This is a genomic window from Devosia sp. CN2-171 (assembly GCF_049354815.1).
Lineage (GTDB): Bacteria > Pseudomonadota > Alphaproteobacteria > Rhizobiales > Devosiaceae > Devosia_A.
The window spans coordinates 3704106-3757983 of record NZ_CP186479.1 but is presented as its reverse complement, the minus strand read 5'-3'; the positions used below and the strand labels follow the sequence as shown (position 1 = coordinate 3757983).

The 53878-nt window shown below is 65.7% G+C and carries 63 protein-coding genes, 2 tRNA genes and 1 pseudogene (2 of these 66 only partly in view); 39 read left to right on the top strand and 27 right to left on the bottom strand.

Features of this window, described 5'->3' with window-relative positions; genetic code table 11:
- The 6 genes from ACOYW5_RS18690 to ACOYW5_RS18665 form a co-directional block, all read left to right on the top strand.
- Positions 1–265 carry the 3' portion of a DUF5801 repeats-in-toxin domain-containing protein gene (locus ACOYW5_RS18690; protein ID WP_423066393.1) on the top strand. It extends 4250 nt beyond the left edge of the window, so 265 of the gene's 4515 nt are visible here — the last part of the coding sequence; its start codon lies off the left edge, out of view; the stop codon is at positions 263–265.
- 79 nt (positions 266–344) lie between these two features.
- A complete protein-coding gene (locus tag ACOYW5_RS18685) occupies positions 345–2069 on the top strand; it encodes a type I secretion system permease/ATPase (protein WP_423066392.1) in 1725 nt (574 codons plus the stop codon).
- Between the two features lie 12 nt (positions 2070–2081).
- Positions 2082–3575, top strand: coding sequence for an HlyD family type I secretion periplasmic adaptor subunit (locus ACOYW5_RS18680; RefSeq protein WP_423066391.1), 1494 nt, complete (start codon positions 2082–2084; stop codon positions 3573–3575).
- A 118-nt stretch (positions 3576–3693) separates the two neighbouring features.
- Positions 3694–3770, top strand: a tRNA-Arg gene (locus ACOYW5_RS18675).
- A gap of 50 nt (positions 3771–3820) precedes the next feature.
- Positions 3821–4288: a CAP domain-containing protein gene (locus ACOYW5_RS18670; protein WP_423066390.1), complete on the top strand. Its 468-nt coding sequence runs from the start codon at positions 3821–3823 to the stop codon at positions 4286–4288.
- On the top strand, positions 4278–4505 hold the full coding sequence (locus ACOYW5_RS18665; RefSeq protein ID WP_423066389.1) for a sulfurtransferase TusA family protein: 228 nt from the start codon (positions 4278–4280) through the stop codon (positions 4503–4505). Before ACOYW5_RS18670 ends, ACOYW5_RS18665 begins: the two co-directional genes overlap by 11 nt.
- Position 4506: 1 nt before the next feature.
- Here the strand turns inward: ACOYW5_RS18665 and ACOYW5_RS18660 are convergent, their stop codons facing one another.
- On the bottom strand, positions 4507–5583 hold the full coding sequence (locus ACOYW5_RS18660) for a D-alanyl-D-alanine carboxypeptidase family protein (RefSeq protein ID WP_423066388.1): 1077 nt from the start codon (positions 5581–5583) through the stop codon (positions 4507–4509).
- Between the two features lie 166 nt (positions 5584–5749).
- Positions 5750–6442 carry a helix-turn-helix transcriptional regulator gene (locus ACOYW5_RS18655; RefSeq protein ID WP_423066387.1) on the bottom strand — a complete coding sequence of 231 codons (693 nt, stop codon included), beginning with the start codon at positions 6440–6442 and terminating at the stop codon, positions 5750–5752.
- 73 nt (positions 6443–6515) lie between these two features.
- Here ACOYW5_RS18655 and ACOYW5_RS18650 point away from each other — a divergent pair, with 73 nt between their 5' ends.
- Positions 6516–7088 (top strand): DJ-1/PfpI family protein, encoded by a 573-nt coding sequence (locus tag ACOYW5_RS18650; protein ID WP_423066386.1) that lies wholly within the window; start codon positions 6516–6518, stop codon positions 7086–7088.
- 160 nt (positions 7089–7248) lie between these two features.
- On the opposite strand, the gene ACOYW5_RS18645 is transcribed toward ACOYW5_RS18650, so the two are convergent.
- A complete protein-coding gene (locus ACOYW5_RS18645; RefSeq protein WP_423066385.1) occupies positions 7249–9708 on the bottom strand; it encodes a beta-glucosidase family protein in 2460 nt (819 codons plus the stop codon).
- Between the two features lie 103 nt (positions 9709–9811).
- Here ACOYW5_RS18645 and ACOYW5_RS18640 point away from each other — a divergent pair, with 103 nt between their 5' ends.
- Both ACOYW5_RS18640 and aac(3) read left to right on the top strand, forming a co-directional pair.
- The gene (locus tag ACOYW5_RS18640; protein ID WP_423066384.1) at positions 9812–10228 is read left to right on the top strand and encodes a winged helix-turn-helix transcriptional regulator; all 417 of its coding nucleotides are present in this window, start codon (positions 9812–9814) and stop codon (positions 10226–10228) included.
- The gene (gene aac(3) / locus ACOYW5_RS18635; RefSeq protein WP_423069501.1) at positions 10225–11004 is read left to right on the top strand and encodes an aminoglycoside 3-N-acetyltransferase; all 780 of its coding nucleotides are present in this window, start codon (positions 10225–10227) and stop codon (positions 11002–11004) included. The genes ACOYW5_RS18640 and aac(3) overlap by 4 nt, the downstream gene beginning before the upstream one ends.
- Positions 11005–11010: 6 nt before the next feature.
- Here aac(3) and ACOYW5_RS18630 read toward each other — a convergent pair whose 3' ends face one another.
- The 3 genes from ACOYW5_RS18630 to ACOYW5_RS18620 form a co-directional block, all read right to left on the bottom strand.
- A complete protein-coding gene (locus ACOYW5_RS18630; protein ID WP_423066383.1) occupies positions 11011–12006 on the bottom strand; it encodes an aldo/keto reductase in 996 nt (331 codons plus the stop codon).
- Positions 12007–12031: 25 nt separating this feature from the next.
- Positions 12032–12466, bottom strand: a complete 435-nt coding sequence (locus tag ACOYW5_RS18625; RefSeq protein ID WP_423066382.1) for a MerR family transcriptional regulator — start codon at positions 12464–12466, stop codon at positions 12032–12034.
- Positions 12467–12580: 114 nt separating this feature from the next.
- Positions 12581–13933 carry an MATE family efflux transporter gene (locus ACOYW5_RS18620; protein ID WP_423066381.1) on the bottom strand — a complete coding sequence of 451 codons (1353 nt, stop codon included), beginning with the start codon at positions 13931–13933 and terminating at the stop codon, positions 12581–12583.
- A gap of 341 nt (positions 13934–14274) precedes the next feature.
- Here ACOYW5_RS18620 and ACOYW5_RS18615 point away from each other — a divergent pair, with 341 nt between their 5' ends.
- From ACOYW5_RS18615 to ACOYW5_RS18600, 4 genes are all read left to right on the top strand, one after another.
- Positions 14275–14940, top strand: coding sequence for an AzlC family ABC transporter permease (locus ACOYW5_RS18615; RefSeq protein WP_423066380.1), 666 nt, complete (start codon positions 14275–14277; stop codon positions 14938–14940).
- Positions 14930–15232: an AzlD domain-containing protein gene (locus tag ACOYW5_RS18610; protein WP_423066379.1), complete on the top strand. Its 303-nt coding sequence runs from the start codon at positions 14930–14932 to the stop codon at positions 15230–15232. The genes ACOYW5_RS18615 and ACOYW5_RS18610 overlap by 11 nt, the downstream gene beginning before the upstream one ends.
- Before the next feature lie 151 nt (positions 15233–15383).
- Positions 15384–15974, top strand: coding sequence for a hypothetical protein (locus tag ACOYW5_RS18605; protein WP_423066378.1), 591 nt, complete (start codon positions 15384–15386; stop codon positions 15972–15974).
- Between the two features lie 59 nt (positions 15975–16033).
- A tRNA-Leu gene (locus ACOYW5_RS18600) sits at positions 16034–16118 on the top strand.
- A 23-nt stretch (positions 16119–16141) separates the two neighbouring features.
- On the opposite strand, the gene ACOYW5_RS18595 is transcribed toward ACOYW5_RS18600, so the two are convergent.
- Positions 16142–16498, bottom strand: a complete 357-nt coding sequence (locus ACOYW5_RS18595; protein WP_423066377.1) for a hypothetical protein — start codon at positions 16496–16498, stop codon at positions 16142–16144.
- Positions 16499–16608: 110 nt separating this feature from the next.
- Here ACOYW5_RS18595 and ACOYW5_RS18590 point away from each other — a divergent pair, with 110 nt between their 5' ends.
- Positions 16609–17478 (top strand): DUF72 domain-containing protein, encoded by an 870-nt coding sequence (locus tag ACOYW5_RS18590; protein ID WP_423066376.1) that lies wholly within the window; start codon positions 16609–16611, stop codon positions 17476–17478.
- 99 nt (positions 17479–17577) lie between these two features.
- Positions 17578–18081, top strand: a complete 504-nt coding sequence (locus tag ACOYW5_RS18585) for a disulfide bond formation protein B (RefSeq protein ID WP_423066375.1) — start codon at positions 17578–17580, stop codon at positions 18079–18081.
- Positions 18082–18084: 3 nt separating this feature from the next.
- Here the strand turns inward: ACOYW5_RS18585 and ACOYW5_RS18580 are convergent, their stop codons facing one another.
- From ACOYW5_RS18580 to ACOYW5_RS18570, 3 genes are all read right to left on the bottom strand, one after another.
- Positions 18085–18642, bottom strand: coding sequence for an HNH endonuclease (locus tag ACOYW5_RS18580; protein ID WP_423066374.1), 558 nt, complete (start codon positions 18640–18642; stop codon positions 18085–18087).
- A gap of 96 nt (positions 18643–18738) precedes the next feature.
- A complete protein-coding gene (locus ACOYW5_RS18575) occupies positions 18739–19383 on the bottom strand; it encodes an alpha/beta hydrolase (protein WP_423066373.1) in 645 nt (214 codons plus the stop codon).
- Positions 19383–20027: a DNA-3-methyladenine glycosylase family protein gene (locus ACOYW5_RS18570; protein WP_423066372.1), complete on the bottom strand. Its 645-nt coding sequence runs from the start codon at positions 20025–20027 to the stop codon at positions 19383–19385. Before ACOYW5_RS18570 ends, ACOYW5_RS18575 begins: the two co-directional genes overlap by 1 nt.
- Before the next feature lie 30 nt (positions 20028–20057).
- On the opposite strand from ACOYW5_RS18570, the gene gluQRS reads away from it, so the two are divergent.
- Positions 20058–20903 (top strand): tRNA glutamyl-Q(34) synthetase GluQRS, encoded by an 846-nt coding sequence (gene gluQRS, locus ACOYW5_RS18565; protein WP_423066371.1) that lies wholly within the window; start codon positions 20058–20060, stop codon positions 20901–20903.
- An 87-nt stretch (positions 20904–20990) separates the two neighbouring features.
- On the opposite strand, the gene ACOYW5_RS18560 is transcribed toward gluQRS, so the two are convergent.
- Positions 20991–21941 carry an NAD-dependent epimerase/dehydratase family protein gene (locus ACOYW5_RS18560; protein ID WP_423066370.1) on the bottom strand — a complete coding sequence of 317 codons (951 nt, stop codon included), beginning with the start codon at positions 21939–21941 and terminating at the stop codon, positions 20991–20993.
- A 93-nt stretch (positions 21942–22034) separates the two neighbouring features.
- Here ACOYW5_RS18560 and ACOYW5_RS18555 point away from each other — a divergent pair, with 93 nt between their 5' ends.
- The 6 genes and pseudogenes from ACOYW5_RS18555 to ACOYW5_RS18530 all read left to right on the top strand — a co-directional run.
- The gene (locus tag ACOYW5_RS18555; RefSeq protein ID WP_423066369.1) at positions 22035–22931 is read left to right on the top strand and encodes a LysR family transcriptional regulator; all 897 of its coding nucleotides are present in this window, start codon (positions 22035–22037) and stop codon (positions 22929–22931) included.
- The gene (locus tag ACOYW5_RS18550) at positions 22928–23119 is read left to right on the top strand and encodes a twin transmembrane helix small protein (protein WP_423066368.1); all 192 of its coding nucleotides are present in this window, start codon (positions 22928–22930) and stop codon (positions 23117–23119) included. Before ACOYW5_RS18555 ends, ACOYW5_RS18550 begins: the two co-directional genes overlap by 4 nt.
- Before the next feature lie 48 nt (positions 23120–23167).
- Positions 23168–23758: a cob(I)yrinic acid a,c-diamide adenosyltransferase gene (locus tag ACOYW5_RS18545; protein ID WP_423066367.1), complete on the top strand. Its 591-nt coding sequence runs from the start codon at positions 23168–23170 to the stop codon at positions 23756–23758.
- 67 nt (positions 23759–23825) lie between these two features.
- Entirely contained in the window at positions 23826–24008 is a 183-nt protein-coding gene (locus ACOYW5_RS18540; RefSeq protein ID WP_423066366.1) for a hypothetical protein, read from the top strand.
- Positions 24009–24032: 24 nt separating this feature from the next.
- Entirely contained in the window at positions 24033–24260 is a 228-nt protein-coding gene (locus ACOYW5_RS18535) for a hypothetical protein (RefSeq protein WP_423066365.1), read from the top strand.
- A 549-nt stretch (positions 24261–24809) separates the two neighbouring features.
- Positions 24810–24959, top strand: a pseudogene (locus tag ACOYW5_RS18530) (DapH/DapD/GlmU-related protein); the annotation flags it as partial.
- A gap of 97 nt (positions 24960–25056) precedes the next feature.
- Here ACOYW5_RS18530 and ACOYW5_RS18525 read toward each other — a convergent pair.
- Both ACOYW5_RS18525 and ACOYW5_RS18520 read right to left on the bottom strand, forming a co-directional pair.
- Entirely contained in the window at positions 25057–25944 is an 888-nt protein-coding gene (locus tag ACOYW5_RS18525) for a PfkB family carbohydrate kinase (protein WP_423066364.1), read from the bottom strand.
- Positions 25945–25946: 2 nt separating this feature from the next.
- The gene (locus ACOYW5_RS18520; protein ID WP_423066363.1) at positions 25947–26606 is read right to left on the bottom strand and encodes a TlpA family protein disulfide reductase; all 660 of its coding nucleotides are present in this window, start codon (positions 26604–26606) and stop codon (positions 25947–25949) included.
- Positions 26607–26627: 21 nt separating this feature from the next.
- Between ACOYW5_RS18520 and argH the strand changes: the two genes are divergently transcribed.
- The 4 genes from argH to ACOYW5_RS18500 all read left to right on the top strand — a co-directional run bounded on the left by argH (position 26628) and on the right by ACOYW5_RS18500 (position 31278).
- Positions 26628–28070 carry an argininosuccinate lyase gene (argH, locus tag ACOYW5_RS18515; RefSeq protein ID WP_423066362.1) on the top strand — a complete coding sequence of 481 codons (1443 nt, stop codon included), beginning with the start codon at positions 26628–26630 and terminating at the stop codon, positions 28068–28070.
- A gap of 9 nt (positions 28071–28079) precedes the next feature.
- Positions 28080–28793 carry a gamma-glutamylcyclotransferase gene (locus tag ACOYW5_RS18510; protein WP_423066361.1) on the top strand — a complete coding sequence of 238 codons (714 nt, stop codon included), beginning with the start codon at positions 28080–28082 and terminating at the stop codon, positions 28791–28793.
- A 62-nt stretch (positions 28794–28855) separates the two neighbouring features.
- On the top strand, positions 28856–30112 hold the full coding sequence (gene lysA / locus ACOYW5_RS18505) for a diaminopimelate decarboxylase (protein ID WP_423069500.1): 1257 nt from the start codon (positions 28856–28858) through the stop codon (positions 30110–30112).
- A 65-nt stretch (positions 30113–30177) separates the two neighbouring features.
- Positions 30178–31278, top strand: a complete 1101-nt coding sequence (locus ACOYW5_RS18500; RefSeq protein WP_423066360.1) for a winged helix DNA-binding domain-containing protein — start codon at positions 30178–30180, stop codon at positions 31276–31278.
- A gap of 2 nt (positions 31279–31280) precedes the next feature.
- On the opposite strand, the gene ACOYW5_RS18495 is transcribed toward ACOYW5_RS18500, so the two are convergent.
- Both ACOYW5_RS18495 and ACOYW5_RS18490 read right to left on the bottom strand, forming a co-directional pair.
- A complete protein-coding gene (locus ACOYW5_RS18495; protein WP_423066359.1) occupies positions 31281–31691 on the bottom strand; it encodes a response regulator in 411 nt (136 codons plus the stop codon).
- Entirely contained in the window at positions 31691–32638 is a 948-nt protein-coding gene (locus ACOYW5_RS18490) for a zinc-ribbon domain-containing protein (RefSeq protein ID WP_423066358.1), read from the bottom strand. Before ACOYW5_RS18490 ends, ACOYW5_RS18495 begins: the two co-directional genes overlap by 1 nt.
- Before the next feature lie 161 nt (positions 32639–32799).
- Here ACOYW5_RS18490 and ftsE point away from each other — a divergent pair, with 161 nt between their 5' ends.
- The 4 genes from ftsE to ACOYW5_RS18470 all read left to right on the top strand — a co-directional run bounded on the left by ftsE (position 32800) and on the right by ACOYW5_RS18470 (position 35740).
- Complete coding sequence (gene ftsE, locus ACOYW5_RS18485; RefSeq protein ID WP_423066357.1) at positions 32800–33459, top strand: cell division ATP-binding protein FtsE; 660 nt, start codon at positions 32800–32802, stop codon at positions 33457–33459.
- Positions 33452–34390 carry a cell division protein FtsX gene (locus ACOYW5_RS18480; RefSeq protein WP_423066356.1) on the top strand — a complete coding sequence of 313 codons (939 nt, stop codon included), beginning with the start codon at positions 33452–33454 and terminating at the stop codon, positions 34388–34390. Before ftsE ends, ACOYW5_RS18480 begins: the two co-directional genes overlap by 8 nt.
- Positions 34391–34453: 63 nt before the next feature.
- Positions 34454–35281, top strand: coding sequence for a lysophospholipid acyltransferase family protein (locus ACOYW5_RS18475; RefSeq protein WP_423066355.1), 828 nt, complete (start codon positions 34454–34456; stop codon positions 35279–35281).
- Positions 35282–35395: 114 nt separating this feature from the next.
- Positions 35396–35740, top strand: coding sequence for a hypothetical protein (locus tag ACOYW5_RS18470; protein WP_423066354.1), 345 nt, complete (start codon positions 35396–35398; stop codon positions 35738–35740).
- Here the strand turns inward: ACOYW5_RS18470 and ACOYW5_RS18465 are convergent.
- A complete protein-coding gene (locus ACOYW5_RS18465; protein ID WP_423066353.1) occupies positions 35737–36291 on the bottom strand; it encodes a gamma-glutamylcyclotransferase in 555 nt (184 codons plus the stop codon). The two genes, ACOYW5_RS18470 and ACOYW5_RS18465, sit on opposite strands and share 4 nt — an antisense overlap.
- 85 nt (positions 36292–36376) lie before the next feature.
- Here ACOYW5_RS18465 and ACOYW5_RS18460 point away from each other — a divergent pair, with 85 nt between their 5' ends.
- A complete protein-coding gene (locus ACOYW5_RS18460) occupies positions 36377–37384 on the top strand; it encodes a DUF2125 domain-containing protein (RefSeq protein ID WP_423066352.1) in 1008 nt (335 codons plus the stop codon).
- Between the two features lie 59 nt (positions 37385–37443).
- On the opposite strand, the gene ACOYW5_RS18455 is transcribed toward ACOYW5_RS18460, so the two are convergent.
- Together ACOYW5_RS18455 and hisC are read right to left on the bottom strand one after the other, a co-directional pair.
- Positions 37444–38424 (bottom strand): prephenate/arogenate dehydrogenase family protein, encoded by a 981-nt coding sequence (locus ACOYW5_RS18455; protein WP_423066351.1) that lies wholly within the window; start codon positions 38422–38424, stop codon positions 37444–37446.
- Positions 38424–39527, bottom strand: a complete 1104-nt coding sequence (hisC, locus tag ACOYW5_RS18450) for a histidinol-phosphate transaminase (RefSeq protein ID WP_423066350.1) — start codon at positions 39525–39527, stop codon at positions 38424–38426. The genes ACOYW5_RS18455 and hisC overlap by 1 nt, the downstream gene beginning before the upstream one ends.
- 108 nt (positions 39528–39635) lie before the next feature.
- Here hisC and ACOYW5_RS18445 point away from each other — a divergent pair, with 108 nt between their 5' ends.
- On the top strand, positions 39636–39989 hold the full coding sequence (locus tag ACOYW5_RS18445; protein ID WP_423066349.1) for a DUF718 domain-containing protein: 354 nt from the start codon (positions 39636–39638) through the stop codon (positions 39987–39989).
- Positions 39990–40146: 157 nt separating this feature from the next.
- Here ACOYW5_RS18445 and ACOYW5_RS18440 read toward each other — a convergent pair whose 3' ends face one another.
- Complete coding sequence (locus tag ACOYW5_RS18440; protein WP_423066348.1) at positions 40147–40890, bottom strand: class I SAM-dependent methyltransferase; 744 nt, start codon at positions 40888–40890, stop codon at positions 40147–40149.
- Between the two features lie 120 nt (positions 40891–41010).
- Here ACOYW5_RS18440 and gloB point away from each other — a divergent pair, with 120 nt between their 5' ends.
- On the top strand, positions 41011–41787 hold the full coding sequence (gene gloB / locus ACOYW5_RS18435; RefSeq protein ID WP_423066347.1) for a hydroxyacylglutathione hydrolase: 777 nt from the start codon (positions 41011–41013) through the stop codon (positions 41785–41787).
- A gap of 158 nt (positions 41788–41945) precedes the next feature.
- Positions 41946–42173, top strand: a complete 228-nt coding sequence (locus ACOYW5_RS18430; protein ID WP_423066346.1) for a hypothetical protein — start codon at positions 41946–41948, stop codon at positions 42171–42173.
- Between the two features lie 9 nt (positions 42174–42182).
- Here the strand turns inward: ACOYW5_RS18430 and ACOYW5_RS18425 are convergent, their stop codons facing one another.
- From ACOYW5_RS18425 to rpmF, 3 genes are all read right to left on the bottom strand, one after another.
- Entirely contained in the window at positions 42183–42614 is a 432-nt protein-coding gene (locus ACOYW5_RS18425) for a hypothetical protein (RefSeq protein WP_423069499.1), read from the bottom strand.
- Between the two features lie 295 nt (positions 42615–42909).
- Positions 42910–44304, bottom strand: a complete 1395-nt coding sequence (gene fumC / locus ACOYW5_RS18420) for a class II fumarate hydratase (RefSeq protein ID WP_423066345.1) — start codon at positions 44302–44304, stop codon at positions 42910–42912.
- A 102-nt stretch (positions 44305–44406) separates the two neighbouring features.
- On the bottom strand, positions 44407–44589 hold the full coding sequence (gene rpmF, locus ACOYW5_RS18415) for a 50S ribosomal protein L32 (protein ID WP_423066344.1): 183 nt from the start codon (positions 44587–44589) through the stop codon (positions 44407–44409).
- Positions 44590–44792: 203 nt separating this feature from the next.
- Here rpmF and ACOYW5_RS18410 point away from each other — a divergent pair, with 203 nt between their 5' ends.
- Genes ACOYW5_RS18410 through ACOYW5_RS18400 form a run of 3 tightly spaced genes read left to right on the top strand, consistent with a single transcriptional unit; the run spans position 44793 to position 46561 of the window.
- On the top strand, positions 44793–45698 hold the full coding sequence (locus ACOYW5_RS18410; protein WP_423066343.1) for a polyprenyl synthetase family protein: 906 nt from the start codon (positions 44793–44795) through the stop codon (positions 45696–45698).
- A gap of 24 nt (positions 45699–45722) precedes the next feature.
- Positions 45723–46193 (top strand): YbaK/EbsC family protein, encoded by a 471-nt coding sequence (locus tag ACOYW5_RS18405; RefSeq protein ID WP_423066342.1) that lies wholly within the window; start codon positions 45723–45725, stop codon positions 46191–46193.
- A complete protein-coding gene (locus ACOYW5_RS18400) occupies positions 46190–46561 on the top strand; it encodes a VOC family protein (protein WP_423066341.1) in 372 nt (123 codons plus the stop codon). The genes ACOYW5_RS18405 and ACOYW5_RS18400 overlap by 4 nt, the downstream gene beginning before the upstream one ends.
- A 5-nt stretch (positions 46562–46566) precedes the next feature.
- Here the strand turns inward: ACOYW5_RS18400 and ACOYW5_RS18395 are convergent, their stop codons facing one another.
- Positions 46567–46689 carry a hypothetical protein gene (locus ACOYW5_RS18395; RefSeq protein WP_423066340.1) on the bottom strand — a complete coding sequence of 41 codons (123 nt, stop codon included), beginning with the start codon at positions 46687–46689 and terminating at the stop codon, positions 46567–46569.
- Positions 46686–47924 (bottom strand): flavodoxin-dependent (E)-4-hydroxy-3-methylbut-2-enyl-diphosphate synthase, encoded by a 1239-nt coding sequence (gene ispG / locus ACOYW5_RS18390; protein ID WP_423066339.1) that lies wholly within the window; start codon positions 47922–47924, stop codon positions 46686–46688. Before ispG ends, ACOYW5_RS18395 begins: the two co-directional genes overlap by 4 nt.
- A 126-nt stretch (positions 47925–48050) precedes the next feature.
- Here ispG and ACOYW5_RS18385 point away from each other — a divergent pair, with 126 nt between their 5' ends.
- Together ACOYW5_RS18385 and ACOYW5_RS18380 are read left to right on the top strand one after the other, a co-directional pair.
- Complete coding sequence (locus ACOYW5_RS18385) at positions 48051–48359, top strand: YkvA family protein (RefSeq protein WP_423066338.1); 309 nt, start codon at positions 48051–48053, stop codon at positions 48357–48359.
- Positions 48360–48419: 60 nt separating this feature from the next.
- A complete protein-coding gene (locus ACOYW5_RS18380; RefSeq protein ID WP_423066337.1) occupies positions 48420–48839 on the top strand; it encodes an EVE domain-containing protein in 420 nt (139 codons plus the stop codon).
- Between the two features lie 3 nt (positions 48840–48842).
- Here ACOYW5_RS18380 and pyc read toward each other — a convergent pair whose 3' ends face one another.
- From pyc to ACOYW5_RS18365, 3 genes are all read right to left on the bottom strand, one after another.
- Positions 48843–52283 carry a pyruvate carboxylase gene (gene pyc, locus ACOYW5_RS18375; RefSeq protein ID WP_423066336.1) on the bottom strand — a complete coding sequence of 1147 codons (3441 nt, stop codon included), beginning with the start codon at positions 52281–52283 and terminating at the stop codon, positions 48843–48845.
- A gap of 101 nt (positions 52284–52384) precedes the next feature.
- A complete protein-coding gene (locus tag ACOYW5_RS18370) occupies positions 52385–52795 on the bottom strand; it encodes a TIGR01244 family sulfur transferase (RefSeq protein ID WP_423069498.1) in 411 nt (136 codons plus the stop codon).
- A gap of 147 nt (positions 52796–52942) precedes the next feature.
- Positions 52943–53878 carry the 3' portion of a glycine betaine ABC transporter substrate-binding protein gene (locus ACOYW5_RS18365; RefSeq protein ID WP_423066335.1) on the bottom strand. The gene runs 123 nt beyond the window's last position, so 936 of the gene's 1059 nt are visible here — the last part of the coding sequence; its start codon lies off the right edge, out of view — the gene reads right to left on this strand; its stop codon occupies positions 52943–52945.

Below are 53878 nucleotides of genomic sequence, written 5' to 3'. Positions count from 1 at the left end.
TACTGCGACTGTAACCGTCACTGGCCTCAAGAACGGCTATACGATCGAGTGGACGACAGACGACTTGCATAACCGGGCCTTGATCGAGGCAACGGCGGGCAAGTTTGACGTTGGCAAGTTCGCCATCTCCGAGTCGACAACCGCTCCTGATGCAGAACTCAACTTCGAGGTCACCATCGAGGACTTCGACTTCAACGGCGATACCGCGGTGGACGATTTCACCATCGGCATCGACGGCGACCACGACGGTAACGTCATAGTCTAGCGGCAACCAAGCCTCGCCGGTCGGGACACAACCCGGCCGGCGCCCTTTGCGGCAAGAGTCCTGCCAAGGCGGTTGTGATATGCACAAGACCCTCTACCAGACCATCCTCGACCGAGTCCGGCGCCAGCTTCCCGCGCTCATCCTCTTCAGCTGCATCGCCAATCTCCTGCTTCTCGTTACCGTCTTCTACATGCTCCAGGTCTATGACCGGGTGCTGTCGACGGATTCGCTCGATACGCTGATCTGGCTGACGGTTGGCACGCTCGGCGCCATCGTCGTCTATGGCCTGATCGAACATGCCCGGCGGGTGATGCTCACCCGCACCGGCGCCTGGATCAACCTCGAGCTCTCCGGTCCGGTGATCCGCCGGGCGATGGAAGCGCGCCTCGCCGGCGCCGGGCTCGAAGCCGGACCGCGCGACGTCACCGACCTGCGCTCCTTTTTCGAGGGCGATGGACCGCTGGCGCTGCTGGACACGCCCTGGGCGCTCATCTTCATCGCCTTCATCTGGCAGCTGCATCCGGCGCTGGGCCTTGTCGCCATCGGCGGCGCGCTGGTGCTGTTCGGGCTCGCCGTCGGCAATGACATCGCGACCCGCCCCGCCCAGAAGCGGACAACCGCCGAGCTGCGCGCCAACCATGATGCCGCGCTGCGCTATATCGACGGCGGCGAGACGCTTGGGCCGCTCGGCATGGCCCAGCCGATCATCGAGCGCTGGCAGGAGCGCGAAGCCGCCGCCAGCGCGCGCCAACAGGAGCTGGCGGAGGACACCGCAACGGTCGTCAGCATCTCTCGTGCAATTCGCCTCTCGCTGCAGGTGCTGATCCTCGGCATCGGCGCCTACTATGTGATCCAGGGAGAGCTGACCGGCGGCGCCATGATCGCCGCCTCGATCGTCCTCGCCCGTGCCCTCTCCCCCATCGAGCGCTCAATCAGTGCCTGGCGCCGGCTGCTTGCTGCCGTCACCGCGCATCGCAACCTCAAAGCGCTGTTCGAGGGATCGGCCCAGCACGCGGAGGCCGTTCAGCTGCCGCGGCCGCTCGGCCGCCTCACCGTGGAGACGGTGAGTTATGCAGCGCAGATGCGGCACGAACCGATCCTCAGCAACATCAATTTCAGCCTCGAGCCGGGCATCAGCTGCGCCATTGTCGGCCCGTCCGGCGCGGGGAAATCGACGCTCTGCCGCCTGCTGGTCGGCGCGGCACGGCCGAGCTATGGCCATGTCCGCATCGACGGCGCCGATGTCTTCGGCTGGAACTCCGACGATCTTGGACGCTACATCGGCTACCTGCCGCAGCAGGTCGAACTGTTCCCCGGAACCGTCGGCCAGAACATCGCGCGCTTCTATCCGCTCGACAGCGACAGGCTGGTGGAAGCGGCACAGCTGGCGGGCGTACACCAGCTGATCCTGGGTTTGCCGGGCGGCTACGAGACCGACATGGGAACGCAGGGCAGCCGGATATCGCAGGGCCAGCGCCAGCGCATCGCCCTGGCCCGGGCCGTCTACGGTGACCCCGCCGTGCTGGTGCTCGACGAGCCCAATTCCAACCTCGACAGTGACGGCGACCTCGCGCTCACCAAGGCGCTGGCGGAACTCAGGCGCCGGCGCCGCACCGTGGTGATCGTCACGCACCGGCCGGTCGACCTGCAGGCCGTCGACAAGATCCTCATCATGCGCAACGGCGCCGTCGCTCGCTTCGCCGACCGTGACGAGGTGCTGCGGCCCGCCGGCGTCCCCGCCGAGGGCGACGATGCGCGGCGGCTCACCCAGCCGGCACGCAAGCTGCCCCGGATCTCCTCGTAGGAGGGCATGGCAATGTTCGAAAGTCCGACCAAGATCTGGCAGCTCACCCTCGCCTGGTGGCAAGGGGAGATCGTGCCGTTCATCGACCAGAGCTGGACCGCCGTCCGCGACATGGGGCTCTCGCCCGAAGGCGTCGCCACCGCCGGGGTAACGCTCTGCGTCCTCGGCCTGTTGTTCGTGATGCTCGGGACGCGCCGCCGCCGACCCAAACCCCGCGTCGAATTGGCCCGTATCACCCGCGGCCCCCGGCTCCTCGGCTACATCGCCGCGATTGCGTTGGTCGGCGGCTTCGGCACCTGGGCCTATGGCGCCCGGCTGGCCAGTGCCGCTATCGCGCCGGGTGTCGTCAGCCCCGACGGCTATCGCAAGACAATCCAGCATCTCGAAGGCGGGATCGTCCGCACCATCCATGTCAGGGAAGGCGACATCGTCAAGGCCGGCGATCCGCTGGTGACCCTCGACGACACGCAGGCGCTGGCGCGCCGGCAGGAGCTGCGCGCCCGCTACATCGACCTGCGTGCGCTGGAGGCGCGCCTTCTCGCCGAGATGCTCGGGCACGACGCGATCGTCGTTCCGGCCGAACTGCTCGTCATGCCCCAGGCCGACTATGCGCGGGCCGTTGGCGACCAGCGCGCCCTGTTCCTCAGCCGCCGTACCTCGCAGAGCGGGCGTGAGCTGATCCTCGACCAGCGCATCAAGCAGGTCGAGGAGCAGATCGCCGGCCTCACCGAGATGATCGCCGCCGAAGACGAGCAGATCGACCTGCTCGAGCAGGAGGCCGCGAGCGTCAAGAAGCTCTACGACAAAGGCCTCGAGCGCTTGCCCCGCCTGCTCGAGTTGCAGCGCGAGGCGGCCAGTGTCGAGGCCGAGCGCGCCGCCAACCGGGCGTCGATAGCCCAGAACCGGCAGCTCATCGGCGAAACCCAGATGCAGCTCCTGGCGCTGCGCGACGAGATTGCCGAAAAGGTCAGCCAGGACCTGAGCACGGTCCGCAGCGAACTGGCGGAGCTGTCGGGCCTGCTCGCCTCCCGCGAGGACATCCTGGCGCGAACAATCATCGCCGCCCCCATATCGGGCACGGTCATGCATGTGCGTGTCACGACGGTTTCCGGCGTCCTCAAGTCCGGCGAGCCCATTCTCGAGATCGTGCCGGAAGCCTCCAAGCTGGTGATCGATGCGCGGCTTCGGCCGGTCGACATCGATGCCGTCCATCCCGGCATGTCGGCTCGCGTCATCCTCACCGCATATCGCCAGCGCAACCTGCCCCAGATCCACGGGGTGCTGCGTTCGATCTCCGCCGACAGCCTCGTCGACGAACGATCCGGCGGCTCCTACTTCCTCGCCAAGGTCGAAGTCGACCGCGCCAGCCTCGATGCCCTCGGCGAAGGCGTCAGGATGCTTCCCGGCATGCCGGCCGAGATCATGCTGATGGGCGACGAGCAGACGCTCTTTGAATACCTCATCGCCCCGGTCACGGCCTCACTGGATCACAGTTTCAGGCAATAGATGGCGGCGCAGCTTGGCTCAGCCCAACGGCTGCGTATCGAGCGAGGAGCAAACATCTCTCCGCTTCGCTGTTTGCACCGCCGCGCTCATTTGCTATGTGCTCTGCCCACGGTTCGAAGACCCCGTAGCTCAGCAGGATAGAGCGCAGGATTCCTAATCCTGAGGCCATGAGTTCGAATCTCATCGGGGTCACCAAACTGCATGTCGGCCACGCCGGCTCAACCGGCCACGCACGGAGTTGCACCATGCCCACCCCCAAACTCGCTCGAATCCTTGCTGCCGCGGCCGTCACCGCACTGCTGGCGGCCTGTTCGGCCGGAGGTGGCGGCGCGCTGTCGCCGGGGCTGACGGCGCCGATGAATGTGCCGGGGGCGCAGCTCAACCGCGTCGAGGCGCTATTCCTGCTCAACGATTTCCGCCGCTCGCAGGGCGCGGCGGATGTGCGCGGCGATACGCTGCTGGACTCGACCGCGCAGACGCTTGCCGTCAACTATGCCAAGACCGGCGGCCAGCCGCTGCTGCCGCCCGGGGCGCTGGCGATGCGGCTCAGTGCCGGCTACCCGACCTTTGCTGAGGTATTCTCGGGCTGGCGTAACGTGCCGGCCGATGCCGCGGCTCTGGCGACGCAGGGCGCGACGCGCGCCGGCCTCGGTGTCTCCTACGATCCGAACTCGGCGCACGGCGTCTACTGGGTGCTGGTGCTTGGCAACTGAGGCCGAGACGCTCGACTGCCGCGGGCTGAAATGCCCGCTGCCCGTCTTGAAGATGGAAAAGCGCCTGTCGCAACTCGTGGCAGGCGCGGAGCTGGTGGTGCTTGCCACCGACCCCATGGCCAAGGTCGATATCCCGCTCTACTGCCGGCAAAACGGCCATACCTGCGACGTGTCGCAGGACGGCGACACCTATCGGTTCGCGATCGTGAGGGCCTGAGCTACTGCTCCACCGCCGCAACCGCTGCCGGGGCCCAGTTGGGGCGCGGGCGCGGCAGGGGCACGTCGTCGACCATGATGCCGAGATCGGTGGCGGTGTATTCCTTGCCCGTGATTTTGTCGGTCAGGTAGCTCGGGTGGCCCTTGAGGCCCATCGGGAAAGCGGCCTCGCGCTCGGCGACATAGGCCTTTGCCTCCTTGCCGCAGATCTTCGAGCGCATGTTCGCCGGCGGCGCCGCGATATTGCTGAGCTGCACGACGTTCTGCCCGGTGCCGGTGAGCACATTGGCGAAGCCGCGCAGGAAGAGCTCGGCCGTCAGTTCGTTGCGCTCGCGCGCCGACACTCCACCCAGCACCACGGCCAGCATCGAGCGGCCGCCGCGATCGACAGTGGCGACAATGTTGAGGCCGGAGGCGCACACATAGCCCGTCTTCATGCCGGTGGTGCCGAGGAAGTGCTCGAGCAGGCCGTTATTGGATTCGAGCTTGGCCTTGCCCAGCCGCACCGCCTCGGTGCCGAACATATCGGCATATTGCGGATAATCGCGCCGGATGATGAGGGCGAGGATGGCGAGGTCGCGCGCTGAGGTGACCTGTTCCTCGGAATGGAGCCCATTGGGGTTGACGTAGTGGGTCGCCGACATGCCCATGGCGGCGGCCATCTCGTTCATTTCGTCGACAAACGCCGGCACCGAGCCCGAGATGCCTTCAGCGATGGCGACCGCGATGTCATTGGCCGATTTGACGACGAGCACGTAGAGCGCGTCGCGCAGGGTGATCGAAGAGCCAACCTTGAGCCCGGATTTCGATGGCGCCTGGTTCCAGGCATTCTTGGAGATCTTGATCGGATCATCGAGACTGATCCGCCCGGCTTCGATGGCGCGGAAGGCGACATAGGCCGTCATCAGCTTGGTGAGCGAGGCCGGATGCCAGGGCTGCCCGGCCTCTTCGGCATAGAGCACTTCAAAGGTCTGCGCATCGACGAGCAGCATCGGCACGGCCCAGGCGGGTGTCGTGCCGAACACGGCGAGGGCAACCATGAGGCTGGCGGCAATACGGCGGCGGAGTTGGGCGAACAAGGCGCCTCCGGATAGCAATTGGTCTCGGGGCCGCGAGGGTTTTAGCAACGGCGCCTGCGCCGCTCAACCGCCCGCGAGTTGAGATCAAGGGTTTTTGAGGGATCACCGCTTCCAAAGCGCTTTCAGGAAGAGTTGCAAACTCTTGCGGTTCGAAAGCGCGTCGAATCTACGTCAAATCCGGCAGATCTCGGGCGCTGGCCCAGCGATGGAATAGCGTACGCCGCGGCTCGGGCAGAGGCGCTTCGAGCACATCCAGCGCCGTGATGCCGTCGACGCGGAAACTGCGGAAATCCTGGCGCAGGGTGCACCAGGCGGCGAGCGTCTGGTGGCCTTCGAAATAACCCAGCGCCACCGGATGCACCGTGCGCTCGGTGATGGCGCCCGACTTGTCGCGATAACCGAGCCAGACCTGCCTTTCCTCGCGCAGCGCACGGCGCAGCCGTCCGAGCAGGTTGTCCGGATCGATCTCGCGCGGCGGGATGACGAAGAGGCCGATCGAGGTCATCTCGTCCCGCATCGGCTTGGGCAGCACCGCCTCGATCTTGCTGCTCGCGTCGCGCGCCGTGAGCGCCATCTCCGCGTCGGGGCCGTAGATCAGGCCACGGAGGCCTAGGACCAGCGCTTCCAGTTCCTCGTTGCTGAACATCAGCGGCGGCAGGAAGTGTTCGGCCCGCAGCTGGAAGCCGACGCCGGCTTCGCCGTCGATGGCGGCACCCATGGATTTCAGCGTCTCGATGTCGCGATAGAGCGAGCGCAGCGACACGCCCATCTCTTCGGCCAGCACCTGCCCGGCGACGGGACGCCGGCGGCGACGCAAGGCCTGCATCAGGTTGAGCAGCCGTTCGGAGCGCTTGGCCATGGCTCAGGCCGCTGCTGACAAAATCGGGCGAGTGGCGCGGCTAGGCTCCTCGCATCGATCAAGGAGACAGCAAATGACGACCATCCTCACCATCCTCACCGAAGGCTTTGCCGACTGGGAAACGGCGTTGCTCAACGCCGTCGCTCACGCCTTCTACAAGGTGGAGACCCGCTTCGCGACCCCCGGCGGACGACCGGTTACCTCATCTGGCGGCATGACCGTGTCCTCGGCGCTGACGCTGGAGGATGTCGACCCGGCTGATTACGACGCCATCATCGTCTGCGGCGGGACGGCGTGGCAATCGCCGGAGGCCCCGGATATCGCGCCGCTGCTGCAGGACGCGAAGGCCAAGGGCAAGCTGATCGGGCTCATTTGCGATGCGACCGTTGCTGGCGCGCGGGCGGGGCTGCTCGACACGGTGCGCCACACCAGCAATGGCGCCGGCTATCTCGATTTCACCGGCTATGCCGGGACGGCGCTCTATCGCGATACGGAGGCTGCGGTGAGCGATGGCGGCATCGTCACGGCGGGTGGGGTCTCGCCGGTGGCGTTCATGGCGGCGGTGATGGAGGGGCTGGGATTGGCGGACGACAACCTGAGCTACTATGTCGGCATGCACGCAGCGCAGTTTGGGAAGACGGCGTAGGCGGTATCCAACTGATAGAGGCGGCCCCTCCCGGCCTCCCCCATGAAGGGGGAGGTGAAAGAGGCGAGCTTGTGGCCGGATCGAGCCTGACGCACCGGCAAAGCACCTCCCCCGCTATGGGGGGAGGATGGGGACGGGTCCGTCTGCTTCAGCGTCGCACTTACACCGGCAGCATCAGCCGGTTCTGCCGGCTGATTTCGGCCGTCAGCCCCTCATCGGCGGCGTTCTGCGCCACGCGGACGACGAACGTCCCGGGCTCAACCAGCCAGTGCTTCGCCTCGACCCGATAGAAGGCGAAGGCGCGGGCGTCGAGCGGAAGGGTGATCCGCAGCTTCTCGCCCGGGCCGAGGAAAACCTTCTCGAAGGCTTTGAGCTCGCGGCCGGGGCGCGGCACGGAGGCTTCGGGGTCGGAGATGTAGAGCTGCACGACTTCTGATCCAGGCCGCTTGCCGGTGTTCTCGACGGTCACCGATACCGTGACCGCGCCATCCGCCTCGAACCCGCTCGCGTCCACCTCGAGATCATCAAGCGCGAAGCTGGTGTAGCCGAGGCCGAAGCCGAAGGGGAACAGCGGGGCGATGCCGTGGCGCTCGTAGTGGCGATAGCCGATGAACACGCCCTCCTCGTAGCGCACCTTGCCATCGAGGCCGGGATAGACCTCGCGATCCTGCGACTGGGCCGGGTGATCGGCCCACTTGATCGGGAAGGTCTGCGGCAGGCGTCCGCCCGGCCCAGCGGCGCCGGTGAGCACGTCGGCGATGGCATTGCCGGCCTCCTGCCCCGGATACCAGGCCTCGAGCACCGCCGCGACTTCGCCCAGCCACGGCATCTCGATCGGCCCGCCGGTCTGCAGCACGACGATGGTGCGCGGGTTGGCCGCGGCAACGGCGCGGATCAGCTCGTCCTGGCGGCCGGGCAGAGCGATCGAGGTCAGGTCGCTGCCTTCGGTATCCCATTCGCCGTTGCGGCCGACGAAGACGATGGCCGTCTCGGCATCGCGCGCAACGGCCACGGCATCTGCGATCGCCTCGTCGCCGAGCGGCCGGCCGATACCGACATGCAGTGCCGAGATACCAAGTACGCGCGCCGGCTTGGAGACGAACTCGACCACTACCTCATAGCTGCGCCCTGCCGTCATTTCGACCAGTCCGACCACCTCGTCGCAGCCTTCCTCGAAATAAGTGCGTCCGGGCTGCCAATGGGCAGCCGACGCATCGGCGATCACGACGCCATCGACGAGTACACGCGCATAGCCGGCGGCATACACGCCGACATTGTGGGCACCGGAATGCTCCGGCGTGAACGTGGCGCCGAGACGCGCCGAAAAACCGGTGAGATCCACCTTGCCGCCAGGCGGATAGAACCACATCACCTCGCCGCCGTTCAGCCTCTCGCTGAACACCGGCTCGCCGGTAAGGGTTGCGTTGTTGAAGTAGTCGACCGCCATCGAACCAGTAACCGCCGGCTCGAACCGGTTGTTCAGCGCGCCTTCGGCATAGCGCAGTCGCTCGACGCCGAGCGCGGCGGCCAGCCCGTCCCACGGCGAGACGCGATAGTGCGGATTGAGCTGGGCCGAACCGCCACCCATGATCTGTGCGGTCCTTGCGTTGGGACCGATCACCGCGATCGTCCCCTGCGCGACGAGTGGCAGGATGTCGTCGGCATTCTTGAGCAGCACCGCGCCCTCGGCACCGGCACGACGGATCAGCGCGCGATGCTCGGCGCGATCCTCGGCCTTCTCCTCGAACGCGCTGCGATCGTCGAGCGCGCCGGTACGCTCCATCAGGCGGAGGATGTTGAGGACGCGGATGCGCACCGTGTCGCGGCTGACCTCGCCGGCTTCGACGGCGGCAACGAGCTTTTCGCCGCGATCGCGGGCCGGGCCGGGCATTTCGAGATCGAGCCCGGCATTGACCGTGGGGGCGGTGGCATGCGAGCCGAACCAATCCGACATCACGATGCCGTCGTAGCGCCACTCGTTGCGGAGCACCTGGTCGAGCAGCCACTGGTTCTCGCTGGTGTAGGTACCGTTGAGCCGGTTGTACGAGCTCATGATGCCCCACGTGCCAGCGTCCTTCACCGCGTGCTCGAACGGCACGAGATAGAGTTCGCGCAGCGCCCGCTCGTCGATCTCGGAGCTGATCGTCGTGCGCTCGATCTCGGATTCGTTGCCGACGAAATGCTTGATCGTCGCCGAGACGCGCTGGCTCTGCAGCCCGCCGATATAGCCGACGGCGAGCTTCGCAGTGAGGATCGGATCCTCGGAATAGCACTCGAAATTGCGGCCATTGCTGACCGTGCGGTGGAGATTGACCGTCGGCGCGAGGCTCACATGCGCGCCTTTCGACTTCACTTCCTCGGCCAGCGCCACGCCGATCTCCTCGAGGAGTCCGACATTCCACGTTGCGCCGAGTGCGATGCCGACCGGGAAAGCCGCGGACTTGACGCCGCCGATCAGCGAGCCGCCGCCGCGGGCACCGTTCGGCCCGTCCGTGACGCGCAGCTTGCCGATGCCTAGCCTCGAAATGGCGGGAAGGGACCAGAAGTCTTCGCCCGAGAGCAGGCTGACCTGCTCCTCGAGGGTCATTTGGTCCACCAGCTTTTCGATGCGCGACGTCATTGCCCGGGTCTCCTCATGGCGGCAGCGGGGCGTACCCCTAGTCACAAACGGTAACTGCGTCTATATTAGGAACCAAAGATTTTTGCCCATTGGAGGGCACAAGATGAAACCAATTCCCGGCAGGAGCGAAACCTGCAACGCCATGGCCGATATCCTCAACCGGATCGGCGACAAGTGGAGCGTGATGATCGTCGGCTATCTCAGCAAGAAGACCATGCGCTTCAATGAGCTGCGCCACACCATAGGCGGCATCAGCCAGCGCATGCTGACGCTGACCCTGCGCAATCTCGAGCGCGACGGCCTCGTCACCCGGACGGTGTTTCCCGAGATCCCGCCGCGGGTCGAATATCGGCTGACCGATCTCGGCCGCAGCCTTGAGGGGCCGATCGCCTCGCTGTGGACCTGGGCCGAGGTGCACCAGGGCGAAGTGCAGCGCTCTCGCATGGACTATGATGCCGAGCACGAAAACGTGGTCGAAGCGCTGCCACCCGAGCGCCGCTACGCCGGGGCTGCTCGCTGACGGCAACTCGCACCAGCCTAGCCGCGGACCTCGCCGGCATCGGCCTCAAGAGGGGCGATGCTGTGCTGGTGCATGCGGCGCTCCGTAAGGCCGGCCCGATTGCCGGCGGGCCGGACACGATCGTCGACGGCTTGCGCGATGTGCTCGGCCCCGAGGGCACGATCCTCGGCTATACCGACTGGCAGCTCGAGGACGAGCAGCGCGACGATCCGGCACTTCGCGACCACCTGCCGGCGTTCGATCCGGCGCGCTCGCGCGCCACCCGGGACAACGGCTACTGGCCGGAACTTCTACGCACCACACCCGGCGCCCTGCGCAGCGGCAACCCCGGTGCGTCGATGGCAGCGCTCGGCGGCCAGGCGGAGTGGTTCACGGCGGACCACGCGCTTGATTATGGCTACGGGCCGCAATCCCCGCTCGGGAAGCTCGTCGAGTCGCGCGGCAAGGTGCTGATGCTGGGCGCGCCGCTCGACACCATGACGATCCTGCACCACGCCGAGCACCTCGCCGATTTCCCGGACAAGCGCGTGGTCCGCTATGAGGCACCGATCCTCATTGACGGGCAAGGGATCTGGCGCTGGTTCGAGGAGTTCGACACTTCCGACCCGCCCGACGGCCTGCCCGACGATTATTTCGCGACGATCGTCGAGGCGTTCCTCGCCACCGGTCGCGGCGAGCGCGGCAAAGTCGGCGAGGCGAGCTCGGTGCTCGTTCCCGCCGACGAGATCGTGGCCTTCGGCGTCGATTGGCTCGAACACTGGGGCCGTACGCGCTAGCAGCGCCTACCGCTTGGTGACCCAGGCGCCCGTGTTGCCATAGCGCGTGCCGGCGAACTTCTCGGGCGACAGCAGGTCGCCAAGTGTCGTCAATTCGTCCGGCGTGAGCGCGATGGCTGCCGCCGCGACGTTCTGCTCGAGATGCGGGAGCTTCCGTGCGCCGGGGATCGGCACGATGAAGTCGCCCTGGTTGATGACCCAAGCGAGCGCCAGCTGTGCCGCCGTCACCTGCTTTTCCGCCGCCATCTCTTCGAGCAGGTCCACCAGCGCCGCATTGGCAGCCATGTTCTCGGGACTGAAGCGGGGCAACCCGCGCCGGAAGTCGTTGCTGCCGAGGTCCTCCGGCTTCTGGATGGCGCCGGTGAGGAAGCCGCGGCCGAGCGGGCTGAACGGGACAAAGCCGATCCCGAGCTCACGGCAGGTGTCGAGGATTTCGCCCTCCGGATCGCGGGTCCAGAGCGAGTACTCGCTTTGGAGGGCCGAGATCGGATGAACGGCATGCGCGCGCCGGATGATATCGGCACCCACTTCGGAGAGGCCGAGGGCCCGTACCTTTCCTTCCTTCACCAGCTTCGCCATGGCCCCAACGGTGTCCTCGATCGGCACCTGCGGGTCCATGCGATGCAGGTAGAAGAGGTCGATCGCGTCGACACCGAGGCGCCTGAGCGAGGCTTCGACGACTTCGCGGGCGTGCTCAGGCCTGCCGTCCACGCCGACCATGGCGTCGGTGCCCGTCTTGCCCGGATCGATCTTGAAACCGAACTTGGTGGCAATCACCACCTTGTCGCGGAACGGCCGCAGCGCCTTGCCGACGAGAATTTCGTTCTCGAACGGACCATAGACTTCGGCCGTGTCGAAGAAGGTGACGCCAAGCTCTACTGCGCGGTGCAGCGTACGGATCGCGTCGGCCTCGTCCTGCCCGCCATAGGCGTGGCTCATGCCCATGCAGCCGAGGCCGACGGCGGATACGGTCAGGTGAGGGCCGAGCCTGCGGCTCTTCATCGGCGCCGAAGCGGCAGCGCCGATGTCAGCCCCAGCGGGCGACTGCCCGGCGTGCGGGGGCCGGCTTTTGCCGGCGCTCTGGGAGTTCTGCGTCATATTCCTTCATCCTCATGGTCGTGCCGGCATAGCCGGCGATTTTGGTGTCGAGGACGAGGAGGCAATCGGTGAGCTCGGCGAGCTTCGAACGCACGCGTTCGCGATGCTGTTCGAGCAGCTCTCGACGCTCCGGCTCCGTTGCGGCGCCGCGCTCGCGCAGGACCGCATAAGCCAGCATTTCACGGATCGGCATTCCGGTCGCCTTAAGGCGGCCGAGAAACTCGACCCAGCTGAGGATCGACGCGTCGTAGTCGCGCTGTCCCGACTGGTCCCGGTCTGCATAGGGAAGCAGCCCGATCCGCTCGTAGTAGCGCAGGGTGTGGGCGGAAAATCCCGCACGCTTGGCCAGTTCTCCGATCTTCATTATGCCTTCCTTGCCACGACGCATCCGAGGCTAGGGGTTCGAGCGCACTCTAAGTCAAGCGGCAAAAATATGCCCCGCGGATGGCTACCCGCGAGGCGACATCGAGGCGCGTCTCTACACCAGCGCCACGATTTCCTTCTTCCGCCACCAGCCAAAATAATACGTCGCCTGGAACAGCAGCAGTGCTGCGAAGCTGAGGCAGTAGCCCCACCAGACGCCCTCCAGTCCGAAGAAGTGGCTGAGCGCCAGCGCCGCCGGCACCTCGACGAGGATGATCGCCGCCAGCGACAGGCTCATCGGGATCCACACATCGCCCGAGGCGCGCATCACCGCCGAAAAGATCGAGCCCCAGCCGAACAACAGGCAGCTCCACAACACGATGTGCAGCAGCGTCTGGGTGAGTTCGACCACCTGCTGCTCGGTGATGAACAGCCGGACCACGACCTCCGAGAAGATATAGGCGAGAAGCACCAGCGCGCCGGTGAACACGAGGTTGATGATCGCCGCCGTGCGCGTCACGTTCTCGACTTCGTCGAAGCGCCGGGCGCCGATCGCCTGCGCCGCGAAGATCGCCGAGGCGATGCCGATCGACATAGCCGGGAACTGCACATAGCTCAGCACCTGGTTCACCGCGCCATAAGCGGCGGTTGCGTCGGAGCCGAAGCGGTTGACGATGCCGACGATGACGATAGCCGAGATCGACGACACCACCATGGCGACGCCGGCCGGGATGCCGAGCTTGAGGATGAGGCCGAGGAGCTTCACATCGACCTTGAGGTTGCGGATCAGCTCGGCGTCGGGCGCCATCGGGCTCTTCCGCGCGTTGAGGTAGAAATAAAGGAAGATCAGCACCGCGACGAAGCCGGCGATGAACGCCACGGCGGCGGCGAGCACGCCGATCTGCGGCAGGCCCCACCAGCCCTGGATCAGCGCCGGAGTGACGACGAGGCCGACGCCGATCGAAAAGATCAGCGTGAACAGCGGGGTGATCGTGTCACCCACACCGCGCAGCATCGAGGTGATGAGGAGGAAGACGAAGAAGCCGGGCATGCCGATGAGCATTACGCGGCCATAGGCCGTCCCTTCCGCAACGATGTCGGCCGGCGCTCCCAGCAGCTCCATCAGGTTCTGCGCGAAGAATCCGCCCAAGACGGCGACGAACAGGCCCATAAGGAAGCCCACCGTCAGGGTGGTGCCGGTCACTTCCTTGATCTTCTGCATGTTCTTCGCGCCCCAGGCCTGCCCGATCAGGATCGAAGCGCCCGAGGCGAGGCCGATCACGAACGAGATCAGGAAGATCATGATGGGGAAGAACACCGAGACGGCGGCGAGCGCCTTCACGCCGATCATCTGGCCGATATAGATATTGTTGATCGTGCCCGACAGCGACTGCAGGATGTTGCTGACCATCAGCGGCACGAGAAAGACGAGAAAGCGCTGCCAGAGCGGCTTGCTATGATCGTTCATAGGTAACTCCGAAATCCCAGTTCAATGCGGCGGCGTTTGTCCCTGCCCGGGCCGGTATCGTGTCGGCGGGGCGGGCCACTTCACATCTCAAGGGAAGATGCAGGCGGGTCGGAGCACTGTTGGGTTCGAACGCACGGGGGACTGTCTAGCGCCGCAACGTGTGGCCGGTCAACGGGTTGGTAGGGACGGAGGGGACAGAGCACTTGCGTCCCGCCATCATCGCGCTTGATCGATCCGATCACCAACTCTCATCACCAAACCCTGCCGACTTACTATAGCGTCGCGCCATGCACGCACCTGCCCCACACAAAGCACGAGACCAGTATTGGCTGGGCGCGCGGATGTTCTCACCGGTCGCCGTCTCCATCGCGGCCTACGGCCTCGTCTGGGGCGTGCTCGCCGGGCAAGCCGGAATGAGCGTGCTGGAAGTGGCGCTGATGAGCGGCCTCGTCTTTGCGGGCTCGAGCCAGTTCGTCGTGCTCGAGATGTGGACACCCGGCAGCCTGCCGATCCTCTCGATCGTCATCGCGGCGGCGATCGTGAACCTCCGCCTCCTCCTAATGTCAGCAACGCTGCGGCCCCTGATCGCCCCATTGCCGCTGCCGGCGGCGCTCGGAGCGACGTTCTTCGTCTCCGACGAATCCTGGGCCATGACCATGACCGAGGTGCACAAGGGCACCGGCAGCGTTGCGTTCTACCTGGGCGTCGGCACGCTCTGCTGGTTCTCGTGGATGGCATCGACCCTGATCGGCCTGGTGCTCGGCGCCTTCATCGACGATCCGACGAAATACGGGCTCGATTTCGCCTTCACCGCCACCTTCCTCGCCCTGCTGCTTGGCATGTGGAAGGGGCGCGGCGATCTGGTGCCGTGGATCGTTGCAGCGCTCGCCGCCATCGCCACCTCGCAGCTGATCGAGGGCAACTGGTACATCATCGTCGGTGGCCTCGTCGGCAGCTTCGCCGGGGCATTGGCCGAGACGTGGAAGGAGCGCCGCCGTGTCGCTTGAAGCTCTCGTCGCCATCCTCGCCATGGCCGCCGTCACCTTCGCCATCCGCGCCGGCGGGTTCCTGCTCGCGAGCCGCCTGCCCTCGACCGGGTTCGTCGCCAGCTGGATGAAGCACTTGCCCGGCGCCGTGCTCGCCGCACTGGTCGCCCCAGCGATCCTCGCGGGCGGCATGGCCGAGGCAATCGCCGCCGCGGCGACGGCTGTGATCTACATCGTGAGCCGCAATCTGTTCGCCGCGATGGCCGGCGGCGTGCTCGCCGTCTACCTCGCCCGCCTGGCGCTCGGGGGCTGACGGAACGTAGGGCCACCCTTGCCCGTTGTTCTTCGAACAAGGAGCGCTTTAGGAAAAGTTGCAGACTTTTCCGGTTCGAAAGCGCGACAACTCAGTAACTTGGAGCATTTCCCCGTTTCGACGAAACGGGAAAATGCCCTAGGAGGCTCCGATGCAGACCCTTTCCGGACTGTTCGACACCTATGAGCATGCGACCGCGGCCGTGCACGCCCTGCACGAGGCCGGCATTGCACATGCCGATATCAGCCTTGTTTCCGCGACCCCGCGCGATTTCGACGACGATCCGGTCGACGAAGGCGCCACCACCGGTGCCGAAGTCGGCGCCGGCCTCGGCGCGGCGGGCGGGCTGCTTGCCGGGCTCGGCATCATCACCATCCCCGGTTTCGGCCCGGTCGTTGCCAGCGGCTGGCTCTTCGCCACCGCCATCGGGGCGCTCGCAGGTGCGGGTATCGGCGCCGCGACGGGTGGCCTCGTCGGCACGCTGACCAGCGCCGGCGTTTCGGAAGCCGAGGCTCATGCCCTGGTCGAAAAGGTCCGCAGCGGCGGCGCCATCGTCACGGCCCGCGTCGATGAGGCCCATGCCGGCCCGGCGGCCGCGATCCTGCGACACGCTCAGGGCATCAAGGCCGAAGGCGCGGCCCTCGAAGCCGAAGAAGAGCTCGAAGCCGAGCACCTCGAAGAGTTGGAGCGCGGACCAGCCCAGCGGCGCGAAGACCAGCCCTGGGTCCCTCCGGTGATCTAGCCTCCGGAGGGGTCGCGAGGGTTGCACCGGCCGTGCCGGAATGGTACGGGCTTGCCCGCGCCCCTGTGGTGGAATTGGTAGACGCAGCGGACTCAAAATCCGCCGCCGCGAGGCTTGTCGGTTCGAGTCCGACCGGGGGCACCACATCTACGCTCGATCGTCTTCGCCTATTGCGGCGTCAGCTTCTCGGTCCCGGAGCCATCCTTGCCGGCCACGGTCCACAGCCCTTCCATCGAACCGTCGTCCAGGATCTCGTAGATAACGAGGCCAATGGCGTCGCCCAGCACGTAGCCGGCCGAGAACGCGTTGCCGTTGCGCATGCAGATGCCCGACGACGTCGTGCCGCCGGTGGTCCAGTAGATTTCGCAGGTGGTCTCGCTGGTGACCACGATCTGGGCCGTGCCCTGGTAGGACGAACCATCAAGATTGGTGCCGAGTACGTCGTAGTCCCCGCCGATATCCTGTGCTGCAACGGGAACGGCGAGCGCCGACATCATGCCGGCGGCGAGCAGGAGGCGCTTCATGATCATGTCCCTCAACCTGACCCCTCATGGCCGAGACTAGACAAGCGCCACTGGACTGACAATGCAGGGCAACGCAGACTGCGCCCTGCATATTCGGGGAAGGGAAATCGATGGCAGGCACGATCAGGCTCGGCACCGCCGGCTGGGTATTCGAGCCCTGGCGCAAGAGCTACTACCCCGAGGGGCTGAAGCAGAAAGACGAGCTCGCCTATTCGAGCGCGCGGCTAGGCAATATCGAGATCAACGCCACCTTCTATTCGCACCAGAAGGCAGCGAGCTTTGAGAACTGGGCCAGCCAGACGCCGGACGATTTCGTCTTCACGGTGAAGGGCCACCAGCTCGTCACCCACATCAAGCGGCTCAAGGATGTGGAGCTGCCGCTCGCTAATTTCTTCGCCTCGGGCGTGATGGCGCTGGGCAAGAAGCTCGGCCCGTTCTGCTGGCAGCTGCCGGGGAACTCGAGCTACGACGAGACGCGGATGGAAGCCTTCCTCTCGCTGCTGCCGCAGACCCCGCTGGCGCTCCTCGCCCTCGCCGGAAAGACCGACTACGGCAAGAACCCGCCCTATCTCGACGTCACGGGTATTGCCCGCGTCCGCCATGCCATCGAGGTGAGGCACAAGAGCTTTGCCGATCCGCGTTTCATCGCGCAGCTCCGCGCCCACAACGTCGCACTGGTCGTCGCCGACACTGCCGACTGGCCCTATGCCGACCAGACAGCCGACTTCGCCTACGCCCGTCTGCAGGGTGCGCCCGGCGCCGAAAGCTACACCCCGGCGGAGCGCGACCAGCGCGCACAGTGGCTCAGGGCCTGGTCCGAGGGAAAGACCGCACCGGATGCGCCGCTGGTCACCGACGCGGCGGACGCCGGCGCCGCCCGCGACGTCTTCGCCTTCTTCGTCTCGACCGACAAGGAGCACGCCCCGGACAACGCCCGCGCCGTCATGGCGACGCTGGGGCTGAAGGGCCCGAGCGAGTGACGATCTCGTGACCTCCGGGTCAAGGATACTTGACCTAGGCTGAGTTGACTTGAGTGCCGGGCCCAAGAATATGGCGCCCGCATCGACTGGAGCCTCACCGTGCCCAACAGCCTCACCGCCGACCGTCCCTGGCTTCTCGCCACGATCTCCTTCGTTCTCGGGCTCGCCACCATCGCCGGCGCCTGGGGCTCGCAGATCTTCGGTGGCCTGGTGCCCTGCGAGCTCTGCCTCGAGCAGCGCTTTGCCTATTACTGGGGACTGCCGGTTCTGGCGCTGATCCTGATCTTCTGGAACCGCCTGCCACGCACGGTGTGGTTCATCGCCATGGCGATTGCGCTGCTGATCTTCGTCTGGTCGACCTACATGGCCGGCCATCACGCCGGCGTCGAATACGGCTTCTGGCCCGGTCCTACAGCCTGCAGCGGCATCGGCGTCGAGGTGAGCTTCGAGGACCTGTCGAACATCAACGCCACACGCGTCGTGCCATGCGACGCGATCCAGTTCGAGATTCTGGGGGTGTCGCTGGCCGGCTTCAACGCGATCATCTCGGCCGCTATCGTACTGATGCTCGGTACCGCAATGTGGCTGCGGCGGAAGGGCTGAGCCTTATGGCTCGAGCTCGATGTCCCAGTAGAGATAGTCGAGCCAGCTTTGGTGCAGGTGGTTGGGCGGGAAGGCCCGGCCGTTATTGTGCAGGTCGTGCACGGTCGGCTGGAACGGGTGCTGCATCGGGAACATCTTGATCTCGCGCGGCAGCCTGTTGGCCTTGCGGAGATTGCACGGCGCACAGGCAGCGACCACGTTCTCCCACGTGGTGCGGCCACCCTTCGAGCGCGGGATGACGTGATCGAACGTCAGCTCGTCGCGCGAGCCGCAATACTGGCACTGGAATTTGTCGCGCAGGAAGACGTTGAAGCGGGTGAAGGCTGGATGCCGCGCCGGGCGCACGTAATCCTTGAGCGAGACGACACTGGGCAACAGCATCTCGTGGCTGGGCGACTTGATCACCCGGTCGTAGTTCGAGACAACGTTCACCCTGTCGAGGCAGATCGCCTTGATGGCGTCCTGCCACGACCAAAGCGACAGCGGATAGTAGCTGAGTGGCCTGAAATCGGCATTCAGCACTAGTGCGGGACAGCTCTCAAGCGACACATGTACTGTCACTTGTCGCCTCCCTGGTGGGAATCGCGGCCAGTCATGATCAGCAATAGTCTATGCCTGATGTGACACGGCTGTGAAGCGCGAATTCGACGGGGTGATTCAGCTGTTCTGCGCGAGGAGGAAGGACGTGGCGAAATCGAGGCCGTCCGGCGCGATGCCGTGTGCGACGCCCGCCGAGATGTGCAGTGTCACGTCGAACCCGGCCGCGAGCAGGTCATCCGCGGCCTGGCGGCTGAGTTGCGGATCGACCACCTGATCCAGGTCACCATGGATCAGCGCCACGGCCGGCCTGTCGTCGGTCGGAAAACCGTCCGCCGGCACGAAAGCGCCCGAGAACGAGACGATGCCGCCAAGGCGCTGCGGCAGTGCCGTACCGACATGGAGCGCCATCATGGCGCCCTGCGAGAAGCCGATGAGATAGGTGTTCGCCGGTGTGATCTGGCCCTGGCTCCAGAGATCCTCGAGCAACTCGATGATCACTGGGGCGGCGTTCCTCGCGCCTTCGATACGCCCGGCGATACGGTCGACGGCGAGCGGAAACCACTGGAAGCCGAACGGGCTGCCGGCGCAGGGCTCGGGCGCGTTCGGCGAGACGAACAGGGCATCGGGCAGCAGCGGCCCCCAATGGTGGCCGAGCCCGATCAGGTCGCTGCCATCGGCGCCATAGCCGTGCAGCAGCACGACGGCCTGCTTCGCGGGCCCACCACTCTTCGGGGCCAGCATGGGACCGGAGAGCTTTGCCATCAGACCGATATTCCTTCCTTGTTGCGCACCGCGCGATAATAGCGCCAGAGCAGCAGCGCCGCGGTCGAACGATGTGGGGACCAGCGCTGGGCCATGCCGATCAAGTCCTTCACCTCAGGCTTGCCGTCAAGCCCGAAGGCCCATTGCACCGCCCGCTGCAGGGCGACGTCGCCGGCGGGGAAGATGTCGGGATGGGCCGCCGAGAACATGAGGTAGATTTCCGCGGTCCACGGCCCGATCCCCTTGAGCCGGGTCATGCTCGCAATCGCCTCGTCGGCCGGCAGTTCGGCAAGCGGGGCGAAATCGAAACTGCCCGAGGCGACGGCTTCGGCGATGCCACGCAGCGTGCGGTACTTGCCGCCGGACTGGCCGGCGCCCCGCACCTGCTCTTCGGTCAGCGCCAGGTATCCCGCCGGGTCGAGCGCACCAGGCAGCGCGGCGAAGCGCGACCAGATCGCATCGGCGCTCGCCGTCGACACCTGCTGGCCGGTGACTATGCGTGCGAGCCCCTCGAACCCACCCGGCGAGCGGCGGATCTCGAACGAGCCGGCCTTGGCGGCGATTTCAGCAAGACGCGGATCGAGCCCGGTGAGCGCCGTGAGGTGGTGCTCGAGCGCTGCGGCCGTATCGAGACGATCTGTCAAATCAATGTCCTCGCATGCTAGCTGTCGCCCATGCGCCAGCCCGTATTCCGTTTCGCGCCGAGCCCCAACGGCTACCTCCATATGGGGCATGCCTATTCGGCGCTCTACACCGCGCAATGGACAAAGGCCATGAGCGGACGCTTGCTGTTGCGCATCGAGGATATCGACCGGGAGCGAAGCAAGCCGGAATTCGCCGAGGCCATCTTCGACGACTTGCATTGGCTCGGGCTCGAATGGGAGGAGCCGGTGTGGCGGCAGTCGGAGTGGTTTCCGGCCTACGCGGCGGCCGCCGATCGGCTGCGGCGGCGCGACCTGCTCTACCCGTGCTTCTGCTCGCGCAGCGACATTGCCGCGACGGCCGTGGGGACGGACCCTGATGGCGCTCCGCTCTATGCCGGCACCTGCCGCCATCTTGATCGTGCCGAGGTGGCGCGGCGGTTCGCGGCCGGCGAGGAAGCCAACTGGCGGCTGCGAACGGACGTAGCGATGGACCTCACGGGGCTCCTGACCTTCTCGGTCGCTGGTCCGACGCCGATCGATCGACCGCAGATCCGCTATGCCCGGCCGCAGCTGTGGGGCGACGTTGTGCTGCAACGCAAGGGCACGCCGACAAGCTACCACCTGAGCGTCGTGGTCGATGATGCGGCGCAGGGCGTGACACACGTCACGCGCGGCCGCGACATGGAGGCTTCGACCGACATCCATGTGCTGCTGCAGATGCTGCTCGGGCTGCCGACGCCGACCTACACCTTCCACAAGCTGATCCTCGATACCGAGGGCAAGAAGCTCAGCAAGTCGAAGGGCTCGGAGTCGCTGCGCAGCCTGCGCGAGGCAGGCTGGACAGCTGAGGATGTAAGGCGGGAACTGGGGTTCTAGTACGGGCGGCGGGGGTAGCGCCGGTGTGTGTGGTCGCCCCCTCCACCCAGCTTTACTGGTCCCCCTCCCCCGCTGCGGAGGGGAGGATCAGGCCGCCGCCTTCGCTGCGGCGAAGAACGGCACCACCGTCGTCGCGACCGCCTCGGCGAACGGCGTCGCGAAATCGGGCCCGAGGATGGCGTCGAGCCGCGCGTCGCGCAGTTCCATCGGGTGCTCCCAGAGATAGGCCATCTTGCCGAGCTCGCGCATCAGCGGGCTGACGAGGCCCATGGCGTTGATCGTCCAGCGTGGGAACAGTGACACCTTCAGCGGCACCGGCACGGCAGCGACGATCGCGTCACCCAGCTGCTCGGGTGTCACGTAGGTGCCGGCGAAGTGGAAGTTCTCGAACGCGCCCAATTCCCCACGATGCCAGGCCAGCTTCTCGAAGGCGCGGCCGAGGTCGGGCAGGTAGGCCCAGGCGTGGCCGATGCCGCGCGTCCCCATTAGTTGCAGCTTGCCCTTCTTCGCCTCGGACAGCATGACGAGGTCGAACCAGTCGCCCTGGCTCTCCGGACCAAAGAAATCGCCGGCGCGGAGGATCAGCACCTGCATGTCGCCGCGCTTGGCAGCATCGCGATAGAGGTTTTCGACGCTGACCCGGATCTCGCCGCGCGGCGTCTGCGGGTGCTGGGCCATGTCCGGCGTCACCACGCGATCGGTGGCGGCATAGTTGTAGATATTGCCCGGGAACAGCAGCGTCTTGCCGCTCTTCCCCATTGCCGCAATGACGCGCTCAGTCTGCGCTTCCTTCCGGCCCTTGTCCCACTGGTGGTAGGGCAGGTTCAGCGCGTTGACGACAACATCGATGTCGCCGATCGCCGCCCGCATGGCAGCGACATCCTCGGCGTCGCCCTTGACGAAGCGGACGCCGGCGATCGGATGCCGGTTGGACCGCCCGAAGCCGGTAACGTCCCATCCGGCGGCGACGAAGGCCTTGGCGATGTGATGGCCGACATGGCCGTTGATGCCGATGACGATGACTTGCTTGCGGCTCATGGTCGTTACTCCGTGGTGGTGACCATAAAGCTAGGTGCAACAGAAGCGTTTATCGATTGGACAAGATCGACGCTCGACCATACATTATTGAATATGCCTGAACCTGATTGGTCCCTCTGGCGCAGCTTTGGCGCCGTCGTCGAGCATGGCTCGCTCTCCGCTGCGGCGCGTGCGCTCGGGCTGAGCCAGCCGACGCTCGGCCGTCATGTCGAGGCGCTGGAGCAGGTGCTCGGCGTCGGCCTGTTCGAGCGCACGCTGACCGGCCTCCGTCCCACCGATACGGCGCTAAAGCTATTTGAACCGGTGCAATCGGCACAGGCGGCGCTCGCCGAAGCCAGCCTGATGGCCGAGGGCGCTAGCGCCGCCCCCGCGGGCTCGATCCGCATCACTTCGAGCACGGTGATGTGCCACTACGTGCTGCCGCCGCTACTCTACGACCTGCGGCAGGAATTTCCGCAAGTCGCCATCGAGCTCGTGCCCTCGGACTCAGTCGAGAACCTGCTGCTGCGCGAGGCCGATATCGCGGTGCGCATGTTCCGCCCCACCCAGCTCGAGCTGATCGCCAAGCATATCGGCGACATCTCCATCGTCTGCTGCGCCCACCAGCGCTATGTCGAACGGCGTGGCGCGCCGGTCAGCCCGCAGGCCCTGAACGAGCACGACCTCGTCGGCTTCGACCGCTCCGATCTGCTGATCAGCGCCGCCCGGCGCATGGGCTTTGAGTTGAGCCGCAGCGACTTCGTCGTCCGCACCGACAGCCAGACCAACAACTGGGAGCTGATCAAGGCCGGCCTCGGTGTCGGCTTCGCGCAGGCGACGCTTGTCGACGCGACGCCCGGCATGATGCGGCTCCTGCCCGATTTCAAGCCGCCGCCGCTCGAGGTCTGGCTCACCACCCACCGCGAATTGTTCACCAGCCGCCGTATCCGTGCCATCTATGATCGGCTAAGCGAGGGCCTCACCCGGCTCTGCGCCAAGGTATCGAAATGAATATCACTGCCATCGTCACCATCCTCGCGCTCGGCGCCGTCGCCTTCATCCTGTTCTGGGGCCTCTGGAACATGTTTAAAGGCGGCGACCCCAATCTTAGCCAGAAGCTGATGCGCGCCCGCGTGATCGCGCAGTTCGTCGCCATCATCGTCATTCTCGGGGCGCTGTTCTTCTTCGGCCGCGGCTGACTCATCATTGCGCTGGCAGCCGGCGCGGAATCGGATCAGGTTCCGCCTATGGTCAAGCTCAACAAGATCTATACCAAGACCGGTGACGACGGGACGACCGGGCTGGTGCGCGGTCCGCGCCGTTCGAAGGCCGACCTGCGCGTCGAAGCCTTCGGCACAGTGGACGAGGCCAACAGTTCCATCGGCATGGCGCGGCTCCACACCGTCAGCATGCCCAAGCTCGACCGGCTGCTGGCCCGCATCCAGAACGACCTGTTCGATCTCGGCTCCGACCTCGCGACGCCGGGCGCCGATGCCGAGGGCGCACCGCCCTCGCTGCGCATCCTGCCCGCGCAGGCCGAATGGCTCGAACAACAGATCGACGGCTTCAACGAGGCCCTGAAACCGCTGACCAGCTTCGTGCTGCCGGGTGGTTCACCCCTCGCTGCAACGCTGCATGTGGCGCGCACGGTGACCCGCCGGGCCGAGCGGCTGGTGGTCGAACTGATCGATCGCGAGCCCGACACCAATGCGGCGGCGCTCGTCTACATCAACCGGCTCTCCGACCTGCTGTTCGTCCTCGCTCGTGTGGCCAACGCCAATGGCGAGAACGACGTGCTATGGACGCCCGGCAAGTTCCGCGGCGGCAACGGCAGCTGACGCGTTTACCGTTCGCTAACGGTTCCAGCCAAGCGCTCGTTTACCTCTCGTCAATAAACTGACGGGGATGGACACCGATCTGACATCGCAACTGCTTGCCGCGCGCTCGATGAGTACCGAGCATGCGATTGGCATCGCCGTGCTGAAGAAGCAGCACGAGATGGAAATGTCGCTCATCCAGATGGTCGACCAGACGGCGCGCGCTGCGCCGCCCCCAGGACAGGGGACAAAGGTCGACAAGCTGGCCTGAACCACCAGTACACGGGAGGTCGTATTGAACCTCGACACATCGATCTATCGCATGGCCTTTCGTGAAGCAGATACGCTCGGGGTGGCCCAGGTCCTGGTCGCGAAAAAGCGCGCCGATCTGGAACACCAGCTGCTGCTCAAGCAGGTGAACGAAGGCTCGGCCGCGACCGGCGCCGATCTCGAACGCGCGCTTTCCGACATGGAGCAGAAGTCCGACGACCTCGTCGGCCGCATCATCGACAAGGAAGCCTGACGCTGAATTTTCGCTGAACGGATCGCGGCAAATCCGGCTGCCGCTGCAAATTCCTGGTCTTTTGCGCCTGTCGTTCGCGCGCTAGAGGGGATGCCAACTGCGGGGGGCCGCAGGAGGATTCCGATGGTTGACACCACCGGCTACGACAAGATGCGCCGCGGCGACATCTACCCCAACCCCGATTGGCACCTGATCGAGATGCAGGCCGAAGCCCGCAAGAAGCTCGACCGCCTGAATGCCGTACCCAACTCCGACATGTTCAACCGCTCGGTGATGTTGCGCGACCAGCTCGGCAGTTTTGGCGGCGGCATCGTCATGTCGCCGGTGACATGGGAATACGGCAAGCACATCCACATCGGCGAAGGCGTATTCATCAACTTCGAATGCGTGTTCCTAGACGGCGCCGATGTGCGCATCGGCACTGGCTCGGTGATCGCGCCGCGCGTGCAGTTCCTCACCGCCGGCCACCCGACGGATCCGGAGGAGCGCGCGCTCCGCGACGAGACCGGCAAGATCGTCGGCGGCTACGCCATCAACAAGCCGATCACCATCGGCGAGAATGTCTGGATCGGCGCCAACGTGCTGATCATGGGCGGGGTTACGATCGGCGACGGCTCGACCATCGGCGCCGGCAGCGTGGTAACGCGCGATGTGCCGGCCGGCGTGGTCGCCGCGGGCAATCCGTGCCGCGTGATCAAGACGATCGCCGGGCAGGACAATGTGAAGGCGTCGCGGGCGGCTTAGCCGCTCTCAATCCTCCCCCGTTTGCGGGGGAGGATGAAAAGGGGCAACCGACCTATCTCGCCAGAAACGCCTCTACGTCGGCGCGCGTCGGCGCGCCGAGACGACCGCCGAAGCGGGTGCATTTGATCGCCGCTGCCGCCGACGCGAAAGCAATAGTCCGCTCCATCGGCCAGCCTTCGGTGAGCCCCACCGCGAAGCCGGCGTGGAACACATCCCCGGCGGCGAGCGTGTCGATGGCTTCGATCTTGGGGGCCGGTGTGTGGCGAATGTCGCCATTCTCGGTCCACCAGCACCCATGTGCGCCGGCAGTCACAGCGACGAATACGCCATGCTCATCGGCCAGTCGCCATGCGGCAGCTTCCGGAACTTCTGCCCCGGTCAGCAGCTTCGCAGCACTCTCCGACGCAACGATATGGCTAGCCTCTTTCACGAGGTCCTCGAGCACGTCGCGCGCCGCCATGTCGGCATCGAGGACGGCCGGGATGCCGGCGGCCTTCGCCGCCGACAGCGCCAGCTTCGCTGCTGCCGGCCAGCGCACGTCGGTCATCACGGCAGTGATGCCGCTGAGGTCAAGCGCGGCCTCGGGTGCCGAGGTAATGGTGGGATCGTAGCGCGGCACAATGATGGTCGAGCCAGTCCGGTCCATCAGGATCGACGAGAAACCCGAGCGCGCACCGCGCACCTGCCGAACACGCGAAGTGTCGACGCCTGCTTCCGAAATCTGCGCCACCAGCCGGTCACCGATCCCGTCGTCGCCGGCCGAGGCCCAGAGCGCCGCTTCTCCGCCCAGCCGCACGATGCTCGCCGCCTGTGCCGCTGCCATGCCCTCGGCCACTTCGACCGCATCGAGCGGAATGAACTTGCCCGAATGATCGGGCAGATGCTCGAGCCGGAAGATGGTGTCCATGGTGAGGGCACCGACGCAGAGGATGCGGCCCAAGGTCAGCTCCCGATCAGGGTGTCGATGACGTTCTTGCCGTCTTGCGTATCCCACTCGGCCGGGCCTTGCAGCACGGCAAGCTCACACCCCTTTTCGTCGAGCAGCAGCGTTGCCGGCAGCCCGATGGCCACCGCCTGCTGCTTCAGCCGCTCGAAGGCGGAGAAGCTGGAATCGGCATAGAGCGGCAGGTTCTGCAGCTTCTCGTCGGCGAGGAACTTCTCCGCCTTCTCCAGACCGCCGGCGCCGAGATCGAGATTGATCGGCAGCACCATGAACTGGTCGGAGTTGTACTCGGCCGCCAGCCTGTCCAGCGCCGGCATCTCGGCACGGCACGGCACGCACCAGCTGGCCCAGAAGTTCACCAGCAGCCTCTTGCCGGCGAAATCGGCAATGGTCTTGGGAGCGCCCGCATCGTCCTTGAACGCCATGTCGGCATAGCCGCGGCCTTCGCCCGTGCCGGTGAGCGCTGCGAGCAGCCCGACGGCTGCCGCATCGATCTTCTGTCCCTTCACCACCTGCGCCGGGCACTGGTGTGCCGCGGCTGGCATGAAGTTGCCAACGACAAGGGTAAGGACTAGTGCTACCGCCGCGCTGACAAGGGCGATGAGCAGCACCCGCATGGGCCGCAATCGCCTCGTTGGTGCCGGGGTCTGGTCTGTCATTGCAATACCGTTGGAGTTGAGATGAGCAATCGTATGTGGGGCGGCCGTTTCGCGACCGGTCCCGACGCCATCATGGAAGAAATCAACGCCTCCATCGGCTTCGACCAGCGCCTCTACAAGCAGGATATCGCCGGTTCTATCGCACACGCCACGATGCTCGCGGAAGTGGGCATTCTGACCGAGGCGGATCGCGACGCGATCATCACGGGCCTAAAGGCCGTGCTCGAGGAAATCGAGACACAGAAATTCACGTTCTCGCGTTCGCTCGAGGACATCCACATGAACGTCGAGAGCCGGCTTAAGGAAGTCATCGGCGATGCCGCCGGGCGCCTGCACACCGCCCGCTCGCGCAACGACCAGGTGGCGACCGATTTCCGCCTCTATGTCCGCGACGCCATCGACACGCTGCTGGCCCAGGTGAAAACGCTGCAGCTCGCGCTGGTGAAGCGCGCCGAGGAAGAAGTGGCGACCATCATGCCGGGCTTCACGCATCTGCAGAATGCGCAGCCGGTGACCTTCGGCCATCACCTTCTCGCCTATGTCGAAATGCTCGGCCGCGACTACGGCCGCTTCGAGGATGCACGCAAGCGCCTCAACGAGAGCCCGCTCGGCTCGGCGGCGCTCGCCGGCACGCCCTACCCGATCGACCGCGACATGACCGCCAGTGCGCTCGGCTTCGACCGCCCGACGGCGAACTCGCTCGATGCGGTGTCCGACCGCGACTTCATCCTCGAGACGCTGAGCGCCGCCAGCCTCTGCGCCATGCACCTTTCCCGCTTCGCCGAGGAGCTGGTGATCTGGTCGTCTTCGCAGTTCGGCTTCGTGAAGCTCAGCGACAAGTTCACTACCGGCTCGTCGATCATGCCGCAGAAGCGCAACCCGGATGCCGCCGAGCTGATCCGCGCCAAGGTCGGCCGCATCATGGGCGCGCTGACCTCGCTGCTGATCGTCATGAAGGGCCTGCCGCTCGCCTATTCCAAGGACATGCAGGAAGACAAGGAAGTCGCCTTCGACGCGCTGGACTCCCTGTCGCTCTCACTCGCCGCGATGACCGGCATGGTGGAAGACCTGAAGGCCAATCGCGAAAAGATGCGGGCCTCGGCCAATGCCGGCTTCTCGACCGCCACCGACATCGCCGACTGGCTGGTGAAGCAGGCCAACATCCCGTTCCGCGAGGCCCACCATATCACCGGCCAGATCGTGGCGCTCGCCGAGCAGAAGGGCATGAGCCTCGACGGGCTGACCATCGAGGACTTCAAGTTCATCGACCACCGCATCGATAGCCGCATCCACAAGGTGCTGAGCGTCGAAAGCTCGGTTGCCGCACGCAAGAGCTATGGCGGCACCGCGCCCGAGAACGTTGCGGCGCAGGCGGCGCGCTGGAAGGAAATCCTCACCGGCGTGAAGTCGGAGCCGGTGAGCGTGAAGAAATCGGGGGGTCACGGCGACGGCGGAGTGGAGTAGGCTCCGGCCATGCCGCTCAAACCCCGCCCCCTCCATCTCACCGCCGACCACGTTGCGCGCATCCCGGTGATCGAGGATCCGGGGCAGCCGAATTATCCGGGTATCCGGGTCGCGACCGATGCCGACTACAACGCCGAAGTTGCGCGCATCATGGACACGGCGCCCGCAGGTGACTTCTGGATCTTTGCCCTGAGCTCCCTGATCTGGAACCCAGCCACCGAATACGACCAGCAGCGCATCGCCGTCGCCAACGGCTGGCACCGCAGCTTCTGCCTGTTCGACCAGCGCTGGCGCGGCAACCCCAAGCAGCCGGGCCTGATGATGTGCCTCGATCGCGGCGGCAGCTGCCGCAGCATCGCCTACCGCATCCCGACGGGAACCATCAAGGCCAACATGGACAAGCTGGTCCGCCGCGAAATGAGCATGGTGCCCAATGCCTTCCCCGGCCGCTGGATCAAGGTCGCGACCGCCGAGGGTCCGCTCACCGCCCTGGCGTTTGCCATCAACCGCAAGAGCACGCGCTATGTCGGCGGCCTTACCCTGGCAGAGCGCGCCGACCGGCTGGCGCAGGCCCATGGCTGGAAAGGCTCGATGGCCGAGTACGTCCTTTCGACGGTGCAGAAGCTCGAGGAGTACGGCATCCACGACCGCAACCTCTGGCAGATCCAGCGGATGGTGGCGGAGCGCATTGATCATCACTATCCGCCCCATAGAGAAGTCTGACTTCCCCTTTCCCCGCCTTTCGCCTAGAGCTTCCGCCCTGAATTAGGGGCGAGACGACCTTGGTGCACTACTTCCAGTATCGCGATGACCGGCTGTTCGCCGAGGACGTCGATGTGACCGCGCTTGCCGGCAAGGTGGGCACCCCCTTCTACGTCTATTCGGCCGCAACGCTGCGCCGCCACGTCCGGGTGATGCGCGAGGCGTTCGAGGGTATCGACACGCTGGTGGCGTACGCGATGAAGGCGAACTCGAACCAGGCCGTGATCAAGCTGATCGGCAAGGAAGGCGCCGGCGCCGACGTGGTCTCGGGGGGCGAACTCGAGCGCGCCATCGCGGCCGGCATTCCGCCGGAAAAGATCGTCTTCTCCGGTGTCGGCAAGACTTTTGCCGAGATGCGTCGCGCCATCGAACTCGGCATCAAGTGCTTCAATTTGGAGAGCGAGCCCGAACTCGAGCGGCTGAGCGACGTTGCCGTGTCGATGGGCGCCACCGCTCACGTCTCGGTCCGCATCAACCCCGACGTGGACGCCGGCACCCATGCCAAGATCTCGACCGGCAAGGCCGAGAACAAGTTCGGTATCCCCTTCGCCCGCGCCCGCGAGGTCTATGCTCGCATCGCCGCCCTACCGGGCGTCCGCGCCGTCGGTGTCGACATGCATATCGGCAGCCAGATCACCGACATGCGGCCCTTCGACAATGCCTTCGCGCTGCTCGCCGAACTGGTGCGCGATCTGAAGGCTGCGGGCCACGATATCCGCCACGCCGATGTCGGCGGCGGCCTCGGCATCCCCTATCACCACGACGAGGACGCACCCCCGGCCCCGCCGGCCTATGCCGAGATCGTCAAGCGCCATATCGGCCCGCTCGGCGTGTCGCTGATCCTCGAGCCCGGCCGGCTGATCGTCGGCAATGCCGGCATCCTCGTCACCAAGGTCGAGTACGTGAAGGAAGGCGGCAAGACCTTCGTCATCGTCGACGCGGCGATGAACGACCTGATCCGTCCCACGCTCTACGAAGCGCATCACGACATCCAGCCGGTGGTCCATTCCAACCTGCCGCACATCGTCGCCGATATCGTCGGGCCGGTGTGCGAGACCGGCGACTTCATCGCCCAGGATCGCAGGATCGAGGGCGTCAAGGAGGGCGACCTGCTGTCGGTGATGTCGGCCGGCGCCTATGGCGCGGTGATGGCCTCGACCTACAACTCGCGCCCGCTGATCCCCGAAGTGCTGGTGGACGGGTCGAAGTGGCACGTCATCCGCCCGCGCAAGTCGATCGAGGAGCTGATCGGCCTGGATAGCGTGCCGGACTGGCTGTGAGCTGCTGACAAACCCTGTCAGGGGCGCAGGGCTAGCGTAGGCTATTCCGAAGACGGAGCCGCGCCATGCCTGACCAGTTCACCGACCGCCAGCTCAATCGCGCCACCCTCGCCCGCCAGATGCTGCTCGAGCGGAGCGACCGCGGCATCGCCGAAGCCGTCGAATGGCTCCTCGGCCTGCAGGGGCAGCAGACCCAAGACCCGTATATCGGCCTTTGGTCACGCCTCCACGGCTTCACGCACGAGGCGCTGACGGCGCTGATCGTCGACCGCATCCTTGTTCGCGCCACCACCATGCGCGGCACGCTCCATCTGCACACCGCCGACGACCTGATCGGCATTCGCGAGCACATGCAGCCCTTCCTCCGCACGGTGTGGAACAGCAATTTCCGCAAGCGCTTCGGCGGCAACGACGAGGCGGCGGTGCTGAAGCTGGCGCGCCGGTATATCGACGAGAAGCCGGCCACCGCTGGCGAGCTTGGCAAGCGCCTGCACGAGAGCTTCCCGACCGCCGATCCGCTGTCGATGACGGTCCTCCTGCAGATGAGCGACACCCTGATCCAGATCCCGCCCACCCGCATCTGGGGCTCGGGCCACGCGCCGGTACTGACGCAGATCCAGAACTGGCTGCCGGCGCCCTACGAGCGGCCCATCTCCCGTGAAACCCTGGTCCGCCGCTATCTCGCCGCCTATGGCCCGGCCAGCGTCGCCGACATGCAGACCTGGTCGCGGCTGACCAAGCTGGGCGAGGTGTTCGAGGCGCTACGTCCCGAACTGGTCACCTTCATCGCGCCGGACGACCGGGAACTCTTCGACCTGCCCGACGCGCCGCGCCCCGATGCCGACACGCCGGCGCCGGTTCGCTTCCTGCCGCTCTACGAAAACGCTTATCTCGGCTACGACAACCGCCGCCGCATGCTCGCCGAGGACGATGCCAAGCGCATCAACATGTTCGAGAACTTCAAGCCGGGCGTGCTGGTCGACGGCGTTATCGCAGCCGGCTGGACCGTCGAGACGAAAAAGGGTGCCGCAACACTGACGATCGAGCCCTATCACAAGCTTCGGAAGACCGATGTGGCCGAACTCGAGAGCGAGGGCGAGCGCTTCCTGCGCTTCATGGAGGAGAAGGCGGAGAGTTTCGACGTACGCGTATTGCCCCTCGCCTGACCTCAGCTCGCCATCGCCTGCCGGGCCAGCGACACGATCTCGGCCGGGCGGCCGTTGAGCGCGTCGTCTACCTTGTCGAGCACCTGCTGCAGCGTGAAGGGTTTGGGGATCACGTCGTAGATCAGCTGATCGAGCCCGTGCGCGCGTTCGCGCTGGTCGGCAAAGCCGGTCATCAGCACGATGGTGATATCCGGAAAGCTGGCGGCGACGTTGAGCGCCAGCGCGATGCCATCCATCACCGGCATCTTGATGTCGCTGAGCAACAGGTCGAACCGCCCCTGCTCTTCTTCCATCACTTCCGACGCAAGGCCGCCGTCCTCGGCTTCCACCACCTCGTGGCCCATATGCTGGAGGGCGCGGGAAACAAAGGCGCGCACGCCATCATCGTCTTCGGCAAGCAGGATTCTGGCCATCAATGGGTCTCGTCGGTGGTCGTCGTGTGTAGGGGCTCTTCGGGCAGCGGGGTCGCGGCAGCTTCCGTGCGCGGCCGGCCCTCGGCAAAGCCGAGCTTCAACTGGGTCGCCGTCGCCGGCGGCGAGGCGAGTTCGGCGGTGAAATCAAGCGCCTCGCCCGGGGCGATATCGCCCGCGGCGGGCATGACGCTCCACTGGTAGACGGCGGTACCATGGTCATCGAGGAGGGTGACCACGACCGGCGGCACCGAAACGCGCCGCGGCTCGACAGCTCGGATCTTGGCGATGACGCTCAGGACGCCATCCGGACCGCGCCGGGTCATGACGGTCGAGACGTCGGAAAATTCGAGCCCGATGACGTTCACCCCGAGCCCGAGCGCCGAATAGACGCCGGCCATATCAGGGACGAGCCGCACGATCTCGGTGCGGAACCAGTATCCGCCGGCAACGACCGCGACGAGCAGCAGCACCGCGGCAAGCCGGATGGCGCGCAGCAGCCGTGCGGCGGGCAGCGCCTCGCCGAACTTGCGCTGACGCTTCTCGAGCCGCCCGGCGGCGGCCTTTTCGGCGTGGGTGGGCTTGTGCTCCGGAGCGGGCTTGGGCGGTTCGACCACCTTCGGCGTGATCGCCGCCTTGATCTCGGCGATCGATTTGACCACCTCGGGCGGCGGCGGTTCGTTACCCGGCAGCATCCGGCGGATCGATTCGGGAACCGCGGGTGCGCCTTTTTCGAGCGCATCGAACTCGCGATCGAGCTCTTCTTCCTCGCGCGGAGTGAACAGCCGGTCTTCGCTCTGCGGCACCGGAGCCTCGGCGAGCCAGGCCTTGGAGCAATGGGCGCAGCTGACCCGCCGGCCGCTCTGGCCGAGCGTTTCTGGCGGCACCTGATAGCGCGTGCCGCAATGCGGACAGGCGATCACGACCAATGCGGGCTGGGACGAAAGCATATCCCGACCCTAGCCGGGCAGGGTTAAAGTTTGTTCAAACCCGCCCCGTCATAAAGGCGAGCGCGGACCAAGATTTAGGCTGAATTGTCGGTGACAACGCCGCGTCGCAGCGGGTGCCGCTGTTATGATGCCATTCAACTGATTCGGAGCGGGTTGGCCCGGTGATCGAGTTCTCCAATGTCGGCCTGCGTTACGGGCAGGGCCCCGAGATCCTGCGCGATCTCAACTTCCGCATCGAACCCGGCACGTTCCACTTCCTCACCGGCCCGTCGGGCTCCGGCAAGTCCACGCTTCTGAAGCTCCTGCTGCTCTCGCTCCGGCCGACGCGCGGACGCGTGACCCTCTTCGGCCGCGACACCTCCTCGCTCGACCAGGACGCGCTGCTGCAGATGCGCCGGCATATCGGCATCGTGTTCCAGGAATTCCGCCTGCTCGACCACCTGACGACCTTCGAGAACGTGGCGCTGCCGCTGCGCGTACTCGGGGAACCGGAGTCCAGCTATCGCGCCAATGTCACCGAACTCCTCGAATGGGTCGGCCTCGGCGAGCGCCTCGATGCGCTGCCGGCGGTGCTGTCGGGCGGCGAGAAGCAGCGCGCCGCTATCGCCCGTGCCGTGATTGGCCGGCCGGACATCCTTCTCGCCGACGAGCCGACCGGTAACGTCGACCCCGAACTGTCGCTGCGGCTGGTGCGGCTGTTCGCCGAGCTCAACAAGATGGGCACCACCATCATCCTCGCGACGCACGAATTGCCGCTGCTCGACAGCTTCCCCTTTCCCCGCATGAACCTCCGCGACGGCGAGGTGATTTTTAGTGATTGAGCTGAAGCTCCCCCGCTTTGCCGGCTACGATACGCGCGAACGGGCCGCCCCCATCGTCCCCGAGCGCTCGGTCTCCGGCCGCACGCTGGTGCTGCTGATCGCCATCATGACCTTCCTTTCGGGCGTGACGCTTGGCGGCGTGGTGCTGGTGCAGAAATCTGCCATCGCCTGGTCGTCCGATGTCGGTCGCGAGATGACCATCCAGATCCGCCCCATCGACGGTGAGGTGATGGAAAGCAACCTCCGCACCGCAGTCGCCCTTGCCGAGGCGACGCCGGGTGTTGCGGCGGCGCGCGCCCTCACGATCGAGGAGAGCCAGAAGCTACTCGAGCCCTGGCTCGGTGCCGGGCTCGATCTCAGCGCCATCGACATTCCACGCCTCGTCGTCGTCCAGATGTCCGATCCGGAAGAGGCGGATATTCCAAAGCTCGAACGCGACCTTCAGGCGGTGAAGGGCGCGAGCCTCGATACGCATGCGGCCTGGCGCCAGCAGCTCAACGTCATGGCCGGAACGATTGTCGCTTCGGGGCTGCTGGTGCTGACGCTGATCGTCGTCGCCACCGTGCTCGCCATCATCTTTGCGACGCGCGGCACCATGGCGTCGAACCGCGAGATCGTCGATGTGCTGCACTTCATTGGCGCCTCGAACAGCTTCATTGCCGGCGAATTCCAGGGGCGGTTCCTGACCATCGGCTTCCGCGGCGGCATTTTCGGCGGGGTGGCCGCACTGGTGTTCTTCCTGCTTGTCGGGCTCGCCGCAGGATCGATGGTGCCGCAGGAGGCCGGCCAGCAGCTGGGCATCCTGTTCGGCCGCTTCGCCTTGGGGCTCGACGGTATGTTCGGCATTCTCGCCGTCATCCCGGTGATCGCGGCGCTGACCGCCATTACTTCCCGCCTGACGGTACGGCGCTTCCTGCAGAAGACGTCCTGAGCCGATTCCGGCTTGCCGCATCGCCGCCGGGCAGGCACCTTCTGGCTCCGAGGGGGAGGCCTAATGCTGATCGTCCGCGCGATCCGATCGCTGCTGTTCTACGCCTTCTTCTATGTGCAGACGGTGCCGCTCGCGATCATCGTGGGGCTGAGCGCCATCCTTGCCGGCCGTACGCGGTTCGGCTGGGGCCTGGCGCTCTATTGGATACACTCCAACATCGTCGCGCTGCGCGTGCTCGCCGGCATCAGGACCGACGTACAGGGGATGGAGAACATCCCGGACGGCCCCTGCATCATCGCGTCCAAGCACATGAGCGACTGGGATATCTTCGCCATCCTGCCCGGCGCGCGCCGACCGGCCTTCATCGCCAAGAAAGAGCTGATGGACATCCCGTTCTTCGGCAAGGCGGCGATGGCCTTCGACACCATCCGCATCGACCGCTCGCAGGGCGGCGATGCCATCCCGCTGATGCTGTCGGACGCGCGCGGCGCGCTCGATCGCGGCTCGCGCATCATCATCTTCCCCGAAGGCACCCGCAAGGCGCCGCTCGAGCCGCATGATTACCGCTACGGCGTCGTCCGGCTCTATGAGGGCCTCAACGTGCCGGTGGTGCCGGTAGCGCTCAATTCCGGCCTGTTCTGGGGCCGCAACAGCCTGCTGCTGCGCTCGGGTACGGCGCGGGCCCGGTTCCTGCCGGCTATCCCGCCGGGGCTCGGCGTCGAGGCATTTCGCGCCCGCCTGAGCGAGGCGATCGAAACCGAGACCAATCGCCTGATCCGCATCGCCGATGACGAGGGTCTCGCCGAGCCGGTTTCGCCGCAACTGCGCGAGAAACTCGACCGCCTGAAGCAAGGGATAGCGCCCAAAGCCGCAGATACCACTATATCTTGACGCGATCTGCAACGCAGGCCATATCTGTAGCGTCAGGCGCGGGCGACCGCTTGACATTTGTCTCAAATTTGTTCTATCTTTGTTCTCTTCGATTGGGAACCGGGGGAGCCGGGTATGGTGCCGACACTTGATCGTACGATCCTTGAGAGCGCGGGCCAGCACCCGGTGAACTGGCGTGGCCGCTCGGGTCGCTACTATGCGCTGGAGGCGCTGCGGCTCGATGCTTTCAGCTTTTCCGGCGACGAGCTTTACCTGATCGCGCTCGGCAACCATGTGCTCTGGGCCGGCGGCAGCGCCGACCTCATCGAGGACGCCGTCAGCCGCGCCCGCTTTCGCCTTGCCATGGATTGCGCCGACCGCGTGTTCCGCGTCGAAGCCAGCCCCGATGCCATCGAGCGCCTGACGGTGCTGTGGGATCTCGAGGGCGCCGAGCCGGTGCTGGGGTTGAACGCGGCTTAAGCCGTCCGCGCCACCGGCACGTCGACGCCCCCAAGCGCCGCGACCAGTTCATCCAGATACCGGTCGCGCATGCCGAGCTCGCTCAGCTTGCGGGCCGTTTCCAGCACATACTCGGTGTTCGGCCCGGACTCGCCGACACCGGCGCGGACAATCCGGACCTGTTCGGCGATGGCCAGTTTCCCGGCATATTGCAGATGCCGCGTGTCGGCGACGAAGGCAAGCGCGGTGACCAGCGTTCCGTCGCCAAGCTGCATCAGCCGCGTCGCCTCGCGATAGACGCCGTTGTCCATCTCGCGCTCGCTGAGATAGGCATGCGCCTCGTCCCAATGCTCGCTCGCGACTTCAAAGCCCATGCCGCGGCACGACCCGCCGGGCATCAGCCCGAACACCAGGCCCGGCTGGACGGCGGTGCCGCGATGGCGTTGCGAGTAGATGCAGAGCCGGCGATGCACACCGCGCAGCAGCGCCGGCGCCTGCCGGAGATGGCTGAAACCGGGGCGCCAGATCAGCGAGCCGTATCCGAAGACCCAATGGGTCGAAATCTGGGCCATCCGAGCGCGTCCGCCTTGCCGTGGTCACGTTCGTACCGATACCGTCCGCGCCGCGCAACGGTGCGCCGTCATGGGAGACCTGACTTTGCGGAAGTTCGTCTGGCTGCTGATCGCGGTGATTGTCGTGGTCGGGGCCTGGAGCGCAGGCTGGCTATGGGCCGCCGGTGAGGCGACCCGACAGGTCAAACTGCTGGCCGAAGCGGACGGCGAGACCGCGCCGAAATTCCAGTGCGAGAATTTCAACGTCTCGGGCTTCCCCTTCCGCTTCGATCTCGACTGCGAGAACGCAACGCTTGTCGACCAGGACCTGACTGCGACCTTCCCCGGCCTCCGCGCCTCGGTCATGGCCTACAACCCGACGCACGTCATCTTCTCGGCCAAGGGGCCGTTCGCCTACGCCGACGCCTTCTCCGGCAGCCAGCGCCGGCTCGATTTCACCAAGCTCGACGGCAGCGTGCGGCTGACCTCGGTCGACCCGATCAGGAGCCTCGGCGGCGAAGGCTGGCGGCTCGCCCGCTTCTCGGTCGAGGCCGACGATCTGGCGGTGACCGACACAGTCGCCGGGGAAATCGTCGAGGCCAGCGCCAAGCATATCGAGGCGCACCTCGTCGACATGCCCGACCAGTTCGACGCGACGGCAGGAACCTCTGCGCTCGCCAACTATGTGACGGCGAGCGAACTCGCCCTGCCCGGCCTGCAGGTCGCCGGGGCGAACCTGACACTCGAAAGCCAGATCACCGGCCTGCCTGCCGATATCCGCGACTTCGGCAAGCCGGACGCGGTACGAAACTGGCAGGCAGCGGGCGGCACGGTGAAGCTCGTGAAGCTCGCCGGCGCGCAGCCCGAGCCCAATGAGAGCTTCGATGTCAGCGGGGAGGCACGCCTCTCGGGCGGCGGCTATGTCGAGGGTCAGCTCGACTATACGACGCGCGGCGTGCTGGATCGCTTCAGCCAACTGCTGCCGCCGGTGCAGCTCGCCATGTTCAAGGGCGCGCCGCAGGCCGATGGGAGCTTCAGGAACTCCATGACCATCGCCGACGGCCAGGTGAAACTCCTGACCTTCGTATTCGCGCAGCTGCCGCCGCTGTTCTAGGCGGGATAGGTTCTGCCGCGCTTTCGAACAGGAAAAGTCTGCAACTTTTCTGACAGCGCTTAGGCGTCCTCGCCGCCGCCATGCTCGCGCACGGCGAATTCCGGCGTATCCTTGGGCTGGACTACCGGCGTCGCAGCGCCGTGCGGGCGGCCGAAGTCTACTGCCGACGTTTCCTGGCCAGCCGTGATGATCGAGCGGCGCACCGCGCGGGTGCGGGTGAACAGCTCCTCCATGCCGGGACCGTCGCCAACGCGCACCATGCGCTGCAGCCGGCTGAGGTCCTCGAGGAACCGCCCGAGCATCTCCAGCACCGCCTCACGGTTGGTGAGGAATACGTCGCGCCACATGACGGGATCGCTCGCGGCGATGCGGGTGAAATCACGAAATCCCGAGGCCGAGAACTTGATCACCTCTGACTGCGTATCCGCCTCCAGATCGGCGACCGTGCCGACAATATTGTAGGCGATGAGGTGCGGGACATGGCTGGTGATGGCCAGCACCATGTCATGATGCGCCGCATCCATGCATTCGACATTGGAGCCGAGCGCGCCCCAGAACGAAACCAGCCGATCAACCGCCACCGGATCGACATCCGCCTTCGGCGTCAGCACGCACCAGCGGTTGACGAAGAGATCGGGAAAGCCGGCAGCGGGGCCCGAGTGTTCGGTACCTGCCAGCGGGTGGCCGGGAATGAAGTGGATGCCGGCCGGCAGCAGCGGCTCGATCACCTTCATGACGTGGACCTTGACCGAGCCGACATCCGAGAGGATCGCGCCCGGCGCGAGATGGTCGCGGATCTGGCTCATCACATCGGCATAGACACCGACCGGCGTGCAGAGGATGACGAGGTCGGCGCCCTCGACGGCTTCGGCCGCATCGAGCGTGTAGATATCGCCGAGCCCCAGCGCCCGCGCTTCATCGAGCGTCGAGCTCTTGCGGGTGGTGATGGCGATGGTCTTGGCGAGGCCCTTGAGCTTCACCGCCCGCGCGATCGACGAGCCGATGAGACCAATGCCGATGAGGGTGAGTTTTTCGAACATTATCGTGCCCCCGGCGCGCCGAACGCCTCTAGAACTTCTGCCACCGCGCGCATGTGCTCTTCGAGCCCGATGGTGATGCGCAGTGCCTCGGGAATGCCGTAGCCGTGCATTTCGCGCACGATCAGGCCCTTGTCGCGCAGCGCCGTGAACGCGGCTCGCGACGTCGCGACATCCTCGAACAGCGCGAGGATGAAATTGCCCTGGCTAGGCGGTACGCGGATGGCGTTGCCCGCCAGGGCCTTGGTCAGCCAGTCGCGCCACTGCGCGTTGTAATCGCGCAGCTTTGCCGTGAACTCGATATCTCGCGCCGCCGCGGCGGCAGCGGCCTGCCCCGACAGCGTGACGTTGAACGGCCCGCGGATGCGGTTGACCGCATCGACTATGTGGTCGGGCCCGTACATCCAGCCGACGCGCTCGCCGGCAATGCCCATCTTCGAGAACGTCCGCACCATCACGACGTTCTGGGCCCGATCGACGAGGTCGATGCCGACCGAATAGTCCGCCGCCGTCACGTACTCGGCATAGGCGCTGTCGATGACCAGCAGGATGTCGGCACGAAGACCCGCATGCAGCCGTTCGACCTCGGCGACCGAGAGGTACGTGCCGGTCGGGTTATTCGGATTGGCGAGGAAAACGACCTTGGTGCGCGGCGTCACTGCCGCCAGAAGGTTGTCGACATCGGCGCGATAGTCGGTCTCGGGCGCCATGACGATCTCGGCCGAGGCGCCGCGGCTGATGATCGGGTAGACGTTGAAGCCATACTGGCTCATCACCGCCTCATCGCCCTCGCCGAGATAGACCTGCGCGAGGAGGTGGAGGATGTCGTCGGAACCGAAGCCGCAGACGATTTGGTCTGCGTTCAGGCCATGAACTTCTGCCAGTGCGGTCCGGAGCTCACGTGACGAGCCTTCCGGATAGATGTGGAATTTGTCGGCCAGCGCCTTATAGGCCTCGATCGCCTTGGGGCTGGCGCCCAGCGGCGACTCGTTGGCCGAGAGCTTCACCAGTTTAACCCCGGCAGGCGCGTCTGACCGGCCCGGGACATAGGGCGCGATCTTGAGGATGCCGGGCTGGGGAACGGGGCGGTCGGGCGTGTCGGTCATTTTCACTTGAAACGGCGGCGAAATCGGGCCGGACCATAGGGGAAGCTCTGGAGGCTTGCAAAGGATTCCCGGCCCATCGGCCGCGCCGTTCTGCTAGGATGGGCTTGCATGATCGTCGATATCGAGGAGGATCCGATGACGGCAATGAACATCGTACATGTTCGGGTGAAACCGGGCAGCGAAGAGCAGTTCTTCGCGATCCACCGCAGTTACGGCGTCGATCGGCCAAATGGCTCGCGCAACTTCTGGGTCGTCAAGACCGGCGAGCACGCCTACTGCATCGTCGGCGAGTGGGACAGCATGGAGGATCTTGTGGCGGCGCGGCCGTCCATGATTGCCAATCTCGACAGGCTCCGCCCCCTGCTCGAGGACCTCGGCGGTGGCCGCGGCGTCACCGAGCCCTGGTCGGGCGAGGTTGTGGTGAACCTCCGCGCCGAGATGAGCTCCGAAAGCGCGCTCTAGCGGGACCTGAGGCGAAGGCACTTCTGCCACCCTGTCTCGGTGTCATCCCAGCGAACGTTGGGATCCAAATGTCAGCAGCGGAGGCGGAGAGATGGATCCCTGCCTTCGCAGGGATGACATCTGTGTTGCTGGATAGTCCCGGACATCGCCGATGCCGCTACCGCTGCCTTGGCAGGCGCATTGCCGCCTGCGGGGCAAGCGAAGGCACGCGCACGAAGCGCTCGGCCTTCTTCCGCCGCGGTACCGCGGGGAACAGTTCCTTGCGTGCGAGGACGCAATGGACGCCGGCGAAGGTCGGCCCGAACAGCCGCCCGAAGCGCTCGAAGAAGCGCGCCGATTTGAGGATCAGCGACATCTGCGACGGCGGCAGATAGAGCGAATCCTTCCACTGCTCGACGACGAAGCTGTGGTCGCGCAAGAGCCGCTCGAGCTGGCCGCGCGAGAACGGGTGGCCATCGCCGAACGGCGTGTTGTCGAACGAGGACCACGTGCCGCGGCGCTTGGGCACGATGACGATGAGCCTCGCGTTCGGCGCCGAGACACGCCACAGTTCGCGCATCATTTCCTCGCTGTCGCTCACATGCTCGAAAGCATGGACGGCGATGGTGAGGTCGACGGCGGCGTCGGTGAGCGGCAATTCGAGCGGATCGCAGAGGATAGTGTGCGACGGGCCTTCGCGCGGCCATGCCGAAGCCCCCTGCCGAGCCGGCATCGCCGCGATCACCCGCTCGGCTTTCCCCAGCGTGAAGCGCATGTAGGGCGTCGCGAAGCCCAGCCCCAGCACGCGCTGGCCCTTCACGCTGCCGGCAAAGCGCATCACTTCCTCGCGCAGCAGCGCCCGCGAGATCTTGCCCAAGGGCGAGCGATAGAAATCGATGATCCGTTCGACCTGTGACGTCATGGAAGCCTGGATGTCATCTAAGTTTGGAGATCATGGCGTTGTCCGAAATCCTTATCTAGTTTCTGTCATGCTTTGCCGGCGCCTGTCATCCTCGGCGGGCGAAGCGACCCGGAGCCCGCCTTGACCCTGCTGATCGACGTCTTCCTCTGCCGGACCGACAATTTCGGCTACCTCGTCCATGACGTCGCCAGCGGCCGCACCGCCGCCATCGACGCCCCGGACGCCAAGGCAATCAAGGAAGCGGCGACCCGGCGCGGCTGGAAGCTCACCGACCTCTTCATCACCCATCACCACACCGACCATGTCGAAGGCATCCCGGCGCTCAAGCGGGAATATGGGGTGCGGGTGGTCGGCCCGAAAGCCGAGCAATCGAAGATCCTCGGCCTCGACGTGCTGGTTTCGGCGAGCGACACGGTTTCGCTCGGCGAGACTGATTTCCTCGTCATCGAGACGCCGGGCCACACCCTCGGACACATCGTCTACTACGATCCCTCCGGCCGGCACCTGTTCTCCGCCGATGCGCTGTTCTCGCTCGGCGTCGGCCGCATGTTCGAGGGGAAGCCCGGTCCCATGTGGAATGGGCTCGAGGAGCTGCGCGCCCTGCCCGACGATACGCTGGTTTATCCCGGCCACGAATACACCGCGACCAACGCCGCTTTTGCGCTGAGCGTCGATCCGCGCAACCCGGCGCTCAACATTCGCGCCGGCGAGGTGAAACGCCAGATCGAGGCCGGGCGTTACACTATCCCGGTGACGCTGGGGATGGAGAAGGCCAGCAACCCGTTCCTCCGCGCCGACCAGCCGGCGCTGGCCAGGGCCATGGGGCTGGCGCCCGACGCGCCGCCGGCCAATGTCTTCGCCGCGCTGCGCAAGGCCAAGGACGAGTTCAAGTCGTGATGTGCTGGCGGGGCTGCCCGTAGCGGCGGCCTTCCCCTAGGTTAACCATTCCTTCGCAAAGCACGGGAAACCAACCGCCTTTCATTGCAACCTAACGCTGCAGTCGCGACGTTATCCGTCGTGAGGCTCGCACCCACGGGTCCGGCACGGAACAGGCAATGAAATCGAGGCGAGTCCAGCGTAGGGTGTTCAGGGTGCCGATGGTGCCCGACAAACCGCGCGACCTGCTGCGGATCGCGTCCCCTGCCGCCGCCGACTTCGTGAGCCAGCAGCTGGTCGAGCCCCGCCCTGCCGCGGCCGGCGAAGCCGTTACCGCATACGACCGCGGCGCCCGCATCGCGGTGCGCCGCATGCCGGCCGGTTATCGCACGACGATCGTGACCTGAGGTCCGCCCTCAGCTCATCGAGACGTCGCGGCCCGCACCCGTGATCGACACGGTGAAGCCCGCCGTGACATCGACCAGCGCCATCACCATCAGGATGAAGAACACCGAACTCGCGGCGGCGCCGACGAGCAGGAACTCGACGAGGAAAATCACGAACACCACCACCGAGAGCATGTGCTCAATCACCGAGTTGCGCCCGGTATTGGTGGATTTCAGCACCTCGAAGAACAGGCACACCAGCCCCACCACCAGCATCAGGTCGCCCGCGGTGAGCGTCCAAGGCACGCCCGACACCATGGGAACGGTGAGAAGTTCCAGCTTCCAGCCGGCCGGACTGCCGCCCATGAACAGGAAGGCAAAGAAGTTGTAGGCGATCAGCGGGATGAGCAGCAGCGGCGGAATGAACGGGCCGGTGCGAACGGCCCGGCGGCCCGGCGGCATGAACACGGTATTGTCGGACATCACGGCGCTCCACACTCATCGACAGCGCCCGGACAATGCCAGTCCGGGCGGCGGGGAGCTAGCCCCGCCGTGCGCTTTCGCACGGATGGATAGCGGGGGCCATCAGACCTTTAGCGGGCGTGATCCTCCCCCGTTAACGGGGAGGGGACCGCCGAAGGCGGCGGAGGGGGCAGCGGGAAACACTGAACTCAATACAGCAGAAGCCGGTGCGTGAGGTCGACCCCTCCACCAACTTCGCTGGCCCCCTCCCCCGCTGCGCAGGGGAGGATGAAGATCAGACCTTCAGCGGCCCGACCATCTGTTCGGGCTTCACTTCGGCGTCGAATTCCTCGCCGGTGAGGAGGCCGAGCTCGATCGCCGCTTCCCGCAGGGTCGAGCGCTTCTTATGCGCGTGCTTGGCGATCTTGGCGGCGTTGTCGTAGCCGATCTTCCTATTGAGCGCGGTGACCAGCATCAGCGACTGATCGACCAGCTGCTTGATGCGATCCTTGTCGGGCTCGATGCCGACGGCGCAGTGATCGTTGAAGCTCTTGGCCGCATCGGCGAGCAGCCGCACCGACTGCAGGAAGTTGTAGGCGATCACCGGCTTGAACACGTTGAGCTCGAAATTGCCCTGGCTCGCCGCAACGCCGATGGCGGTATCGTTGCCGAACACCTGGACGCAGACCATGGTCATGGCCTCCGACTGGGTCGGGTTGACCTTGCCCGGCATGATCGACGAGCCCGGCTCGTTTTCGGGGATAGTGATTTCACCGAGGCCCGATCGCGGACCGGAAGCGAGCCAGCGAACATCGTTCGCAATCTTCATCAGCGCCACGGCGAGCTGCTTCAGCGCGCCCGACGAGCCGACAAAGGCATCGTGCCCAGCCATCACCGCGAACTTGTTCGGCGCGGTGACGAAGGGATAGCCGGTAAGCGTCGCGATCTCGGCCGCGACGGTCTCGCCGTATTTCGGGTGGGCGTTGAGGCCGGTGCCGACCGCGGTACCGCCGAGCGCCAGCTCATAAAGCTGCGGCAGGGTAGCGCGGATGGCCTTGAGCGCCAGATCGAGCTGCGCCACCCAGCCGGAAATTTCCTGGCCCAGTGTCAGCGGCGTCGCGTCCTGCAGATGCGTGCGGCCGATCTTGACGATGTCCATGAACTCCTTGGACTTCGCGTCGAGCGTGTTGCGCAGCAGCATGATGCGATCGACGAGATAGCCCTCGATCGCCTCGACCGCCGCGATATGCATGGCCGTCGGATAGGTGTCGTTCGACGACTGGCTCATGTTGACATGATCGTTCGGATGGACGGGCTTCTTCGAGCCCATGACGCCGCCGGCCATCTCGATGGCGCGGTTCGAGATCACCTCGTTGACGTTCATGTTCGACTGGGTGCCCGACCCGGTCTGCCACACGACAAGCGGAAAATGGTCTTTCAGCTTGCCGGCGATCACCTCGTCGGCCGCGGCGACGACGAGGTCGCGCGTCGCCACATCCATCAGCCCGAGCTTGTTGTTGGCGAGCGCAGCGGCCTTCTTCAGGATGCCGAAGGCGGTGATGATCTCGACCGGCATCTTCTCGCCGCCAATGTCGAAATTGGCGAGGGAACGGGCGGTCTGCGCCCCGTAATACTTCTCGGATGGGACATTGATCGTGCCCATGGAGTCCGATTCGACGCGCGTGCCCATGCCGGGAGCCTTTCGTAGTGCAAACTGAAACGGCCGGCTCCCTGGTGAGGGAGCCGGCCGCTGAAATCTAGTTACGCTCGCGCAAGAGCTGAGCCCGAGGGCTTACGAGTTCTTGGGCTGGAGAATCTGCCGGCCGCGATACATGCCGGTCTTGAGGTCGACGTGGTGCGGACGACGCAGCTCGCCCGAATCCTTGTCTTCGACATAGGCGGGGGTCGCGAGAGCATCGGCGGAGCGGCGGAACCCGCGCTTCATCGGCGAGGTCTTGCGCTTTGGCACTGCCATGGTTGTTACTCCTGGTTCAATAGCGTGTCGCCGAAGGCGTTCCGGCGTCTAACAGACAGGGTCTGTCGGGAATTGGGGGCGTCTATAGAGCACAATGGGCCATATGGGAAGGGGCGAAATGACCCGAAATGGCGCTTTGCTGCACCGTTTCCGCCGTCTGGCAAATCCGCTAGAAGCAGCCGGACCCGCCGAGACGTCATAACGTGAGCTACTCCTTCTCCGACGAACTGAAAAGCACCGCCGCCGATATCGAGGCCGCGCTCGCGCAACTGCTGGACGTGATGGCCCTCGCCGGCCCCGGCCTGCCGCCCGACCGGCTGATATCAGCCATGCGCCACGGCAGCCTCAATGGCGGCAAGCGCCTCAGGCCGCTGCTGGTCCGACAGGCGGCCGGCGTGTTCGGCGTGCCGGCGGCCGACACCGTGACGGCCGGCCTCGCGATCGAGCTGATCCACTGTTACTCGCTGGTCCACGACGACCTGCCGGCGATGGATGACGACGACCTGCGCCGCGGCCAGCCGACCGTGCACAAGGCCTATGACGATGCGACCGCCATCCTCGCTGGCGACGCGCTCCTGACCCACGCCTTCGGCCTACTCGCATCCGAAGCCGCACACCCCGACGCTGCCGTGCGCATTCGCCTCGTGGCGGAACTCGCGGCGGGCGCCGGCGCCGGCGGCATGGTCGGCGGGCAGATGCGCGATATCGAAGGAGAGACGAGCTTTCTCACCGAGCGCGCCATCGCCCAGATGCAGGCGATGAAGACGGGCGCGCTGATCCGCGCCGCGGTGCGCATGGGCGCCATCATCGGCGGCGCGTCGGACGAGCAGCTGGCGCAGCTCACCACCTATGCCGAAGCGGCCGGCCGCGCCTTCCAGCTCGCCGACGACATCCTCGACGTCACCGCGACGCCCGAAGCACTGGGCAAAGCCACCGGCAAGGATGCGAACGCCGGCAAGCAAACCATCGTTGCCCGGATCGGCGTCTCCGCCGCGCGACAGGAACTGGCCGAAGTCATCCACGACGCACTAAGCGCCCTCATCCCCTTCGACGAACGAGCCAATGGCCTGCGCGAGACCGCAAAGTTCTTTGCCGACAGAGAACACTGACCACCGCATGTTTATGGAGTTGCCATGTCGCTCGAAACCGTGAAGGCGGATCTCGCCGCCCGCGCCCCCGACCTGTCCGTGATCGTCACCGAGGACTCGACCGCCACCGTCGACCTCGCCGCGGCGGTACATGGCGTCGAACCCGGCCAGATCGCGAAGACCTTGGCGATCCGCGTCGGCGACAGCGAGTTCCTGCTGGTGACGCGCGGCGACGCACGGCTCTCCAACCAGAAGGCCAAGGCCTCCTTCGGCGGCCGCCCACGCATGCTCGGCCGCGAGGACGTGCTGCGCCTCACCAGCCACCAGGTCGGCGGCGTCTGCCCCTTCGGACTACCGGCGCCGCTGACCATCTATTGCGATGAATCGCTGAAGATCTACGACGAGGTCATCCCCGCCGGCGGCTCCACCCACGCCTCGGTGCGGCTACCGCTCGTCCGCCTGGTCGAGCTTTGCGGCGGCAACTGGGCCGATGCGTGTGATGTGCCTGCGCCATGAGCGCCTTCCGGGTTCTCGCTCTCGACCATGTCCAGTTGGCCATGCCGGCGGGTGGTGAGGACCTGGCCCGCAGCTTCTATCGGGACGTTCTGGGTCTCATGGAAGTGCCCAAACCCGCCAACCTCGCCAAACGCGGGGGCGTATGGTTCTCGTCCGGTAGCCTGAAGCTTCACCTCGGAGTCGAAGCCAAGTTTCGCCCAGCGCGAAAGGCCCACCCGGCCTTGCTCATCGTCAACCTGCCGGCTCTGCTGCAGGCCTGTGCAGCGGCTGGATATCCGGCGACCGAGGACGAACCGCTCGATGGTTATGCGCGGGCCTACCTCACAGACCCCTTCGGCAACCGCATCGAAGTGCTGGAGCCACGCTGACGTCGCTACGACGACCTGAGGTTACCCGTCAGCCACAGCACTACGATCACCACCGCGAGCGCACCAAGCCAGAACCAGCGGCGGCGCGCCGCTTCGCCGGTGAACAGCCACTCGCGCAGACGGCTCATTCGGCGGCCGTCTTCTCGGCCACGCCGAAGCGCTTTTCGATATAGTCGGCGACCATCGCCTTGAACTGCTCGGCGACATCGGCACCGCGGAGGGTGGCGACTTTCTGGCCATCGACAAAGACGGGGGCGGCGGGCGTTTCACCGGTACCGGGGAGCGAGATGCCGATATCGGCGTGCTTGCTCTCACCCGGGCCATTGACGATGCAGCCCATCACCGCGACCGAGAGGCTCTCGACGCCGGGATAGCGCTCTTTCCACTCGGGCATCGAGGAGCTGAGATGATCCTGGATTTCCTTGGCCAGCACCTGGAAGGTCTGGCTCGTGGTGCGGCCGCAGCCCGGGCAGGCCGCGACGACCGGCAGGAACTGGCGGAAGCCCATGGTCTGCAGCAATTCCTGTGCCACGCGCACTTCCTGCGTACGATCTCCACCCGGCTCGGGAGTGAGCGAGACGCGAACCGTGTCGCCGATCCCCTGCTGCAAGAGGATGCCCATGGCGGCCGAGGAGGCAACGATGCCCTTGGAGCCCATGCCGGCCTCGGTGAGCCCGAGATGCAGCGCGTAATCGCAGCGGGCCGCGAGATCCTGGTAGACCGCGATCAGGTGCTGGACGTCGGAGACCTTGGTCGAGAGGATGATCTTGTCGCGGCCGAGCCCGAGTTCTTCGGCGCGCTGGGCCGACAGCAGCGCCGACTGGATGATCGCCTCGCGCTGCACCGCGGCAGCGCTGACCGGATTGGCCGAGGCCGAGTTTTCGTCCATCAGCCGGGTGAGCAACTCCTCGTCGAGCGAGCCCCAGTTGACCCCGATGCGCACCGGCTTGTCGTATTTCATCGCCAGTTCGATCAGCGTCGCGAACTGGGTGTCGCGCTTGGCTTTGAAGCCGACATTGCCCGGGTTGATCCGGTACTTCGCAAGCGCCTCGGCGGCGGCCGGGTGGTCGGTGAGGAGCTTGTGGCCGATATAGTGGAAGTCGCCGACCAGCGGCACGGTGATGCCGCGCTGGGCGAGCTTGTCGCGGATATGCGGGACGGCAGCGGCGCTCTCGTCGCGATCGACCGTGATGCGGACGATCTCGGAGCCGGCGCGCCACAGCTGGCCCACCTGGCGTACGGTGGCTTCGATATCGGCTGTGTCGGTATTGGTCATCGACTGGACGACGACCGGCGCGCCGCCACCCACCATCACGCCACCGACATTGACGCCGACCGAGTGCCGGCGGGGAGAAATACTCATTGCGACCACCTTGGCGCTACCGCGCTGCCGAGCAGATAATCCTTTGAGGGTGATGGCGCAATGTTACGATCGCGTGACCCGAGCGGTCTTGAAGCCGCAGCGGTCCGAGACCATGTGATTGGAACCATGATCAAGTTCTCGCTCCTCGCCCGCTTCGTCACCTTCCGCAAGGAACTCGCAACGCTGTGGCGCGCCTTCCTGGCGCCCGAGACGCCGGTGCACCTGAAAGCGCTGATGCTGCTGGTGCCGGCCTACCTCCTGAGCCCGATCGACCTGATTCCGGACGTGATCCCGCTGCTCGGCTGGGTCGATGACTTCGTCATCATCCCGCTGATGGTCGGTTGGATCGTCCGCATGCTGCCGGTGAAGGCACCGATCTACCAGCGCAGCGCCGATGGGGCGAAAGTCATCGACGGCGAGTATCGCCGGCGCTGACTGCTGCCGGAAACTGACAGTCCCACACGGCATGGTCTCCGCAATGAGCGGAGACGATCGATGACGAAGTACTGGATTGCCGTGGCCTCGGCCGAGCATGCCCGCAAAGGCAAAGCCGGCTTCATGCAGGTGAACCACGGCAAGAAAGCGCCGCTGCAGCGCATCCGTGCCGATGACGGCATCGCCTACTACTCTCCTGCCCTCACCATCGGTGGCAAGGACAGGCTTCAGTCCTTCGTCAGTATTGGCCGTGTGCGCGACGAGGAGCTGTACCAGGGCATCATGGGCGGCGACTTCGTGCCATGGCGCCGCAATGTCGACTATGCCGACGCGACGGAAGCCCCGATCGCGCCGCTGCTCGACACCCTCGAGTTCACGCGCGGCAACAGGAACTGGGGCTACCAGATGCGCTTCGGCCTGTTCGAGATCAGCGAAGCCGACTTCCGCGCCATTGCCGAAGCGATGGGCGCGAAAGCCTGAAGTCTACTCGAATCGCACCAGAAGATCCTTGGCATCGATCTGGTCGCCCGGCTTCACGGTGACCTCGGCAACGACCCCGTCGGCTTCGGCGTGGATGGCGGTTTCCATCTTCATCGCTTCGATCGACAGCAGCACGTCGCCGGCGAACACCTTGTCGCCGACCTTGACGCCGAGGCCCGAAATCACGCCAGGCATCGGGGCGCCGATCTGCTTGGCATCGCCCAGTGCCGCCTTGGCGCGGACCTTGATCTCGCCGACCTTCAGCCGGTCCGGCACGGTGATGGTGCGCGGCTGGCCATTGAGATCGAAGAAAACGCGTACCTCGCCCTTCTCATTGGTCTCGGTGCGGCCCTGGTAGGTGAGGACCAAAGTCTTCCCCTTTTCGAGGTCGAGGAAGACTTCCTCGCCCTCCTTGAGGCCATAGAAGTAGATCGGCGTCGGCAGCACCTCGGTGGGGCCGTACTTGTCCTGCGTCTTGACGAAATCGACGAAGACCTTGGGGTACATCAGGTACGAGGCGAGGCGCTTGTCGTCGATGGCCTCGCCGGCCTCCTTGGCGATCTTCTTGCGCTCGGCCTCGAGGTCGACGTCCTTAAGGTACGAACCGGGGCGCTCGGTGAGCGGCGTACGGCCCTTCAGCACCTTCTTCTGCAGCGCGGGCGGGAAACCGCCCGGCGGCTGGCCGAGATCGCCGGCAAAGAAGCCGACGACGGAATCGGGGAAGGCCACATCGCGAGCGGGATCTTCGACTTCGGCGCGGGTCAGGCCGGCCGAAACCATGGCGAGCGCCATGTCGCCGACCACCTTCGACGACGGCGTCACCTTGACGATGTCGCCGAACATCTTGTTCACGTCGGCATAGGTCTGCGCCACCTGGTGCCAGCGCGACTCGAGCCCGAGCGAGCGGGCCTGCTCCTTGAGATTGGTGAACTGCCCGCCGGGCATTTCGTGGAGGTAGACTTCCGAGGCGCCGCCCTTCAAATCGCTCTCGAAGGCGCGGTACTGCGTGCGCACCGCTTCCCAGTAGAACGAGATCTCGCGGATCACCTTGCCGTCCAGATGCGGGTCACGCGAACCATCCTTGAGCGCTGCGACAAGCGAGCCGAGCGTTGGCTGCGACGTCGTGCCCGACAGCGCGTCCATCGCCGCATCGACCGCATCGACCCCGGCTTCGACCGCTGCCATGATCGTCGCGGAAGCAGCACCCGAGGTATCGTGGGTGTGGAGATGGATCGGCAGGCCGATTTCCTGCTTCAGCGTCTCGATGAGCTTCTTGGCTGCGGCGGGCTTCAGCAGCCCCGCCATGTCCTTAAGGCCCAGCACGTGGGCGCCGGCGGCCTCGAGTTCCTTCGCGAGCCCGACATAGTATTTGAGGTCGTATTTCGACCGGTCCGGGTCGAACAGGTCGCCGGTATAGCAGATGGCGCCCTCGGCCACCTTGTCGGCTTCGGCCACCGCGTCGATCGAGACGCGCATGTTCTCGACCCAGTTGAGGCAGTCGAAGATGCGGAAGACGTCGACGCCGCCCTTGGCCGCTTCCTTGACGAAGAACTTCACCACGTTGTCGGCATAGTTAGTATAGCCGACGCCGTTCGAGCCGCGCAGCAGCATCTGCGTCAGGATGTTTGGCGCACCCTCGCGGACCGCACTCAGGCGTTCCCACGGATCCTCGTTGAGGAAGCGCATCGAGACGTCGAAGGTCGCGCCGCCCCAGCATTCGAGCGAGAAGAGGTTCGGCAGCCCGCGGCTATAGGCGCGGGCGATACGGGTGATGTCGAACGAGCGCATGCGCGTCGCCAGCAGCGACTGGTGCGCATCGCGCATCGTCGTATCGGTGAACAGCACCTGCTGTTGCGCCTTCATCCAGCGCGCGAGGCCCTTCGGCCCATCGCGATCGAGGATCTGCCGAGAGCCTTCGACGACGATCAGCGGCTCGTATTCCGGCACCTGAGGCTCGGCGGCGTCGGCGGGCGGGCGCGGACGATCGCGCACTTCCGGGTGCCCGTTGACGGTGACATCGGCGATGTAGGTGAGGAGCTTGGTCGCGCGGTCCTGCCGCTGCTTGAAGTCGAACAGCGCCGGCGTCGTATCGATGAAGCGCGTGGTGTAGCGGTTCTCGATGAAATCCGGGTGGGTGATGATGTTTTCGAGGAAGGCGAGGTTGGTCGCGACGCCACGAATGCGGAACTCGCGCAGGGCGCGGTGCATGCGGGCGATGGCTTCGGGCGCCGTAGGGGCCCAGCAGGTGATCTTCTCGAGCAGCGGATCGTAGAATCGGGTGACGATCGCGCCGGCATAGGCCGTGCCGCCATCGAGGCGCACGCCGAAACCGGTGGCCTCGCGATAGGCGGTGATGCGGCCGTAATCTGGGATGAAGTTCTGTTCCGGATCCTCGGTGGTGACGCGGCACTGGATGGCATTGCCGTTGAGCCGGATGTCCTGCTGCAGCGGCACGCCGGATTCGGGGGTGCCGATCACAGCGCCCTCGAGCAGCTTGATCTGCGCCTTCACGATGTCGATGCCGGTGACGACTTCGGTCACCGTGTGCTCGACCTGGATGCGCGGGTTCACTTCGATGAAGTAAAACTTGTTGGTGTCGGCATCGAGCAGGAACTCCACCGTGCCCGCGCCGCGATAGTTGGCGGCATTGCCCAAGCGGATGGCAGCTCCAGTGAGGTCGTCACGCACCTCCTGGCTAAGGTACGGGGCCGGCGCACGCTCCACCACCTTCTGGTTGCGCCGCTGCACCGAGCAGTCGCGCTCGAACAGGTGGACGAGGTTGCCATGGTCGTCGCCGATCAGTTGCACTTCGACGTGGCGGGCCCGCTCGATCAGCTTTTCGAGATACATCTCGTCCTTGCCGAACGCGGCCTTGGCCTCGCGCTTGCCTTCCGAGACTTCGTGGACAAGCGTCGACTCGTCCATGATCCGGCGCATGCCGCGACCGCCGCCGCCCCACGAGGCTTTGAGCATCAGCGGATAGCCGATCTCGGCGGCCATGCGCTTCACTTCATCCATGTCGTCCGGCAGCGCCTCGGTCGCCGGCACCACCGGAACTTCGGAGGCGATCGCCATGTTCCGGGCGGCGACCTTGTTGCCGAGGTCGCGCATGGTCTGGGCCCGCGGGCCGATGAAGATGATGCCGGCATCCTCGCAGGCATCGGCAAATTCGGGGCTCTCCGAGAGCAGGCCATAGCCCGGATGGATCGCATCGGCCCCGGAGATGCGGGCGATGCGGATGTATTCGTCGATCTGGAGGTAGGCTTCGACCGGGCCCTTGCCCTTGCCGATCAGGTAGGCCTCGTCAGCCTTGAAGCGGTGCAGCGCCAGCTTGTCCTCTTCGGCATAGCAGGCGACGGTCTTGATGTTCAGCTCGTTCGCGGCGCGAAACACCCGGATGGCGATTTCGCTGCGGTTGGCGACGAGGATTTTCTTGATCGGCATCGATTTAACCCGAGCATCAGGAGGGGTCGAGGCACCGCGAGGCGCCGGCTGGGATAGTCTGGCTCGACGGGCTGCCACGGGGTGCCCGCGAGCCCGCTGGCTCATTTCTGGCTCAGATGTCCCGCGAGATGGGACAAGTCGTACCCCGCGTGGGCGGCAGCCGAGATGATCTCGTTTGCCGGTGCCTTGCCGGCCTGGCTCAGCGCCCACAGCGTGGTGGAGCGCGTACCCGAGCGGCAGAAGCAGAACACAGGGCCGGTGCTCCCCTCGAGCACCTCCTTGGTCTTCTCGATCATGTCAGAGCTTACCCCTTCACGGCCGAGCGGAATGAAGTGATAGCTGAGGCCGGCCTCATGGGCCGCTGCTTCGATCGCCGCGCCGTCCGGTTGGTCCGGCGACTCGCCGTCCGGCCTGTTGTTGATGATGGCGACGAAACCCTGGGCCTTTATGGCCTTCACATCCTCTGGGCTGATCTGCGGGGACACGCTCACGTGGTCGTTGATCCGCTTCACGTCCAAATCACTAACTCCGATAGATAGGCCCAACTACAGGCAAAACGTCTTCCCGGGACCTTTATAGCCAGCCGCGATGGCGACAAGCAAGGCGCGGCGCGGGTCGGCTTAGGTCGTATCGACTTTCGGGTCAGGCGGCCCGCCGCCTCATTGCGGCGCCGCCGGAACCGGCTCGACGGGCAACCCGACCCATGGCCGCCAGATCTCACCACGCTCGGCGACGAACCGGTCGGCGACGGACTCGACCGTCTCGCCATCCTGGCCGAGCTGCTGCAGCATCTTGTTCATCTCGTCGAACGGCATGCGGGCCCGGGCGAAATAGGCGGCGACCTGCGGTGCATCGAGGTAGACCCACTCGGCCAGCGCCACGACGACGGGATCGGGTGCAAAGCCGGTCGGCGTGGGCGAGGCGCAGGCATTGCGCCCCATGCACTGGAACGCCTCAGGGTTGAACGGCGCCAGTGTCACCGGCTTGAAGGCAAACTGCGCCAGCACCGCATTGGGCTGCCAGTAGTAAAAGAGGATCGGCTCCTGCCGTCCCACGGCTTCGGCAATCAGCGTATCGAGCTCGAACCGGTTGGCCGGCTCGACGATGTCGAACTGCTGGTCGAGCCCGTAGGCGCGCAGCATGTTGCGGTTGACCACGGCGCAGCCCCAGTCGACCGGGCATGAAACGAACTTGCCGCGCCCGTTGCCATCGCCGAAATCGGCGGCATGCGCCTTGAGCCCGTCGATCGTTGTGATCTCGGGCCATTGCGCCACGACATAATCGGGCACGAACCAGCCCTCGAACACGCTCTCGGCATAGGGCGAGCCGGCCTGTCGGACATTCTGGCTCTTCATCGCCGCATTCCAGATATCGGTGATGCGGCCGACCCACATCTCCGGCGCCACGGCCGGCTGGCCGTTGGCGCCCATGGAAGAGCCGGCAGCGGCGAGGTCGATGTCCTGCACCGCGACATTGCAGAGGAAATTGGCGGTCAGGAGCCGCGAGTGGACTTCGGCCAACAGCGCCGCCGATGGCCAGCTCATCCGCGCAATAGCCAGCTGCTGCGTGCCGCAGGGCGGCGGTGGCGGCGCTTC

Coding starts and splice junctions, on each gene's coding strand:
- ACOYW5_RS18380 (WP_423066337.1), top strand. CDS start 48,420: ATGACGAAGTACTGGATTGCCGTGGCCTCGGCCGAGCATGCCCGCAAA.
- ACOYW5_RS18405 (WP_423066342.1), top strand. CDS start 45,723: ATGTCGCTCGAAACCGTGAAGGCGGATCTCGCCGCCCGCGCCCCCGAC.
- ACOYW5_RS18475 (WP_423066355.1), top strand. CDS start 34,454: ATGCTGATCGTCCGCGCGATCCGATCGCTGCTGTTCTACGCCTTCTTC.
- ACOYW5_RS18655 (WP_423066387.1), bottom strand. CDS start 6,442: ATGGCCAAGCGCTCCGAACGGCTGCTCAACCTGATGCAGGCCTTGCGT.
- ispG (WP_423066339.1), bottom strand. CDS start 47,924: ATGAGTATTTCTCCCCGCCGGCACTCGGTCGGCGTCAATGTCGGTGGC.
- ACOYW5_RS18500 (WP_423066360.1), top strand. CDS start 30,178: ATGCCTGACCAGTTCACCGACCGCCAGCTCAATCGCGCCACCCTCGCC.
- ACOYW5_RS18395 (WP_423066340.1), bottom strand. CDS start 46,689: ATGAGCCGTCTGCGCGAGTGGCTGTTCACCGGCGAAGCGGCGCGCCGC.
- ACOYW5_RS18590 (WP_423066376.1), top strand. CDS start 16,609: ATGGCAGGCACGATCAGGCTCGGCACCGCCGGCTGGGTATTCGAGCCC.
- ACOYW5_RS18595 (WP_423066377.1), bottom strand. CDS start 16,498: ATGAAGCGCCTCCTGCTCGCCGCCGGCATGATGTCGGCGCTCGCCGTT.
- ACOYW5_RS18440 (WP_423066348.1), bottom strand. CDS start 40,890: ATGACGTCACAGGTCGAACGGATCATCGATTTCTATCGCTCGCCCTTG.
- ACOYW5_RS18545 (WP_423066367.1), top strand. CDS start 23,168: ATGGTCAAGCTCAACAAGATCTATACCAAGACCGGTGACGACGGGACG.
- ACOYW5_RS18455 (WP_423066351.1), bottom strand. CDS start 38,424: ATGTTCGAAAAACTCACCCTCATCGGCATTGGTCTCATCGGCTCGTCG.
- ACOYW5_RS18520 (WP_423066363.1), bottom strand. CDS start 26,606: ATGACAGACCAGACCCCGGCACCAACGAGGCGATTGCGGCCCATGCGG.
- pyc (WP_423066336.1), bottom strand. CDS start 52,283: ATGCCGATCAAGAAAATCCTCGTCGCCAACCGCAGCGAAATCGCCATC.
- ACOYW5_RS18615 (WP_423066380.1), top strand. CDS start 14,275: ATGTTCTCACCGGTCGCCGTCTCCATCGCGGCCTACGGCCTCGTCTGG.
- ACOYW5_RS18445 (WP_423066349.1), top strand. CDS start 39,636: ATGATCGTCGATATCGAGGAGGATCCGATGACGGCAATGAACATCGTA.
- ACOYW5_RS18465 (WP_423066353.1), bottom strand. CDS start 36,291: ATGGCCCAGATTTCGACCCATTGGGTCTTCGGATACGGCTCGCTGATC.
- ACOYW5_RS18470 (WP_423066354.1), top strand. CDS start 35,396: ATGGTGCCGACACTTGATCGTACGATCCTTGAGAGCGCGGGCCAGCAC.
- ACOYW5_RS18605 (WP_423066378.1), top strand. CDS start 15,384: ATGCAGACCCTTTCCGGACTGTTCGACACCTATGAGCATGCGACCGCG.
- ACOYW5_RS18640 (WP_423066384.1), top strand. CDS start 9,812: ATGAAACCAATTCCCGGCAGGAGCGAAACCTGCAACGCCATGGCCGAT.
- ACOYW5_RS18555 (WP_423066369.1), top strand. CDS start 22,035: ATGCCTGAACCTGATTGGTCCCTCTGGCGCAGCTTTGGCGCCGTCGTC.
- ACOYW5_RS18625 (WP_423066382.1), bottom strand. CDS start 12,466: ATGAAGATCGGAGAACTGGCCAAGCGTGCGGGATTTTCCGCCCACACC.
- ACOYW5_RS18670 (WP_423066390.1), top strand. CDS start 3,821: ATGCCCACCCCCAAACTCGCTCGAATCCTTGCTGCCGCGGCCGTCACC.
- ACOYW5_RS18495 (WP_423066359.1), bottom strand. CDS start 31,691: ATGGCCAGAATCCTGCTTGCCGAAGACGATGATGGCGTGCGCGCCTTT.
- ACOYW5_RS18425 (WP_423069499.1), bottom strand. CDS start 42,614: ATGCCGCCGGGCCGCCGGGCCGTTCGCACCGGCCCGTTCATTCCGCCG.
- ACOYW5_RS18680 (WP_423066391.1), top strand. CDS start 2,082: ATGTTCGAAAGTCCGACCAAGATCTGGCAGCTCACCCTCGCCTGGTGG.
- hisC (WP_423066350.1), bottom strand. CDS start 39,527: ATGACCGACACGCCCGACCGCCCCGTTCCCCAGCCCGGCATCCTCAAG.
- ACOYW5_RS18540 (WP_423066366.1), top strand. CDS start 23,826: ATGGACACCGATCTGACATCGCAACTGCTTGCCGCGCGCTCGATGAGT.
- ACOYW5_RS18490 (WP_423066358.1), bottom strand. CDS start 32,638: ATGCTTTCGTCCCAGCCCGCATTGGTCGTGATCGCCTGTCCGCATTGC.
- gluQRS (WP_423066371.1), top strand. CDS start 20,058: ATGCGCCAGCCCGTATTCCGTTTCGCGCCGAGCCCCAACGGCTACCTC.
- ACOYW5_RS18685 (WP_423066392.1), top strand. CDS start 345: ATGCACAAGACCCTCTACCAGACCATCCTCGACCGAGTCCGGCGCCAG.
- ACOYW5_RS18650 (WP_423066386.1), top strand. CDS start 6,516: ATGACGACCATCCTCACCATCCTCACCGAAGGCTTTGCCGACTGGGAA.
- rpmF (WP_423066344.1), bottom strand. CDS start 44,589: ATGGCAGTGCCAAAGCGCAAGACCTCGCCGATGAAGCGCGGGTTCCGC.
- fumC (WP_423066345.1), bottom strand. CDS start 44,304: ATGGGCACGCGCGTCGAATCGGACTCCATGGGCACGATCAATGTCCCA.
- argH (WP_423066362.1), top strand. CDS start 26,628: ATGAGCAATCGTATGTGGGGCGGCCGTTTCGCGACCGGTCCCGACGCC.
- ACOYW5_RS18510 (WP_423066361.1), top strand. CDS start 28,080: ATGCCGCTCAAACCCCGCCCCCTCCATCTCACCGCCGACCACGTTGCG.
- ACOYW5_RS18645 (WP_423066385.1), bottom strand. CDS start 9,708: ATGACGTCGCGCATCGAAAAGCTGGTGGACCAAATGACCCTCGAGGAG.
- ACOYW5_RS18630 (WP_423066383.1), bottom strand. CDS start 12,006: ATGAAGAGCCGCAGGCTCGGCCCTCACCTGACCGTATCCGCCGTCGGC.
- ACOYW5_RS18385 (WP_423066338.1), top strand. CDS start 48,051: ATGATCAAGTTCTCGCTCCTCGCCCGCTTCGTCACCTTCCGCAAGGAA.
- ACOYW5_RS18550 (WP_423066368.1), top strand. CDS start 22,928: ATGAATATCACTGCCATCGTCACCATCCTCGCGCTCGGCGCCGTCGCC.
- ACOYW5_RS18400 (WP_423066341.1), top strand. CDS start 46,190: ATGAGCGCCTTCCGGGTTCTCGCTCTCGACCATGTCCAGTTGGCCATG.
- ACOYW5_RS18575 (WP_423066373.1), bottom strand. CDS start 19,383: ATGGCAAAGCTCTCCGGTCCCATGCTGGCCCCGAAGAGTGGTGGGCCC.
- ACOYW5_RS18430 (WP_423066346.1), top strand. CDS start 41,946: ATGAAATCGAGGCGAGTCCAGCGTAGGGTGTTCAGGGTGCCGATGGTG.
- ACOYW5_RS18620 (WP_423066381.1), bottom strand. CDS start 13,933: ATGAACGATCATAGCAAGCCGCTCTGGCAGCGCTTTCTCGTCTTTCTC.
- ACOYW5_RS18560 (WP_423066370.1), bottom strand. CDS start 21,941: ATGAGCCGCAAGCAAGTCATCGTCATCGGCATCAACGGCCATGTCGGC.